At 63.1% G+C, this 49,960-nt stretch carries 45 protein-coding genes, 1 tRNA gene and 2 rRNA genes (1 of these 48 cut by a window edge); 22 read left to right on the top strand and 26 right to left on the bottom strand.

What is annotated here, in order from left to right; genetic code table 11:
- The 9 genes from CH302_RS08405 to CH302_RS08445 form a co-directional block, all read left to right on the top strand.
- Nucleotides 1-734, top strand: partial view of a flavin monoamine oxidase family protein gene (locus tag CH302_RS08405; RefSeq protein ID WP_037189222.1) — the 3' portion only. The gene continues 601 nt to the left of window position 1, outside the view; the window shows 734 of its 1,335 coding nt (coding positions 602-1,335); its start codon lies off the left edge, out of view; it ends in the stop codon at nt 732-734.
- 129 nt (nt 735-863) lie between these two features.
- Nucleotides 864-2,312, top strand: a complete 1,449-nt coding sequence (locus CH302_RS08410) for an alanine/glycine:cation symporter family protein (protein ID WP_230596204.1) — start codon at nt 864-866, stop codon at nt 2,310-2,312.
- Nucleotides 2,313-2,402: 90 nt separating this feature from the next.
- Complete coding sequence (locus tag CH302_RS08415) at nt 2,403-4,007, top strand: SLC13 family permease (RefSeq protein ID WP_037189958.1); 1,605 nt, start codon at nt 2,403-2,405, stop codon at nt 4,005-4,007.
- 186 nt (nt 4,008-4,193) lie between these two features.
- Complete coding sequence (locus CH302_RS08420) at nt 4,194-6,257, top strand: AMP-binding protein (RefSeq protein ID WP_037189220.1); 2,064 nt, start codon at nt 4,194-4,196, stop codon at nt 6,255-6,257.
- 478 nt (nt 6,258-6,735) lie between these two features.
- Entirely contained in the window at nt 6,736-6,963 is a 228-nt protein-coding gene (locus CH302_RS08425) for a hypothetical protein (RefSeq protein WP_037189219.1), read from the top strand.
- 80 nt (nt 6,964-7,043) lie between these two features.
- Nucleotides 7,044-7,466: a carboxymuconolactone decarboxylase family protein gene (locus CH302_RS08430; RefSeq protein WP_037189218.1), complete on the top strand. Its 423-nt coding sequence runs from the start codon at nt 7,044-7,046 to the stop codon at nt 7,464-7,466.
- Nucleotides 7,467-7,537: 71 nt separating this feature from the next.
- Nucleotides 7,538-8,356: an Fpg/Nei family DNA glycosylase gene (locus CH302_RS08435; protein ID WP_037189217.1), complete on the top strand. Its 819-nt coding sequence runs from the start codon at nt 7,538-7,540 to the stop codon at nt 8,354-8,356.
- A 75-nt stretch (nt 8,357-8,431) separates the two neighbouring features.
- The gene (locus CH302_RS08440) at nt 8,432-10,360 is read left to right on the top strand and encodes a DEAD/DEAH box helicase (RefSeq protein ID WP_052047475.1); all 1,929 of its coding nucleotides are present in this window, start codon (nt 8,432-8,434) and stop codon (nt 10,358-10,360) included.
- A complete protein-coding gene (locus CH302_RS08445) occupies nt 10,360-10,932 on the top strand; it encodes a hypothetical protein (protein ID WP_141216610.1) in 573 nt (190 codons plus the stop codon). The genes CH302_RS08440 and CH302_RS08445 overlap by 1 nt, the downstream gene beginning before the upstream one ends.
- 33 nt (nt 10,933-10,965) lie before the next feature.
- Here the strand turns inward: CH302_RS08445 and CH302_RS08450 are convergent, their stop codons facing one another.
- Complete coding sequence (locus tag CH302_RS08450; RefSeq protein WP_037189215.1) at nt 10,966-11,430, bottom strand: SRPBCC family protein; 465 nt, start codon at nt 11,428-11,430, stop codon at nt 10,966-10,968.
- A gap of 194 nt (nt 11,431-11,624) precedes the next feature.
- On the opposite strand from CH302_RS08450, the gene CH302_RS08455 reads away from it, so the two are divergent.
- The 9 genes from CH302_RS08455 (at nt 11,625) to CH302_RS08495 (ending at nt 20,166) form a co-directional block, all read left to right on the top strand.
- On the top strand, nt 11,625-12,650 hold the full coding sequence (locus tag CH302_RS08455; protein ID WP_052047474.1) for a LacI family DNA-binding transcriptional regulator: 1,026 nt from the start codon (nt 11,625-11,627) through the stop codon (nt 12,648-12,650).
- Between the two features lie 18 nt (nt 12,651-12,668).
- Nucleotides 12,669-13,535: a transporter substrate-binding domain-containing protein gene (locus CH302_RS08460; protein ID WP_082323572.1), complete on the top strand. Its 867-nt coding sequence runs from the start codon at nt 12,669-12,671 to the stop codon at nt 13,533-13,535.
- A gap of 34 nt (nt 13,536-13,569) precedes the next feature.
- Complete coding sequence (locus CH302_RS08465; protein ID WP_037189213.1) at nt 13,570-14,217, top strand: amino acid ABC transporter permease; 648 nt, start codon at nt 13,570-13,572, stop codon at nt 14,215-14,217.
- Nucleotides 14,217-15,014, top strand: a complete 798-nt coding sequence (locus CH302_RS08470) for an amino acid ABC transporter permease (protein ID WP_037189212.1) — start codon at nt 14,217-14,219, stop codon at nt 15,012-15,014. The genes CH302_RS08465 and CH302_RS08470 overlap by 1 nt, the downstream gene beginning before the upstream one ends.
- 68 nt (nt 15,015-15,082) lie before the next feature.
- Complete coding sequence (locus CH302_RS08475; protein ID WP_037189953.1) at nt 15,083-15,805, top strand: amino acid ABC transporter ATP-binding protein; 723 nt, start codon at nt 15,083-15,085, stop codon at nt 15,803-15,805.
- Nucleotides 15,806-15,843: 38 nt separating this feature from the next.
- Entirely contained in the window at nt 15,844-17,061 is a 1,218-nt protein-coding gene (manD, locus tag CH302_RS08480; RefSeq protein ID WP_037189211.1) for a D-mannonate dehydratase ManD, read from the top strand.
- A complete protein-coding gene (locus CH302_RS08485; RefSeq protein ID WP_052047472.1) occupies nt 17,058-18,557 on the top strand; it encodes a mannitol dehydrogenase family protein in 1,500 nt (499 codons plus the stop codon). Before manD ends, CH302_RS08485 begins: the two co-directional genes overlap by 4 nt.
- Nucleotides 18,554-19,201: a bifunctional 4-hydroxy-2-oxoglutarate aldolase/2-dehydro-3-deoxy-phosphogluconate aldolase gene (locus tag CH302_RS08490; RefSeq protein ID WP_037189210.1), complete on the top strand. Its 648-nt coding sequence runs from the start codon at nt 18,554-18,556 to the stop codon at nt 19,199-19,201. Before CH302_RS08485 ends, CH302_RS08490 begins: the two co-directional genes overlap by 4 nt.
- Complete coding sequence (locus tag CH302_RS08495) at nt 19,198-20,166, top strand: sugar kinase (protein WP_230596203.1); 969 nt, start codon at nt 19,198-19,200, stop codon at nt 20,164-20,166. Before CH302_RS08490 ends, CH302_RS08495 begins: the two co-directional genes overlap by 4 nt.
- Nucleotides 20,167-20,225: 59 nt before the next feature.
- Here CH302_RS08495 and CH302_RS08500 read toward each other — a convergent pair whose 3' ends face one another.
- From CH302_RS08500 to CH302_RS08515, 4 genes are all read right to left on the bottom strand, one after another.
- Complete coding sequence (locus CH302_RS08500; RefSeq protein WP_303396302.1) at nt 20,226-20,957, bottom strand: amino acid ABC transporter ATP-binding protein; 732 nt, start codon at nt 20,955-20,957, stop codon at nt 20,226-20,228.
- Nucleotides 20,958-21,010: 53 nt separating this feature from the next.
- Nucleotides 21,011-21,751: an amino acid ABC transporter permease gene (locus tag CH302_RS08505; protein WP_037189209.1), complete on the bottom strand. Its 741-nt coding sequence runs from the start codon at nt 21,749-21,751 to the stop codon at nt 21,011-21,013.
- A 30-nt stretch (nt 21,752-21,781) separates the two neighbouring features.
- Nucleotides 21,782-22,642, bottom strand: coding sequence for an ABC transporter substrate-binding protein (locus CH302_RS08510; RefSeq protein ID WP_037189208.1), 861 nt, complete (start codon nt 22,640-22,642; stop codon nt 21,782-21,784).
- Nucleotides 22,643-22,870: 228 nt separating this feature from the next.
- Nucleotides 22,871-23,875: a LacI family DNA-binding transcriptional regulator gene (locus CH302_RS08515; protein WP_037189949.1), complete on the bottom strand. Its 1,005-nt coding sequence runs from the start codon at nt 23,873-23,875 to the stop codon at nt 22,871-22,873.
- A gap of 172 nt (nt 23,876-24,047) precedes the next feature.
- Here CH302_RS08515 and CH302_RS08520 point away from each other — a divergent pair, with 172 nt between their 5' ends.
- From CH302_RS08520 to hydA, 4 genes are read left to right on the top strand one after another with little or no spacing between them, the layout of a single operon-like run.
- Nucleotides 24,048-25,010 (top strand): dihydrodipicolinate synthase family protein, encoded by a 963-nt coding sequence (locus CH302_RS08520; RefSeq protein ID WP_037189207.1) that lies wholly within the window; start codon nt 24,048-24,050, stop codon nt 25,008-25,010.
- Complete coding sequence (locus tag CH302_RS08525) at nt 25,000-26,148, top strand: NAD(P)/FAD-dependent oxidoreductase (protein WP_037189206.1); 1,149 nt, start codon at nt 25,000-25,002, stop codon at nt 26,146-26,148. Before CH302_RS08520 ends, CH302_RS08525 begins: the two co-directional genes overlap by 11 nt.
- 13 nt (nt 26,149-26,161) lie before the next feature.
- Nucleotides 26,162-26,548 (top strand): allophanate hydrolase-related protein, encoded by a 387-nt coding sequence (locus CH302_RS08530; protein ID WP_037189205.1) that lies wholly within the window; start codon nt 26,162-26,164, stop codon nt 26,546-26,548.
- Entirely contained in the window at nt 26,545-27,933 is a 1,389-nt protein-coding gene (gene hydA, locus CH302_RS08535; protein ID WP_037189948.1) for a dihydropyrimidinase, read from the top strand. The genes CH302_RS08530 and hydA overlap by 4 nt, the downstream gene beginning before the upstream one ends.
- Before the next feature lie 17 nt (nt 27,934-27,950).
- On the opposite strand, the gene CH302_RS08540 is transcribed toward hydA, so the two are convergent.
- From CH302_RS08540 to CH302_RS08640, 21 genes are all read right to left on the bottom strand, one after another.
- Nucleotides 27,951-28,403, bottom strand: coding sequence for a hypothetical protein (locus CH302_RS08540; RefSeq protein WP_052047471.1), 453 nt, complete (start codon nt 28,401-28,403; stop codon nt 27,951-27,953).
- A 363-nt stretch (nt 28,404-28,766) separates the two neighbouring features.
- A tRNA-Pro gene (locus tag CH302_RS08545) sits at nt 28,767-28,840 on the bottom strand.
- 85 nt (nt 28,841-28,925) lie between these two features.
- Nucleotides 28,926-30,374 carry a ribosome biogenesis GTPase Der gene (gene der / locus CH302_RS08550; protein WP_037189204.1) on the bottom strand — a complete coding sequence of 483 codons (1,449 nt, stop codon included), beginning with the start codon at nt 30,372-30,374 and terminating at the stop codon, nt 28,926-28,928.
- Nucleotides 30,371-31,054 (bottom strand): (d)CMP kinase, encoded by a 684-nt coding sequence (gene cmk / locus CH302_RS08555; protein WP_037189203.1) that lies wholly within the window; start codon nt 31,052-31,054, stop codon nt 30,371-30,373. The genes der and cmk overlap by 4 nt, the downstream gene beginning before the upstream one ends.
- Nucleotides 31,054-32,250, bottom strand: coding sequence for a pseudouridine synthase (locus CH302_RS08560; RefSeq protein WP_082323570.1), 1,197 nt, complete (start codon nt 32,248-32,250; stop codon nt 31,054-31,056). The genes cmk and CH302_RS08560 overlap by 1 nt, the downstream gene beginning before the upstream one ends.
- Nucleotides 32,251-32,262: 12 nt before the next feature.
- A complete protein-coding gene (gene scpB / locus CH302_RS08565; protein WP_037189202.1) occupies nt 32,263-32,946 on the bottom strand; it encodes an SMC-Scp complex subunit ScpB in 684 nt (227 codons plus the stop codon).
- Nucleotides 32,943-33,779 carry a segregation and condensation protein A gene (locus CH302_RS08570; RefSeq protein WP_037189201.1) on the bottom strand — a complete coding sequence of 279 codons (837 nt, stop codon included), beginning with the start codon at nt 33,777-33,779 and terminating at the stop codon, nt 32,943-32,945. The genes scpB and CH302_RS08570 overlap by 4 nt, the downstream gene beginning before the upstream one ends.
- Complete coding sequence (locus CH302_RS08575; protein WP_037189200.1) at nt 33,776-34,738, bottom strand: ParA family protein; 963 nt, start codon at nt 34,736-34,738, stop codon at nt 33,776-33,778. The genes CH302_RS08570 and CH302_RS08575 overlap by 4 nt, the downstream gene beginning before the upstream one ends.
- A 110-nt stretch (nt 34,739-34,848) precedes the next feature.
- The gene (gene xerD, locus CH302_RS08580; protein WP_037189199.1) at nt 34,849-35,763 is read right to left on the bottom strand and encodes a site-specific tyrosine recombinase XerD; all 915 of its coding nucleotides are present in this window, start codon (nt 35,761-35,763) and stop codon (nt 34,849-34,851) included.
- Between the two features lie 5 nt (nt 35,764-35,768).
- Complete coding sequence (locus CH302_RS08585) at nt 35,769-36,401, bottom strand: NUDIX domain-containing protein (RefSeq protein ID WP_037189198.1); 633 nt, start codon at nt 36,399-36,401, stop codon at nt 35,769-35,771.
- Nucleotides 36,398-38,128 (bottom strand): CTP synthase, encoded by a 1,731-nt coding sequence (locus CH302_RS08590; RefSeq protein WP_037189197.1) that lies wholly within the window; start codon nt 38,126-38,128, stop codon nt 36,398-36,400. Before CH302_RS08590 ends, CH302_RS08585 begins: the two co-directional genes overlap by 4 nt.
- Nucleotides 38,129-38,278: 150 nt before the next feature.
- The gene (locus CH302_RS08595; RefSeq protein ID WP_037189941.1) at nt 38,279-39,226 is read right to left on the bottom strand and encodes a copper transporter; all 948 of its coding nucleotides are present in this window, start codon (nt 39,224-39,226) and stop codon (nt 38,279-38,281) included.
- Nucleotides 39,223-40,407: a putative cytokinetic ring protein SteA gene (steA, locus tag CH302_RS08600; protein ID WP_037189196.1), complete on the bottom strand. Its 1,185-nt coding sequence runs from the start codon at nt 40,405-40,407 to the stop codon at nt 39,223-39,225. The genes CH302_RS08595 and steA overlap by 4 nt, the downstream gene beginning before the upstream one ends.
- Nucleotides 40,408-40,491: 84 nt before the next feature.
- Nucleotides 40,492-42,261 (bottom strand): DNA repair protein RecN, encoded by a 1,770-nt coding sequence (gene recN / locus CH302_RS08605; protein WP_037189938.1) that lies wholly within the window; start codon nt 42,259-42,261, stop codon nt 40,492-40,494.
- Nucleotides 42,262-42,263: 2 nt separating this feature from the next.
- Entirely contained in the window at nt 42,264-43,229 is a 966-nt protein-coding gene (locus CH302_RS08610) for an NAD kinase (RefSeq protein ID WP_037189195.1), read from the bottom strand.
- Nucleotides 43,226-44,047 (bottom strand): TlyA family RNA methyltransferase, encoded by an 822-nt coding sequence (locus CH302_RS08615; protein ID WP_037189194.1) that lies wholly within the window; start codon nt 44,045-44,047, stop codon nt 43,226-43,228. The genes CH302_RS08610 and CH302_RS08615 overlap by 4 nt, the downstream gene beginning before the upstream one ends.
- Nucleotide 44,048: 1 nt before the next feature.
- Nucleotides 44,049-44,291: a hypothetical protein gene (locus CH302_RS08620; protein WP_037189193.1), complete on the bottom strand. Its 243-nt coding sequence runs from the start codon at nt 44,289-44,291 to the stop codon at nt 44,049-44,051.
- 74 nt (nt 44,292-44,365) lie between these two features.
- On the bottom strand, nt 44,366-45,355 hold the full coding sequence (locus CH302_RS08625) for an HAD-IIA family hydrolase (protein ID WP_037189192.1): 990 nt from the start codon (nt 45,353-45,355) through the stop codon (nt 44,366-44,368).
- Nucleotides 45,352-46,233: a tetratricopeptide repeat protein gene (locus tag CH302_RS30420; protein ID WP_082323568.1), complete on the bottom strand. Its 882-nt coding sequence runs from the start codon at nt 46,231-46,233 to the stop codon at nt 45,352-45,354. The genes CH302_RS08625 and CH302_RS30420 overlap by 4 nt, the downstream gene beginning before the upstream one ends.
- Nucleotides 46,234-46,305: 72 nt before the next feature.
- Nucleotides 46,306-46,422, bottom strand: a 5S ribosomal RNA gene (gene rrf / locus CH302_RS08635).
- Between the two features lie 158 nt (nt 46,423-46,580).
- Nucleotides 46,581-49,734 (bottom strand): 23S ribosomal RNA (locus CH302_RS08640).
- Between the last annotated feature and the right edge of the window lie 226 nt (nt 49,735-49,960).

Genomic DNA, 49,960 nt, shown 5'->3' on the forward strand with positions numbered 1-49,960 from the left:
TTCACCTGGCCGAGGGACTCGACGTCCGGCTCGAACACGTGGTGACGCAGGTCCGTTGGGGTCGAGACGGAGTTCTCGTCGATACCGGTTCCGGGACGTTCTCGGCCGAGCGCGCTGTGGTGACGGTACCGATCGGAGTACTGAAATCGCCGGAGTTCACTGTGGAACCCCCTCTGCCGGAACCTGTTTCGGGTGCACTGGAACGACTCGAGATGAACGCCTTCGAGAAAGTGTTCCTCCAGTTCCCCAGCAAGTTCTGGGACGAGAACGTCTATGCCGTACGGCAGCAGGGCGAAGCCGGGCGCTGGTGGCACTCCTGGTACGACGTGACCATGCCGCAGGGACGTCCGACGCTTCTGACGTTCGCAGCGGGCGCATGCGCGCAGCAGACTCGGCACTGGTCGGACGCGCGCATCGCGGACTCCGTTCTCGAGGCACTGCGCGGCCTGTACGGCGACCGAGTCCTCACACCGGACCGCGTGTATGTCACTCGCTGGCAGGACGATCCGTTCGCGTACGGCTCGTACTCGTACATGACGGTGGGCTCACGCACGCGCGATCACGACGACCTTGCCACTCCGATCGGAGATGTACTTCACCTCGCCGGTGAGGCGACCTGGACCGATGATCCGGCAACGGTTACGGCGGCGTTGAAGTCGGGACATCGTGCAGCAGAACGCATTCTGGGGCATTCGGTACCGTTCGGCGACATCTGGGGCCCAGCGGAGCACTGACATCATGCGCCGAACCCCATCCGGTGCGTCTGAGTTCGGTGCAAACTTTCGACCATCCGCGAGTAAAGTGCTGTCGACGCACCCACACACCGAGCGCTTCAGGATGGCACCGTGGATACCGTCAGTTCAGTGATCGACTTCTTGGCAGATCGTCTCTACAGCGTCTTCCTCATCTACTTGTTGATCGGCGTCGGACTGTACTTCACCGTTCGCACCAAATTCGTTCAGATTCGACTTCTTCCGTCGATGTTCAAGGCAATCGGTGGATCTCGGTCCGACGCCGAGGGCGGCATCTCGGCATTCCAGGCCTTCTGCGTCGGTCTGGCGTCCCGGGTGGGTACGGGAAACATCGCCGGCGTCGCCATCGCGATCACTCTCGGCGGACCGGGCGCAATCTTCTGGATGTGGCTGGTAGCGGTGGTCGGCATGGCTACGGCGTTCATCGAGGCGACGCTGGCGCAGATGTACAAGGTGCGCAATCCCGACGGCAGCTTCCGGGGCGGCCCCGCTTACTACATCCAATTGGGCCTGGGCTCGCGTCGATGGGGAATCGTCTTCGCGTGCCTGTTGATCTTCGCTTTCGGCTTCGCGTTCAACATGGTTCAGGCGAACACCATCACCGAATCGTTCTCGTCCACGATGAACATCGATGCGGGGTGGATCGCGGTGTTCCTGGTGGTGCTGTCTGCTCCGATCCTCTTCGGTGGCGTCCGGCGAATCGCTCGGGTGGCCGAATACCTCCTTCCCATCATGGCGCTGGTGTACGTCTTGCTCGCTTTGGTGATCGTGGCAATGAACATCGGCGAGATCCCGACGGTCTTCGGTCAGATCGTCTCCAGCGCATTCGGCCTGAACGAGGCGATCGGCGGGACGACGGGCGGAATCCTGGCCGCCATGCTCAACGGCGTCAAGCGCGGCCTGTTCTCCAACGAGGCAGGCATGGGCAGCGCCCCCAACGCCGCAGCGACCGCGACGGTGTCCCATCCGGTGAAGCAGGGTCTGATCCAGTCGCTCGGAGTCTTTTTCGACACCATCGTCATCTGCAGTGCGACAGCCTTCATCATCCTGGTCTCGGGCGTGTACGACATCAGCAACCCGAGCGGGGTGGCGGGCGCAGTTCTGACTCAGGACTCGATCTCGGCTCAGTTGGGAACGTGGACGACGATTCCGATGACACTGTTGATCTTCACGTTCGCGTTCTCGTCGATCCTCGGCAACTATTCGTACGCCGAGATCAACCTCAACTTCCTCGGAGTCGAGGGCAAACTGCTGAATTTGTTGCGCACCATCGTCCTTGCAGCCATCGGCTTCGGCTCCTTGTCCGCGCTCACGACGGTGTGGGCGCTGGCGGACGTCGCCATGGCCGCGATGGCAACCGTGAACCTGGTAGCCATTGCGCTGCTGGGCAAATGGGCCTTCGGTGCGCTGGCGGACTTCGAGGCCATGCGGCGCGAAGGTCGCGACGACAAATTCGTCGGACGCGGCAACAGCTATCTGCCGGGCGACCTGCCCGGCGACGTGTGGGATCCGGTGCTCGACAACGATCCGGCCGCGGACAAGCCCGACATCGCCCGCTAGCCGAGGCCTTCGCTTCCCCGCGTCGATTCGGACTTAATGGACAAATCACGCGTTAGGGTGATGGGACGTCCACTCCTGAGGAAGGTCCCCATGACGCAGATCGGCGATGACGAGAAGGCCGGGCGCGCACCCGACGGCCACGAGTTCGACGAAGTCGATCAGAGGTCGGCCGGAGAACGAGAAGACGAAGTACAACCCGGTCGCCGCAAGCGCCAATGGGTCGGGCTGGGCGCAGGCGTTCTGTTGGCCCTTCTCGTCTATCTGGTTCTCCCCGAGGACGTGGCACACCCGGCTCGGTTGACCGCAGCCACCGCGGTATTGATGGGCATCTGGTGGATGACGGAGGCTGTGCCCATTCCGGCGACGGCACTGCTGCCCCTCGTCATCTTTCCGGTGTTCGATTCCGGCGTCGCGGTCAACGACGTCGGTGCGTCGTACGGCAACAACATCATCTTTCTGTTCATGGGCGGATTCCTGTTGGCGCTGGCCATGCAGCGGTGGAATCTGCATCGCCGCATCGCGCTGCTGACGGTCAACGCCATGGGCACGAAGCCCACGATGGTGATCGCCGGGTTCATGATCGCAACAGGCTTTCTGTCGATGTGGGTTTCGAATACGGCCACCGCCGTGATGATGATTCCGATCGGCGTCTCGGTCCTGGTCCTGGTACTCGACATCGGCAAGAAGGCCGGAGCTGTTCCCGGCTCCGACAGTGAAGCGACCCCGGACGCCGAGACCATCACCCAGGCCGTCATCAAGAGCAACTTCGGCACCGCCCTGATGCTCGGCATCGCCTACGCGGCATCGATCGGTTCGCTCGGCACCATCATCGGCACCCCGCCCAACACCTTGCTGGTCGGCTACCTGGAGGGTCAGGGAATCACCATCGGATTCCTCCAGTGGATGATCGCCGGCGTTCCGCTCGCCGTGATCCTGCTGGCGATCGCATGGTTCCTGCTGACCCACGTGATGTTCAAGCCGGAGATCGACGACATACCCGGTGGCAAACAGCTGATCAGAGGTGAACTCGACGCCCTCGGCAGGATGTCGAAGGGTGAGATCCGGGTCGCAACGGTCTTCTTCGCGGCAGCCGCTTCCTGGGTTGCAGTTCCACTGCTCTTCGACAGCCCTCCGATATCCGACACCGGAATCGCCATGACAGCAGCTCTCCTGCTGTTCCTACTTCCCAGCGGCAGCAAGAAAGGCGTACGCCTGATCGATTGGGAGACCGCCGTCAAACTCCCGTGGGGCGTGTTGCTGCTCTTCGGCGGCGGACTCGCGCTCTCGGCACAGTTCGAGTCCAGCGGCCTGACGGAGTGGATCGGTAGCGTCGCAGGCGGTCTCGACACGATTCCAGTGGTCATGTTGGTCGTCATCGCCACGGCCGCCATCATCTTCCTGACCGAGATCACCAGCAATACCGCGACGGCGGCAACTTTCCTTCCGGTCGCGGGTGGCGTCGCAATGGGTATGAACATCGACATCCTGGTGCTGACCGTCCCCGTGGCACTGGCAGCGACCTGTGCGTTCATGCTGCCGGTCGCGACTCCGCCGAATGCGGTGTCCTACGCCAGCGGCTACATCACGATCGGTCAGATGATGCGAGGCGGTTTCTGGCTCAATCTGATCGCCATCTCACTGATCACCATCGCCGCGTACACGGTGTTCGCGTGGTCTCTGGGCATTCAGTTCTGACGCAGAGGGCAGAAGAAATCGGTAATCACGCACCCACTTCGGCCGATTTCGCCCAGACAACCGTGCTTCGGGTTTACGATGACGACTTCATCCAGGCGGATGACCCGTTCCAGGTGCTCGCCGCCATCCCCTGGTCGGTGCTGAGTCGGCATTGCTGTCGGCTCGGCAAGGTACGGGGGTTGGGGCATGGTCTCGGACGTCATCGACTGCAGCACGGTCTTCGCACACGATATCGAGCAGGTGTGCGGGGTGTTGAGCGCGGTCGAGCTGTACCCGCGCTACTTTCCCGGGCTCGACTACTGCACGCTTCGTGAAGCCACGGCCGGCTACCGATGCGGAGTCGGCGGTGTCGAGCATGCCCTCGACCTGGTGGTGAACAGACGAAACCGGCCGATCATCACCATCGAGCACGTCGAGTCCGGCGGGTTCATCAGATTCACCCTCACTGCCCGCTCGGCAGGCGAGACGAAGATCGATGTCACCGTGTTCCGAGCGGGACTCGGCGGGTCCTACTCACCCCAACCCGAACACAACCGGGCCGTGGTCGAATGGGTGATGGGTGGTCTGCGTCGACTGGACAACTCCCTGTCCGGAACCTCGACGTCGATCGTGTCCAACACCGGAGATTCGCGGTCGCTACCGCTGGCGATCATGAAGACGATGGTGGGAACCGGCGTCATTCGTGCTGCACGTCCCGACCGCGCGTACCGGCAGTTGAACTCGCTGGCGAAGTGGGGCTTCACCCTTGGCGGCGGTTTCGCTGCCGCAGCAGCGAAGTCCCCGAACGAGATCGCGTTGATCGACGACAGAGGGACCAGGACCTTCGCAGAGATCCACCACCGTTCGCACCGCATCGCGGCAGGTCTCCACGCGTCCGGAATCAGCCCTGGAAGCACCGTCGGAATTCTGGCCCGCAACCACTCGGCGATGATCGAGTGCACCGTCGCGTGCGGCATGCTCGGAGTCGAGGTGGTTCTTCTCAACACCGGTCTCGCTGCCCGCCAGATCGAGACGATCGCTGCCCGCCACCAGCTCCGAGTACTGTTCGTCGACGACGAGTTCGACTCGATGGTGCGCTACCTGCCCGACGATGTCACCCGTGTGAGCCTGTCGTCTCATACCGCCGTTCCGCGTCGGCGCACGCTCGAACACTTCGTCGCACCACCGTCCGCCACATTCACCAGGCCGGATCGGCCAGGATCGGTGGTCGTGTTGACCTCCGGAACCAGCGGGTCGCCGAAGGGTGCGGTACGTCCCACACCGAAGGGCTTCGGAACAGTGGCGGCCATGCTGTCTCGCATGCCCCTTCGGATGAACGAGAGGATGCTGATCGCGGCACCGATGTTCCACAGCTGGGGACTCGCGGCACTGCAGATCAGTACTCCGCTGCGCGCCACGGTGGTTCTCCAGGATCGATTCGATCCGGAAGATTGCTTGCGGGCGATCGAGGCGCACCGTTGTACCTCGTTGATCGCCGTTCCGATCATGCTGCAGCGGATACTCGACCTGCCCGACGAGGTCCGATCACGCTACGACACCTCGAGCCTACGAGTCGTCGCGTGCAGTGGGTCGGCATTGACCGGATCGACCGTCAGCCGCTTCATGGACGTCTTCGGTGACGTCCTCTACAACTTCTACGGTTCCACCGAGGTCTCGTGGGCCACGATCGCTACTCCCGAAGACCTGCGCGCAGCCCCCGCCACCGCCGGACGTCCCCCTCTGGGTACGACGGTCGCGGTTCTCGACGCGAACGGTACTGCCGTTCCGGTGGGAACCCTGGGCCGAATTTTCGTCGGCAACGACATGTTGTTCGACGGGTACACCAACGCCGAACCTCCGTCGACGGCCTCCGCCCGCGGAGCTGCCCTGATGGACACCGGCGATCTCGGGTACATCGACTGCAACGGACGGCTGTTCGTCTGTGGCAGGGACGACGAGATGATCATTTCCGGAGGCGAGAACGTCTTTCCCGGCCCCGTCGAGGATGCGATCGCCAATCTTCCTCAGGTCGGCGAGGTCGCGGTCGTCGGTGTGCCCGACCTTGAATACGGGCAGCGTTTGGCCGCGTTCGTCGTCGGCCGCGGATCGGCCGGCCTCGATGCGGACATGGTGCGCGCCTACATCCGAAATCGGTTGAGCCGCTTCTGCGTTCCCCGCGACATCACGTTCCTCGACGAGCTGCCCCGAACGGCGACCGGCAAGGTGATCAAGAGGATGCTGATCGAGCCGCCCACCGCCGCTGGGATGTAGCCCTCAACCCGAAGGCACGGGCAGCGATAGCCAGCCCCTCTGCCGATGCGTTGCAGCTTGGGCACCCTCGACGCCCACACACACCGTTAGAATTTGCTCGATCGCCACCTCCTTCCGATCGTTCACTTAGTGCCGCGCTTTGTACCTACTGTCTCAGTTGCTTAACTATTCAGAATCTGAGACTGTTGTTCGCGACACGGGAGGAACGCGAATCGCTATGTCGAAGGCATCGGAAGACCCCGGAGAGGGAAGGCCCGCGCAGGACCGAAGCGCGCATTCTTCCTTCCTTCAACTGTTCCTGGAAGCAACTCGCGCAGAACAAGTCTGCGACGACAAACAGGCTTCACGCGACAACCGTGACGGTGGGCCGGTTTCTCTGCGCTGAACAGATCGACAGATACCTCCGTCCTGGTTCCATCACCCGAGCCGGTCCCATGCCTGATAATCGGGTGACCGAAGGTGAGGATCGGAGGCCGTCATGAACACATCGTTGGCGCTGGTTGCCGTAGTCGCCGGCTTCGCCGTCGTTCTGGGAGCCTTCGTCGTCGTTGCACGCATACTTCGCTCGCGCATGCGGCGCGGTCGCTTTCACGGAATCGACAGCGCTGTCGGAGGATCGGCCTTCATGGGCTCACCACGCGAGCGTGGGATCACTCCCCCTGATCACGGTGATCCACGTACGAACACCGAACAGATCGACCCGTAGCCGAGTTCGCCTCCGCCTGCGGTTCCGCTGAAAACCCCTGCCATGATCTGTCGACACCGCAGACAAGGGAGAGGCACACCATGATCGACGAAGAATCCACGAATCGGAACAGGGGACCGCGCTTCGAGGACGGACTCGAGGTCCGCCAGAACGTGATGGGCGAAGACTACGTCGACAAAGCGTTCGCCAATGCCGCCGACACCGACTCCGCTGCACTGCAAGACTTCGTCACCGACACCGTGTGGGGCGGCGTGTGGACGCGGCCCGGCCTCGATCACCGCAGCCGCAGCCTGCTCAATCTCGGAATCCTCATCGCGCTGCGCGCCCACGAGGAACTGGCAGGACACGTGCGCGGAGCTCTCCGCAACGGCCTCACCCGAACCGAGATCACCGAAACCGTCATCCACACGGCGGGGTACTGCGGTGCGCCTGCCGCACTGGCGGCGATGCGCGTCGTACAGGAGGTGCTCGACGCCGAACTTGGGCCGCTGGTGCCAGAGTGAGACGACGAACGAGTCGAATGACCGATGACGGCACCCGCGCATAGCGCCCACGAATTGGGTACACCGGATGCATGCCGGAACTACCCGAAGTGGAAAACGCCCGACAGGTCGTCGAGAAAGCTCTCGGTCGCGTCATCGTGGACATCGATGACACCGACACGTTCGAGTGCCGACCACACATGCCGGGCGATATCGCCCGCGCACTGACGGGCGGGAAACTCACCGAGGCGCGGCGACGCGGCAAGGCGATGTGGTGCGAAACCGTCACGGCCGACGGCTCGAGCGGCCCGACTCTGGGCATTCACCTGGGCATGGGCGGACGCGTCATCGTCACCGCTCCCGACGGTGAGCGGACCTCGCAGTACGGAGGCGGCGATCCACATGTCGGTGAGCGTCCGACCGACAAGCCGGAGTGGACGCGGTTCTCCATGACGTTCGACGACGGTGGGCACCTCCGACTCTTCGACAAGCGCCGCCTCGGCCGGGTTCGACTCGAACCCGATATCGACGCTCTCGGTCCGGACGCTGCGGAGATCACGCGAGACGACTTCCGTCACCGAATCGGTTCCAGCGGTGCACCTCTCAAAGCGAGGCTGCTCGACCAAGCGGCGATAGCGGGGGTCGGCAATCTATTGGCCGACGAGGTGCTGTGGCAGAGCGAGCAATCCCCGTCCAGGCGAGCCAAGACACTCACGACAGAGGAGCTCGACGACCTTCGCGTCGTTCTGCGTCGTGCGATCAGATCAGCGACGAAGAAAGGCGGCGTGCACACCGGGGAGATCATTCCCTTCCGAAAAACGGACGCGGCGTGCCCTCGATGTGGTGCCCCGATGGCACGCGGAACGGTGGGCGGCCGCACGACCTGGTGGTGTTCTCGCGAGCAATCCTGATCTCGTCCAGTGCGAGGGAAGGTGCTCGATCGCGCTGTAGGACAGTATTTTTCGATAAAGTCAAGCTAATCCTGGATGCGGCACAACTACACCGGACGGCGTACGGTGTTGGCAGCTTCGGACGTCACCGAGGCTGCCGACTTCGCCGGAGGGTGCATGCTTTCGACCGCCGACACAGACCCAGCTCCTCACGTCACCTATCTGCCTCACCGTCATTGTTTCGCCGTCTGGCACAGCACCCCGGAGGCGACGCTCGAAGGAAAGTCCACCCCCATCGAGCTCGCGGTTCCCGGCGCGGACGGAACCGTTGCCGTTCGTACCGTAGGCGCGCAACTCGTGGCAGCGAACGCCGGCGAGCTCCGAACCGCAGCCCGCTCCGCGACAGGTCCATCGGCTCTCGGATGGTTGGCGATCCTGAACCACGTCGAGGACAACCCCGACGTGAGTGGGATTCCCCGAGCTCTCGTCGATGCACTCCCGCCTGCGGCGCACGCGGTTCCCAACGCCGGCGGGTCGAGCGTGCTGACAGCACACGGTGCCGCTGAGGCACTCCGCGCCAGCCTGCACCTGCAGAACCATCTGATCGAGCATGCGTCGGCCTTCACGCCCAGGCCCTATCAAGTGCACGGTGCGGCCTGGATGCCGACCGTTCAGGAGGTCGGAGGCGGCGGAATCCTCGCCGACGAGATGGGGCTGGGCAAAACGCTCCAGGCCATTTCGCACATGATCGTCGGAGCACGACGAGGCGAGGGCAACTATCTGGTTGTGTGCCCGACGTCGTTGATCAGCAACTGGCGGCGAGAAATCGAGAATTTTTCCGACGGCGAATTGGTCGTCAACGTATACCGCGGGCCGTCCCGCACCCTCGAGCAATGCGCCGACGCAGGCTCGGTGACAGTCACCGGGTACCCCACCCTGCGTACCGATGCAGAGCGATTGAGCGAAATATTCTGGAGCACAGTGTTTTTCGATGAGGCGCACGTCATGAAGAACTCCCGGACCAAGATAGCAAGAGCGGCGCGTCGGCTGAATTCCACCACGCGCATCGCCCTGACCGGCACGCCCGTCGAGAACCGCATGGATGAACTCTGGGCCTTGATCGATCTCACCAATCCCGGTTTGCTCGGAACCCGGGCTCGGTTCACTCGACGATTCTCAGCACCCATCGAGCAGGGAGGCTCAGCGGCCGCACTCGCACAACTGTCGAGTGCGATCGCGCCGGTCGTCCTTCGACGGACGAAGGCCGAGGTTGCGACGGATTTGCCGCCGAAGCACCACATCGATGTCCTGTGTCCCATTTCGAACGAGCAAGCATCGCTGTACAATTCGGCCGTCGAAGGAGCATTCGACACCGGTTTCGGCAGCAATCGCGGCCGTGGAACAGCAGTGCTGGCGCTACTGACGTCGCTCAAACTGATCTGCAACCACCCGGGCCTCGTCAATGGAGACTTGTCTCGGTTGGCCGATCGCTCGGGCAAACTCGACAGGCTCACCGACATCGTCGAGGAGCTCGCCGAATCCTCGCGCGCTGCACTCGTCTTCACCCAGTACCGCCGCACCGGAGAGATTCTCGCCGAGCACCTCGAAGGCCTCACCGGAGCCCCGATTCCGTTCTTTCACGGCGGGCTCGACGTGGGCGAGCGCGACAGGATGGTCGACGAATTTCAGAACAGCGACCGATCCCCCGTCATGGTCCTCAGCCTGAGGGCGGCGGGGTACGGCCTCAATCTCACCCGTGCCAGCACGGTGATTCACTACGACAGGTGGTGGAACCCCGCCGTCGAGGCGCAGGCCACAGACCGAGTTCACCGTATCGGGCAGAAGTCCGGGGTGACGGTCATGGCACTGACGACGGAGGGGACACTGGAGGAGCACATCGCTTCACTCCATACCCGGAAGAAGGCGATCGCCGGATTGACCGAGAGCAACAACGAGTCGGCTCTGGCGGCGCTCGACGACTCGACATTGCGAGAAACGCTGTCGCTGCGGGCGGTGACGCGCTGATGGCCACAACACCGCAGCCTGCCGCCTTCGGGTCGACGCCCTGGGGGAAAGACTGGATCAGGCGAGTCGAACCCATCGCCGTCACCCGGCCGAACCCGATGCTCCCGCGAGCACGAAGCCTGGTGCGCAACGACGCAGTTGCAGTGGACCCCAGCAAGATCGGAGAGTTTCGCTGCGTCGTGTCAACGGGCAAGAAGGTCGAGACCGCCGTGATCTCCCTCCCCCGCTACGGAGCGGCCGAACGGAAGTCGGTGCTGCGCATCCTCGCCTGCCTCACGCGCAGGGGCATAGCCCGCGGTGACCTCCCCGACGAGGTCCACGCCGAACTCGTAGCGAGCGCACTGTCGCCGGTCCCGAACGTAACCGAAACGTCCTGCACGTGCTCCAGAAGAATCGATCCGTGTCTCCACGTGACGGCCGCTACCTACGCCGTCAGTCTGATCGTCGATCAGATGCCGACGTCGGCATTGGCCGTCCGTGGAGTCGATCTGTCGGCTACAACCGTGTCGACGGACTTTCCACGGCGTTGGATGCCGATAGAAAGTGTCGATGCCACATCGTTTTTCGGCTGAGCCGAGACTGTGCGACTCAGACCAGTCCGCTGGTCAGGAAGTCGCTTCGACTGCCAGCCGAGCGAGTGTGTCGTTCAGCTGGTCCTCGGTGACCAGCGGGAACTTGATCTGCTGCAGAAGCTTTTTGTCCGTCACCTTCGACCAGTCGTAGGTGTGGCGCACCAACGTCTCGTTGGGACCCTGAGACTCCAACTCCCACAGCCACTCCCAGCCGGGAGGCTCGTTGCCTGCGGGTGCCGTCTTCCATGCGAGCAGCTTGTCCTTGATGTAACCGCTGACATGGTTGTCGGTTTGGTACTCGCCTCCCATGTGATCGCCCTGCATGTTCATCGTGAACTTCTCGCCGACCTTCTGAATGCGGTCGGCGTGGTCCACGCTCCGGACGAACCCGGATCCGTCGAGAGCCTGATGACGCTCGGGGTTGGACAGCACATCGAAAACTGCGTCGACGGGCGCTTCGATGGTGCGTTCGACTGTGACCTTGGTGTTCTCTGTCATGACTACCGCTTGCCCAGAACTCGCCACCTTCAATCGCCGAGCCACGGAAGACGCGACGCCGATGTTGCAGTCCCCCTGCATTCGAGCGTTTTCTGAAACTTTTTGCAACCTATTGCAACAACCTGAACGTCGTGTGAAAGTGGTTACACACCGCTCGGGTTGAGATGTACGCAACAGGACCGAAATGAGGAACCGTGGTCGCAAAGTTGAAGGACGTTGCCATCGAGGCCGGAGTCTCCATGGCGACTGCCTCGCGAGCGTTCACTTCGGTCGACCTGCTGGCCCCGCACACTCGACAGCGGGTATTGGAAGCCGCTCGCCGGATCGGCTACGACGCACCGGCACCGACGAGGGCGCGCACCATCCTCGTCCTGGTTCCCGACGTGTCGAACGCCGTGTACGCGAGAATGTTGCGGGCAATCCAGGAAAAGCTGTGGCCGGGTCGTCACCGCATGCTTCTTGCCGACACCGCCGAGGATCCGGCACGCGAGATCGAGTTGCTCGACACGGTCGGCCGAGAAGCCGACGCGGTGATTCTGTGCTCTCCCCGATCGAACCTAGCGGACGTGGCCCGGGCGATCGGTTCGACCCCACTCGTCGTCGTCAACGGCGAGTCGAACGGCTCTCCCGTTATCTTGATGGATGTCGAGCAGGGTCTGCGTCAAGCTGCAGAACATCTACAGTCTCTCGGGCACCAGTCTTTCGTCTACGTTCCTGGCCCGGCGGCCTCGTGGGCCAACCGCACGCGCGCGCAAATCCTGTCCGACCTGTCGTCCGAGCGAGGGTTCGACCTTGCGGTCGTCGGCAACCAATCGGCGGACGTGCACGGTGGGTTGGCCGCGGCCGCGGCTGTGGCGGCAAGTGGCGCAACGGCGGTAGTCGCGTACAACGACATGGTCGCCATGGGAGTTCAAGCCGGAATCCGTTCCCTCGGCTATCGGTGCCCGACCGACATCAGCATCGTCGGTATCGACAACGTCGATGTCGCAGCAGCATCGGATCCCGGTCTGACCACGGTGATGGTCGACATCGAGAGCAGCGGGTCCCTGAGCATCGGGCTCATCATGGACCAAATCGACGGAAAGCCATGGCGCGAGGGCTCGGTTCGATTGCGATCCCAGCTCATCGTCCGTGGGTCGACGGCCCGACCGCCGGAATCCGCACCCCGATCTGCTCGCAGCGCGCGCGAAATCGAACGCAGCGCGTCAACCTCTCGTTGAAGAAAGAGACGAACAATCATGTTTCATCGATCGAAGTGTGCCGTTTTCACGGCTGCCGTGGTCACGATTCTCGGGATGACCGCGTGCGGTAGCTCGACCGTGGACCGTCCCAATGATTTTCCCGAGGGCTCGACCATGGCCGAGTTGGCGGCGGCACCGAAAATCAAGGTGGGCGCGTCACCGAACCAACCTGGTTTGGCCGAGCTGAACCTTCAGCACGACTGGGAAGGGTTCAACATCGATCTGGCGGTGTTGCTCGTCGAATCCTTGGGCGTGTCCAGCGATGACATCGAATGGGTTCACACCACCGCCGCCAACCGAATTCCCTTTCTGAAGCAGGGGAAGGTGGACCTGTTCGCCACAGCCCTAGCCATCACTCCAGCGCGCGAAGAGGCCATCTCGATCTCCGGACCTTACCTCGACACGGCCCCTCAGTTGATGGTCAGAAAGGACGACGCCGAACGCATCAAGTCGCTCCAGGATGTTCCTGCAGGCACCAAAGTGTGTGTGCTACAGGGCAGCCAGGGACAACCACGCGTGGCGGAGTTCATCCCGCAGGCGGAGATCTCCGAGTTCAACACTCTGACGAACTGCGTCCGGGCACTCGAACAAGGCACCGTCGATGCCATCGACTCGACCGCACCGCTGCTTGCGGGATTCGTGGTCGACAAACCGGACGAGTTCGCTCTTGCGCCCATGACGTACGGCGACGGTGAGAAGTGGGGTATCGGTTTGGCCGACGATCGCAGCGACCTGTGCGAGTACTTCAACGAACAGCTGACGCAGGCTTTCGACGACGGCACCATCGAGGAACTCTGGGACCGCCATATGGGTGCCTCCGGCCTGAAGGCCCCAGTCGCCCCCGAATCCATGACCAGCTGCTGATGCCCGGACCGATTCGGGAAAGGACCTACTCGACATGAACGCAATCATCGACAATATCGACGTCTTCTGGGAAGGGTTCGTCAATACCGTTCTCCTGGTGGTGATCTCGGGACTGATGTCCATGGCGGCCGGATTGGTGCTCGCGTCTTTCGCGATCTCGCCCATCCCGCTACTACAGAGAATCAGCGGCATCTATGTCGGACTCATGCGGAACATTCCCGCCGCAGCGCATCTGTTCTTCACCATCTTCATACTCCCCCTGCTCGGCGTACGTCTGTCGTTCTTCGCACTTGCCACCATCGGCATCACGTTGTACTTCTCGGCCTACTACTGCGACGCAGTCCGTTCCGGTATCAATGCCATCGGCCAGGGCCAACTCGAAGCATCACGCGCCATCGGGCTACGCAAGGCGCAGACGCTTCGGTTGATCGTGTTGCCTCAAGGACTACGTAACTCCGTTCCACCACTGATCAATACGACGATCGCACTCGTCAAGGTGACCGCAATTGCCGGCGTCTTCGGCGTGACCGAATTGTTCGGCGCAATGCTGCAACTCATCAATACCAACGATTCGGCCGTGATCGCACTGATGCTGTTCACCGCACTGCTGTACTCGGCAATAACTGTTCCGGCCGGACTTCTCGCGGCCGCCGTGGAACGAAAGGTTGCGTTCACTTCCTGATGACTACAACACTTTTCGAGCAACCAGGACCAAGGGAACGGCGCCGGATCCGGGCGTGGACCGCAGGCGGGGCCATCCCCATCGTCGCGGTGGTCGCCCTGGCGGCAATAGTCCTGAACAACGCGGACCTGTTCGACCCCGAGATATGGTCGGTACTCGGTCGCGCCGACCTCGCCGCGGCGCTGCTCCGCGGTGTACTCGCCACCCTGCAGGTCGCCCTGTTCACGGTGGTGCTGTCACTGTTCTTCGGTCTGCTGCTCGCGCTTGCGCAGATGTCGTCGAATCCGATGGTCAATGTCCCTGCCCGGATCTGGGTTCAGACACTGCGCGGACTGCCGGAACTGCTCCTGGTCTTCTTCATCTACCTGGGTGTGCCGGCGGCCACCGGTTTCAACATCAGCACCTTCTGGGCGTTGGTCATCGGACTCGTACTCTGGGAGAGCACGTCCATGGCCGAGGTGTTCCGCGGTGGATTCCACGCCCTCCCTCGCGGCCAGAGCGAAGCTGCGATGGCAGTGGGGCTGCGCACCGTCAAGACGCTCCGATTTGTCCTACTCCCCCAGGTCGTACGGCAGATTCTGCCCAGTCTCGTCAGCGAGATGGTGCGCGTCACCAAAGCGTCGTCGCTCGGTTTCGTGATCGGCTACACCGATCTGCTGCTCACTGGAGAACTCGCGATCGAATATCTCGGCGGAGAGTACGCAGCACCGGTCTTCGCCGCCGTGGCTGCTCTGTACGTGCTGCTGTGCCTCATTCTGGGTCGACTGTCGAACATATTGAGTGAAAGGCTTCACTGACAATGACTTTCGTAGAACACAAGGGTTCCGATCATGAGCAAGGTGCATCCTTGCGGGAGGCCGGAACGATGATTTCGGTCAAAGGAGTTCAGAAGTGGTTCGGCAGCCATCAGGCGTTGGCCGATATAGATCTCGAGGTCTCGACCGGTGAGGTCGTCGTCATTCTGGGGCCCTCCGGTTCCGGCAAGTCGACCCTGTGTCGAACCATGAATCGATTGGAGCCGATCGACGGTGGCGTCATCGAGATCGACGGTGTGCCGCTGCCCGAGGAGAGCGCCGAACTCGCCCGGCTGCGCTCGGAAGTCGGAATGGTGTTTCAACAGTTCAACCTGTTCGCACACATGACGGTACTCGAGAACGTCATGCTCGGTCCGGTTCAAGCTCGAGGCGTCGACGCCGGTGAAGCCCGTACGCACGCAATGGATCTCCTCACCCGTGTCGGAGTCGAATCTCAAGCAGACAAACGCCCCGCTCAGCTCTCGGGTGGCCAGCAACAACGTGTCGCCATAGCGCGGGCTCTCGCGATGAACCCCAAGGTGATGCTGTTCGACGAACCGACGTCGGCTCTCGATCCCGAGATGATCAAGGAGGTCCTCGACGTCATCGTCGAACTGACCAAGGGAGGCATGACGATGGTGGTGGTCACGCACGAGATGAAATTCGCGCAGACCGCTGCCGATCGGATCATCTTCATGGCAGACGGGAGAATCGTCGAAGAGAGCACGCCCGACGTGTTCTTCACGGACTGCAAGACCGATCGAGCACGCGAGTTTCTCGCCAAAGTGCTCTGACATCTCACCCGCATCACTGAAATGAGCCTTCTCACAATATGACTCGAAAAATAGTCGACGCCCGCGTCATCGTCACCAGTCCTGGACGAAACTACGTCACTCTGAAGTTGACGACCGACGACGGTCTGATCGGGTGGGGCGATGCCACGGTCAACGGCCGGGAGCTCGCTGTTGCCAGTTACCTTCGCGATCATCTCGCGCCGTTCTTGATCGGTCGCGACGCCGAGCGCATCGAGGACACCTGGCAGTACCTCTACCGTGGTGCCTACTGGCGTCGCGGACCGGTCACGATGGCCGCCATCGGGGCGGTGGATCTGGCCCTGTGGGACATCAAGGGCAAAGCCGCCGACATGCCGGTCTATCAGCTCCTCGGTGGTGCTGCGCGCGACCGTGTTCTGACCTACACGCACGCCACCGGTTGGGACCTGCCCGAGCTTCTCGAATCGGTGAACAAGCGCCGAGACGAGGGGTTCCGTGCTGTCCGTGTGCAATTCGGCGTCCCCGGTCTGGACAAGGTGTACGGCGTCACTCGAGGTTCGGCAAGTTACGAACCCGCGGGGCGCGGCGTCGGCCCTGTCGAAGAGCAGTGGGACACCGCCGCGTACCTCCGACACGCGCCGGACGTGTTGGCGGCCGTACGCGAGGCGGTCGGACCCGAGTTGCACCTGCTGCACGACGTCCACCATCGGCTCAATCCCACCGAGGCAGCGCGACTCGGCAAAGCCCTCGAAGCGGTGAACCTGTTCTGGCTCGAAGACGTGATGCCCGCCGAGAATCAACAGCTGCTCCGCACGGTCCGGGCGCACACGACGGTTCCACTGGCGATCGGCGAGGTGTTCAACACCGTCTGGGACTGCCAGCAGTTGATCACCGAGCGCCTCATCGACTACATCAGGACTGCAATCGTGCACGCGGGTGGCATTTCGCACGTCCGCAAGATATTCGCTCTCGCAGAGATCTTTCAGGTCATGGGTGCGCCGCACGGTCCGTCGGATGTGTCTCCGATCAACCTGTCCGCGTCGTTGCACCTGGGTCTGGCCACCACCAATTTCGCGATACAGGAATTCATGGGTTATCCCGAACAGGTCTCCGAGGTGTTCCGCCCGAGCTACACCTACGACGACGGCTACCTACATCCAGGCGATGCACCCGGCCTCGGCGTCGAGGTGGACGAGGCTGCCGCCGAACGCTTTCCGTACGAACGCGCGTATCTGCCGGTCGCACGTAATCTCGACGGTTCGGTGAAGGACTGGTGACGATCATTCGCACTCCGTTGCCCCGTTTGTCGGCTGCCACGGCCCCACCGTCGTCAACGGGTAGAAACCGTCCACCGGAACAAGGCATCGTCCACCTCGGTCTCGGTAACTTCCACCGGGCGCATCAAGCCGTGTACACCGAGGCAGCACTCGCGCATCAGGACAGTGCCTGGGGCATCCTGGGCGTCGCAAGTAGATCCGGAACGGTAGCCGATGCCTTGCGCGCGCAGGACCTGAGGTACTCGGTGGCGGAAATCTCGCCCGCGGGCGCGACCTACAGCGTTCCTTCGGTTCATACCGGCGCGCTTGTGGCCGCTCGGGAACCGGACGACGTCGTCGCTGCGCTCTCGGATCGGACCACGAAGATCGTGTCCTTGACTGTCACCGAGAACGGGTACACGTACAGCCCTGCCACCAAGGGTCTGCAACTCGACCACCCGGATATCGCTCATGATCTTGCCGGCGGTGCTCCGAGATCCACCATCGGCCTGATCGTCCGAGGTTTGCAGGGGCGCGTCGCGCACAACACGCCTGTGACGGTCCTGAGCTGCGACAACCTGAACAACAACGGTGAGCACACTCGAAGACTGGTGCTGGAGTTCGCAGCCCAGCTGCCGGGCTCCGAATCAGGTGAGCTCTCGACGTGGATCGAGCAGAACGTGGCGTTTCCCTCCACGATGGTCGACCGAATAGTCCCCGCCACCACCGACGCTCATCGGTCGAACCTGGCGCGCGACATGGGTTTCGAGGACTCGATACCCGTGGCTGCCGAACCGTTCAGCATGTGGATTCTGGAGGACAACTTTGCCGCCGGTCGGCCGGCGTGGGAAGCCGGCGGTGCAGTGTTCTCGGACCAAGTCGGCCGGTACGAACAGCTGAAAGTACGACTGTTGAACGGAACTCATTCGCTCATAGCGTATTTGGGTGCCCTGTCGGGCGCGGCGACGATACCGGAGTCGGTTGCACAGAGCTTCGTCGATCGGGCCGCGCACACGATACTGCGGGACGAGTATCTACCGAGCGTGGACGTTCCCGATGGCATAGATCCTGACCTGTACGAGGAACAACTGTTCGTCAGATGGAGCAACACGGCGTTGGGGCACCGCACGCAGCAGGTGGGGTCCGACGGTTCGGTCAAACTGCGAGAACGTATTCCGGAACCAGCGATGATGCTCCGTGACGCCGGGCGGACTCCCCACTTGATGGCTTTGACCACAGCGGCGTACTTGACCTGCCTGGCCCCGATCGACGGCTTCGATCCAGGACCTCATGCGACCGCCATGCAGGATCCGGCGCGAGGATGGCTTTCCCAGCTTGCATCGCGCAGCACATCCGGTACGCAGATGGCGAAGGGCGCGCTCACCGACCGGCGGTTGCTCGGTGACGACATCGCCGACTGGGTCCCGTTCGTCGAACGAACCGGCGAGTTGATCGATGTCATCGTCGGACACGGAATCGACGCAGCGACGTCCGAAGCATTGAAAGGTGATCGATGAACCGCAGGAGCGAGCCGTCGGCGCTACTTCGCGAGACCCGCGTCGTAGCTGTCCTACGTGCGAAATCTGCCACCGAGTACGCGCCGGTCGTGGAGGCACTGATCGCCGGTGGGGTTGTGAGCATCGAACTGACCCTGAGCACCCACGGCGTCATCGAAGAGCTGCCGAACCTACTGCAGCGATTCGGTCCAGACGCCGAACTCGGCGTGGGCACCGTGACAACACCCGCCCAGGCGAGCGAGGCCATCGATGCAGGGGCCGCGTACCTGGTCACACCGATCACCGAGACACCGATCATCGACATCGCGATCGATCGAGGGGTGCCGGTGTTTCCGGGCGGGTTGACTCCCACCGAACTACATCGCGGTTGGACGGCAGGTGCCACCGCAGTGAAGGTCTTCCCTGCATCGAAGGTCGGCGCTGGCTATGTCGCCGACCTGCGTGGACCATTTCCCGATATCGAAGTCATTCCCTCGGGAGGAGTGGGCATCGCCGAAGCGGCCGCGTGGATTCGAGCAGGCGCGGTGGCGGTGAGCATGGGCGGGCCACTGCTCGGTGACGCGTTCTCCGGTGGAGACATCCGTGAATTGACAAGGCGTGCCGAAGAAATACGCCGTGTCGTGGATGAGGCGGCGGCACTGTGAGGTCTCGACTGTCCACTCCCTACGTCGTGACCTTCGGCGAAACCATGGCGCTGTTCCGCAGCGAACATCCAGGACCGTTCGCCCATGCCGGAAACGTGGCCGTGGGAATCGGCGGAGCCGAGTCCAACGTCGCGATCGGACTGCAACGCCTGGGTACTTCGGCGGTCTGGTGCAGCAGGCTCGGCTCCGATGCACCGGGTGAGTTGGTACGCAGAGAGATCAGAGCCGAGGGCGTCCACGTCGTCGCGCCCGAGGACTGCACTGCTCCTACCGGCGTCATGGTCAAAGAACTCAGAACGCCCACCATGCAGCGGGTGACCTACTATCGCGCACACAGCGCGGCATCACGGATCACCCCCGACGACGTCGACTCCGACATCGTGTCGGGCGCAGCCCTGTTGCACGTCACCGGGATAACTCCTGCCCTGTCTGCGCAAGCCTCCGAGACCTGGCGTCAGGTGATCGCTCGGACTCGCGACAGCGGTGTGCGCGTGTCATTCGACGTGAACTATCGCAGCGCTCTCTGGTCGAGCGACGTTGCTGCCCAGGTCTATCGAGACATACTCCCCTTCGTCGACGTCGTGTTCGCGGGCGAGGACGAAGCTGCACTCGTGCTCGGGCCCGCTCACGCCGACGACCCGGAGTCACTGGCCCGAGGGCTCGCCGAGTTCGGCCCCTCGCAGGTGGTCATCAAGCGCGGCGCCGACGGTGCCCACGCGATCATCGATGGCGAGACCTACCGACAGGATGCGATCTCGATCGATCCCGTCGACACCGTAGGAGCGGGCGATGCATTCGTCGCGGGCTACCTCGCCGAGTTGATCGACGGCCACGATGCCGCACAGCGGCTGCGCACCGCCGTGCGGACCGGAGCCTTCGCATGTCTGGCCCGTGGGGACTGGGAGGGGTTACCGCGACGACGTGAGCTCGAGCTGCTCGAGGGGTGCGAACCCGTCATCCGATGAACGGGTGATCGACGGTCGAGCAGTTCCTCGTTGTCGGCTTCCACGCGACTGCACAACCGTCAGAGAATGCGACTCAAGAATTGTTGTGTACGAGCGTTTTTGGGACTGTCGAAGAACTCGCCGGGAGGTGCCTCTTCCACGATCTTCCCGTCGCTCATGAAGACGACCCTGTCTGCGGCCGCTTTCGCGAAGCCCATTTCGTGGCTCACCACCACCATCGTCATGCCCTCGTCGCGCAGCCGAAGCATGACGTCGAGCACCTCGTTGACCATCTCGGGATCGAGGGCAGACGTGGGCTCGTCGAACAGCATCACTTCGGGCTTCATCGCCAACGCTCGGGCGATCGCCACGCGTTGCTGCTGTCCACCGGACAGTTGCGACGGGTAGTTCTCCCCCTTGTCCGCAAGGCCGACGAGGTCGAGCAGTTCCTGAGCTTGCCTGCGCGCCTTGTCCTTCTGCGTGCCGAGGACATGACGTGGACCCGATGCGACGTTGTCCAGCGCCGTCATCATGGGAAACAGGTTGAAGCTCTGGAACACCATTCCTGTGTGGTGCCGCTGCTTGGCGATCTGCGCCTCCGACAGCGGCGTTCGCTTGGCCCCTTCCGAGAAGCCCATCATCTCGCCGCATACTCGGACGGTCCCGGATTCGATCGTTTCGAGACAGTTGAGCGTGCGTAGCAAGGTGCTCTTTCCACTTCCCGACGGCCCGAGGAGCAGGACCACTTCCCCCTTGTCCACCGTGAAATCGATGTCGTCGAGGACGACGAGATCGTTGTAGGCCTTTGTCATATTCCTGACCTCGACCATCGTCGTGGTCTTCGTGGTCGCAGATGTCGCACTCGTCATCGGTTCACGGCCTCGGCTTTCATCGCGCTGTCGTCGATCGTCGGACTCGACGGGCCGCCCTTACGGCGGTAATTGCGGTCGTATCCACGCCCTACTCGTACTTCGATCATCTTCTGAATCAACCCCCACAGAGTCGTCAGCACCAGGAAGTACAACGCTGCCGCGCAGAGCCCTTCCAGCACTCGGAAATTCACCTGCACCAAGAACTGTGTGCGTCGCAGCAATTCCTGTACGGAAATGACCGACACCAGAGTTGTGGTCTTGAGCAACCCGTTGAAGCTGTTGCCGAGTGGAGGAATCATCACCCGCAGCGCCTGTGGAAGAACCACCACGCGGAAGACCTTCGTGGGTGACATGCCCAGGGCCCGTGCCGCTTCCGTCTGTCCGGTGGGAACCGACAGCAATCCGGAACGGACTATTTCCGACAGGTATGCGGCTTCGTTGAGAACCAGGCCCACGAGTGCCGCCTCGATCACACCCAGTTTGATGCCGACCTGAGGCAGTCCGGTGTAGATGATCACCAGCTGCACCAGTAGAGGCGTGCCGCGCATCAGCCACACGTAGAACCCGGCGACTATCCGCAGGGGCACGAGCTTGGATGATCGCGCGGAGGCCACCACCACTGCGAGAGCGAGTCCGAGGATCATGCTGACCACGGTGAGCCAGATCGTGACCCACGCGCCTTCGAGCAGCTGAGTGCTCGTCAGGATGGAGAAGAATGCGTCCCAGGACCACATGGGGGTGCCTTTCGACTTGCGTTGGTCGGATCAGCTGTCGAGAGGACCGGTGCTGACGGCAATGTCGCCGTCGTATCCGGTGACGTCGTACTGCTCGAACAGCTCGGGCAGATATCCATCGCTCCTCATCTCCGACAGCACTCGCGCCACCTCAGCGGAGGATTTGCTGCCCTTGGCGAATCCCATTGCCAGGGGTGCCTCGTTGATTCCACCGACGGCTGTCTCGAAGCGTCCGTCTTCCTGGTAGAACGACGTGACCGACTCGACGATGGAGGTGCCGTCGAGCTGTCCCGCCGAAAGCGCCTGATAGGCATCGGCATTGGTTTTGAACGTCTGCACCGTCAGCGCCGGCTTTCCCTCGGCCGCAAATTGCTCGGCCATGGCGGTCAGCGTGTCGAATTCGTATCCGGGCGCTTCGACCCCGATGGTCTTGCCCGCCAGGTCGTCCACGCTGGAGATCGATTCGGGGTTGCCCGACGGCACCGAGATCGAGACTGCCTGCACCTCGTACGGAACGAGATCGATGGTCTCGGCACGTGCAGGCGTGTAGAACATGCCGGTGTCGATCATGTCCCAGCGGCCGGCCTGCACACCGGGAATCTGTGCCTCGAACTCGATGTTGACGAACTTCGGCGTCAGACACAGGCGCTTGGCGATCTCCTTACCGAGGTCGACGCGCATGCCGATCACGTCGCCGTTCGGATCGACGTACTGCATCGGCGGAAGAGTCGCGTTGGTGGCCATCGTCAGTACGCCTTCTTCGGCGAGGTCCGAAGCACCGAGCGTGGGTGTGCAATCCGTCGGCGCGGCTGCGGAATCGTCCGAGGAACTACAGGCAGTGAGGCCGGCCACCACAACAGCGATAGCGGCGAGTCCTGTTAACTTGCGCATTGAGCGAGCCTTTCGATATCGACTGCAGCACTACACGTTCGAGGACGGGGCGGCAGCGATGATGACGGAGTGATTCGAGAAGGGCCGATCCTTTGGGATCGATTGCATCAAGCGTCGCAGACGAATTCGGAGGCGTCAACGCGGTTAACACTGCCGACACGCGGTACATCAACTGTTAACCGTTCGCACGTGATCGCGCTCCCCGTTCCTGCGATCCGAGAACGTCGATCACAGTGCGGCACACGACGCTCGCTCCACCAGACGAGCACCGATTCGATACGTACGCCCGTCGGGTTCGAGTGAGTCCTTGATCTGCTGGAACAACAAGTCCATGGCCACGTTGGCCAATTGGGCCGCGCCGTTGTCGACGACTGTGATTGCCGGCTGCCACATCGCGAGCCACGGCATGTCCTCGTGGCAGATCATCGACAACTCGTCCGGTACCGACACACCTCTGCCGACGAGCGTGGGCAGGATGCCGAAGACAGCCTCGTGGTTGGCCGCGTACAGAGCAGTCATTGCCTGGGGTGCATCCAGTAACGAGTTGATCGCTTCGGCACCGAATTCCGTGGTGAACGGACCTTTCCGTACGATCGTCTCGTCGACCGGAACACCTGCGTCGGCCAGCGCCAGTCGATAACCCTCGTAGCGCTCACGTCCGGACGTCGCATCCTCGTTTCCACCGATATAGCCGATACGACTGTGCCCGAGCTCGATCAGATGCGCTGTCGCATCGCGAGCACCCGTGACGTCGTCTGCCAGCACCGTCGACGCCGAACTCCCCTTTACCGAACGGATCAGGTTGACCACCGCGCGGCCCTGCTCCAGAAGCGCATTCGACGCCGCCGCACTTCGACCGCTGCCGATCACGATGGTTCCGTCGACGCCGTGCTCGCCCAGCATGGCCAGTACGTCGTCCTCGCGCGCCGGATCGGCATCGGTGATGCAGAGCAGGACCTGAAATCCGCTGGCTGCCGCCCTCTTCTGGACGACCTCGGCGACAGTGTGAAACGTCGCGTTGAGCAGGTTGTTCATGACCAGACCGATCAAGTGCGACCTGTTCGAGCGCAGCGCGCTCGCAGCCCTGTTCGGCCGATACCCGAGAACGCGGGCCGCATCCTCGACCGCTGCCCGTGTCTCCGCGGAGATCAGTGACGATCCACTCAATGCGCGTGATGCCGTGCTGCGCGAAACCCCAGCAGCGCTCGCAACGTCGATCAAGGTGACCGCCATCGGTTCTCCGTTCTCTTGCTTCACGCCTCGGACAAACATATTCGACCGTGGTTGCGTTACAAGTACGTTTCCGGCTTGACGACTCGACCACCCCGAAGGCAGTCTATGCAATCGATCCCACAAATGCGGGTACGACGCGTCGTCGATCGTCCCGAGCCCGAAAGGCACTCCCATGAATCGCGATGATGTCGCGTGGTCCGGTTACTGGCCCGCTGCCCCCACACCGTTCACGCAGTCGGGTGACGTCGACACCGAGGCAATTTTCGACCTGATGAATCTCTACGCGCAGACGGGTGTTCACGGTGTACTCGTGAACGGCAGCACAGGCGAATGGTTCAGCCAGAGCGACCACGAACGAAAGACCGTCGCGGAAGCGTCGATCGATGCAGTCGCAGGCCGCTTCCCTGTTGTGATCGGTGTCAGTGCGTACACAGCTGCGCAGTCCTCCGCGCTCGCGAAGCACGCTGCTTCCGCCGGCGCGGACGGCATACTGGCGACGCCTCCGCCCTACGTACACACCTCGGCGGAAGAGACCTATCAGTACTACCGAAGCGTCAGCACCGCAACATCGTTGCCGTTCATGGCCTACAACTGGCCACGAGGCGTTGCGGTCGACATGGGGACCTCACCCGACCTGTTCTCTCGACTGGCCGACCTGGAGAACGTCGTCGCGATCAAAGACAGCACCGGTGATTGGCTCGCCATGCTCGACACCGTCGAGGCCGTGTCCGATCGCGTCCGTGTATTCGGGAGTTTCCTGCATCGACGCGGCCTTGCCACGCTGCTCGAACTGGGCGGGGACGGCAACATCGACGGCGGCGGGGTAGGCGCTCCCTTCGCGGTGCCGTTCTACGAGGCCGTCGCTGCACGTGACGCCGAGACCGCACGCATGTGGGTCGATCGTTATCGCGCGTTCTCGGGCCGGCTCATCGCCTCGGACTACAGCGGCGTGTACGCCTCCCCCATCCCCCAACTGAAGGCCGTGATGAACCTTCTCGGCCAGCCGGGAGGCACCGTGCGCGAACCGTTACTGCCGGTCACCGACGCCGACACGCTTGCCGCGCTGCAATCGGTCATCGTCGAATCGGGTATCGACGATGCCTACGCGACCGTAGGAGCCGTTCATGCGGTCTGAGGTCGACGTCGTTGTCATCGGAGCCGGAATCGTCGGTGCAGCAACGGCTCTCGCCCTCACCCGCGCGGGATCCCGCGTTGCTGTGCTCGATCGCACCCTACCCAACACCGCCGGCTCCGGTACGACTGCAGGCAACCTGCACATCCAGACCATTCACACGCGCAGGCCTGGGCAGGGCACAGCCGTCGACGTCGAACAACTGCTTCCACTGCAGAAGTCGACGAGCACGCTGTGGAACACACTGGACGAGACGGTGCCCGGTCTCGGGCTGAACCGGTGCGGCGGGTTCATGGTGGCCGAAACCGAGGAGCAGGTCCACGCCCTCATCGCGAAGCACCGATGGGAACGAGCTGCGGGGATCCCGACGGAGGTACTGAGCGGCGACGAGGCTCGGCAGGCGCTACCGTTGCTCGGCCCGAGCATTCAGGCCGCAACCTGGTGTCCGTGGGACGGATTCGCCGAACCCGACCTCGCCGGTCCTGCCCTGTTGCAGCAGGCCGCGGCCGAAGGAGCGTCTGTACATCCGTCGACACCGGTCACCGGATTGACCCGCGACGGTGATGTCTGGACAGTAACTACCAACGGTGGAACGTGGATTGCACCCGTGGTGATAGACGTTGCAGGGCCGTGGATGGCTCCGATCGCGGCTCTGGCAGGGGTATCGCTCGATCTCGTCCCGACCTCGTTGCAGATGCACTCGCTCGATGCCGCACCTCGGACACTCGAAGTGCTGGTACAGCACGTCGGGGAGGGAATGTCGATCAAGCAGAATCGAACGGGACGCCTCGTCCTCGGCGGCGGTTGGCCTGCAGGTGCGTTCCACGACAGCGAGACGGCCCCGAGCAGATCCGACAGCACCACAGGAAACCTGGAGCAGGTCCGACGGCTTCTGCCTGCGCTGGGCCACAATGCGCTTCTCGATACCTGGACCGGGCCCGTGGTCACCACACCCGACGAAATGCCGGTCATCGGCGAACTCGCCGGAACCCCGGGACTTTTCGTGGCAGGCGGCACCTACTCCTTCACGTTCGCCCCGTTGTGGGGACACATCCTCACCGAGCTGGTGCACGGTAGAAAACCAGAACTCGATATCTCGGCGTTCTCCCCCGACCGCCTCGTCCACCTCCCTACCCACTGAAAGCAGGCTTCGCATGGCACTGGTCACGATGTTCGTCAACGGACAGGCGATGTCCGGCGGCACTCTGAACGACGCGTTGCACAAGGCGCGATTCGTGGGGAAAGTCGATACCGCACCGAAATACCGATTCTTCTCCGTGCGTGACGAATTCCCCGGTTTGCACCCGGTCGCAACCGATGGATTCGTGGTACCGGGCGAGCTGTACGAGGTCGAGTACGACGTATTGCGCGACGAGCTCCTTCCCAGAGAGCCGAGTGAACTCGAACTCGGGGTCATCGAGTTGGCGGATGGCTCGGGCTCCCTGTCGATGCGAATGCGCGAGAGCCACCTGACGGCCGCGGGCGTCACCGACATCAGTGACCGCGGCGGATGGCTGACCTACCTCGCGAGCACACGATGAAGGTCATACGCGGCGGAACGGTCGTCGAATCCCATTGGGCCGCTCCAGCAGACCTGCTCATCGACGACGGCAGAGTCGTCGCGGTGCTCACCCCAGGGAGCGAGGTCGACGCGGCAGCGGAGGTCATCGACGCAACCGGGAAACTGGTCATGCCGGGTGGAGTCGATCCGCACTGCCACGTCGGGTTCACCTCCGGTGAATTCACCTCTCTCGACTCGTACCTCGAGTGCACGACGGCGGCCGTGTTCGGCGGCACCACCACGATCATCGACTTCGCTATCCCACGTCCCGGTCAACAGCCGTTGGACGCCGCCGAGGTGCAACGAGCGAAAGCGTCGAGCGGACTGTGCGATTCGGCTCTGCACGCCTGCGTCGTCGAGTGGACCGCCACCACCGCCGACCAGTTGAAGACTCTGGCGGACGCCGGCATTCGGACGGTCAAGATGTTCACCACCTATGCCGGTGAGACGATGGCGAACGAACACACCATCCTCAACACGATGCAGGCCACTCGCGATCTCGGCGGAATGGTCATCATCCATTGCGAGTCGGACGCGATCGTCACCGATGCGCAGAACCTCGCAGCCGTGTCGGGCGGAGTCGATGCAGCACACATGTCGCAGACGCGGCCGGAGCTCGCCGAGACTGCCTCGGTGGCCGCCATTCTCGCGATCGCTGAATCACAGAATGCGCCGGTCTATTTCGTGCACCAGTCGACTCCGGCTGCAGTCGAATTGGTCGCAGACGCCCGCAAACGAGGGCTCGTCGCCTTCACCGAATCGGTCGCCCACCACCTGATCCTCGACGACTCGGCCTACGCGGGTGAACAACCCGAACGTTTCGTCTGCTGCCCACCGCTGCGCTCGGCCGAGGTGGTCGAGGAACTGGGGCGTCACCTGTTCACCGGGCACATCACCACCATCGGTTCCGACCATTGCTGCTACGACACCGCACAGAAGCAGGTGCACAGCCACGACGTGCGTCACATGCCCAACGGACTCCCCGGAGTCGAGACGCGCCTTCCGGTGATCTACTCGCACTACGTAGACGGATTGGGTCTGACGGCAAGCAGATTCGTGGAGTTGACCTCGGCTAATCCAGCACGCACCAATGGCCTCTATCCACGCAAGGGATCACTGATGCCGGGGTCCGACGCCGACATCGCGATCTGGGATCCCGAACTGGAATGGACGGTGACCACCGAAACGCTGCACATGGCGACCGACTACACCCCCTACGAGGGACACCGACTTCGAGGAAAGCCGGTCACCGTGATCGTAGGCGGCGAGATTGTTGTCCACGACGGCGAACTCGTCGACGCCACTCCCCGCGGACGCCACCTCGAGGCGGCGCCACTCGACTTCAGCGGGGCATTCAGCATGTGAGGCCCGGACTTCTACCGTCAGCTGCCTCGACGTGGTGCTATTTCGGACAAATTGTCGGCGAGAGCTACTGCCGCCGCCAGGTATTCACGTGCGTCTCGAAACGTCTGCGCGACCCCACGTCCCGCGATGGCGTGATATCGACTGATTCGATCGTCATCGAGCGCGTCGAGGACGGTGCTGGAGTCCGCGTGCATCCATCCACCGTCTCGGACCAGTTCGTGGGCACGTTTGCCGTGCAGGGCAGAAATACCCTCGACCCTGATCCCCTTCGGATCGGTCGACGCCGCGAGGTAGTAGGCCTTCTTGCCGGAGTAGCCGGCCTTGACCTTCTCCCGCAACCGGAAGACGGCATCGGCCGCGTCGTCGATAGCCGATGCCTGTTCGTCGGAGCCCGATTCGGCGGCAGAGATTCGCGCGATCTCCGCATCGATCGCAGAAAGCAAAGTGGCGAGGTATTCGGGATCGCTCATAGGCCCATGATGCCCTAGAGCAGTGACCTCTCGAACCAGCACCCGACTGGAGAGTATCGACACCCGTACCGCTCGGGGGTCGACCTGACCGACCGCACGGTCCAAATGCCTGCCGGCGATGTCATGGGCCGCTGACGAGGCGGAGTTCCCCGAACGGTTGCCCGCACCACCTGCAACTTCCACCGATGTAGTCGTGACCGTCTTCACGCTCGCATTCGTCGACTGCGCATCCGCTGCCGCACGAGAGCATCTGGCCACATCGGCACCGCTCACCGTCACAGCCCGGGTGGTGACAGTCACGCGGCATACAGACGAAAAAGACGGCCCCGGATTTCTCCGAAACCGTCTTAGACCTGCAATGTGTCGGGCTGACAGGATTTGAACCTGCGACCACTTGACCCCCAGTCAAGTGCGCTACCAAGCTGCGCCACAGCCCGCCGCGCCTCGAAAGGCGCTTGCTGAGATTACCCCAGCCCTACCCCTGAGAGGAAATCGCCTGCTCAGGGGCGGGGTCGGGCCACATCAGCGGTTGTTGCCCTTGCCCGGCCGTTCCCGCTTCTCGCGGATACGCACCGAGACACGCACGGGGCTGCCGTCGAAGTTGAACTCCTCACGCAGACGCCGCTCGATGAATCGGCGGTAGCCGGCCTCGAGGAAGCCGGTGGTGAACAGCACGAACGTCGGCGGCCGTGTGCTGGCCTGCGTCGCGAACATGATGCGCGGCAGACGTCCACCTCGCATCGGCGGCGGAGTGGCCGCCACGACCTCCTTGAGCCACGTGTTCAACCTGCCGGTGGGTACGCGCTTGTCCCACGACTCCAGAGCCGTCTCCAGAGCGGGCACGAGCTTCTGGACCGCACGGCCCGTCTGAGCCGAGATGTTCACTCGCTGCGCCCACGGCACCCGAGCGAGATCGCGATCGATCTCCTTCTCTAGCTGCTGACGACGATCGTCGTCCACCAGATCCCACTTGTTGAACGCCAGCACCAACGCGCGGCCGGCATCGGCGACCATGCTGAGCACGCGCATGTCCTGCTCCGAGATCACCTCGGAGGCATCGAGAAGCAGAATCGCGACCTCGGCGGCCTCGATCGCGGACTTGGTGCGCAGCGACGCGTAGAACTCGGCACCACTGGCATGACTGACGCGCTTGCGCAGCCCGGCGGTGTCGACGAATCGCCATGTCTTGCCGCCCAATTCGACCAACGAGTCGACGGGATCGACGGTGGTTCCGGCAACATCGTGCACCACCGAGCGCTCGTCACCCGAGAGCTTGTTGATCAGCGAGGACTTGCCCACGTTCGGCTTACCGACCAGAGCGACACGCCTGGGTCCCCCACCGGGGATCCCTTCGCGCGGAGTCTCGGGCAACGCCTCGAGCACACGGTCCAGCAGATCACCCGTTCCGCGGCCGTGAGTGGCCGAGACCGACAGCGGCTCCCCCAGACCCAGCGACCACAGTGCGGCGACCTCGGACTCGGTGCGGCCGTCGTCGACCTTGTTGGCCACCAACAGAACCGGAGTCTTCGACCGACGCAGCACTCGTGCGACAGCCTCGTCCGTCGTCGTCGAGCCGACTCGCGCGTCGACGACCAACAGGATCGCGTCGGCGGTGTGCATGGCCAACTCGGCTTGGCGCGCAACGGATGCCTGCAGACCCTTGGCGTCGGGCTCCCAACCGCCGGTGTCCTGCACCAGGAAGCGCCGACCACTCCAGTTGGCCTCGTACGACACCCGGTCGCGGGTGACGCCGGGGACGTCCTCGACGACGGCTTCGCGTCGTCCGATGATGCGGTTGACGAGCGTCGACTTACCGACGTTCGGACGCCCTACGACGGCGAGAGTCGGTACGGCAACGGCATCTTCGCCGTCTTCGCCCTCGTTGAGGTCGACGTACTCCCACTCGCCCTCGTCACTCCATATTCCGTCGCCCGCGGTTTCCGCTGCGCCGGAGAAGAATTCTTCACTCACTGCACTGCTCCACTTCTGTCGTTCACCACGAGCAGCAAACGCTCGATCACGCCGTCGAGATCCAGCTCGCTGGTATCGACGATCACCGAATCCTCGGCGGGACGAAGCGGTGACACTGCTCTCGTCGAATCTGCATGATCGCGGCGTTGCACGTCCGCGAGCACGGATTCGTAGTCGTCGTCGCGACCCTGTTCGATGTTCTGTTTGTTGCGACGCTCTGCCCGCGCCTCCGGTGAGGCAGTCAGGAACACCTTCACGTCGGCCTCGGGAAGAACGACGGTGCCGATGTCGCGGCCCTCCACCACGATTCGCGTCGACGAGCTCGCGAGATCGCGCTGCATCTGCACCAACAACTCGCGCACCGCAGGCACTGCGGACACGGCCGAGACGGCCTTGGTGACTGCGTCGCCGCGGATTTCGCCGCTGACGTCCTCACCGTCGAGCAACACGGTCTCGGACAGTGGGTCCTTGCCGATCTCGAGGGGAAGCGCAGCAACAGCTTTCGCAACCGCATCCGCATCGGTGGGCTCGACGCCCGAACGGAGAACCCATACCGTCGCGACGCGGTACATCGCGCCGGTGTCGAGGTAGCTCGCTTCCAGTGCCGACGCGAGTCTGCGCGACACCGACGACTTACCGGTGCCCGAAGGACCGTCCATCGCCACGACGAGCGCACTCATCACAGGCCTACGGATTCGTAGAGCTTGCCGATCTCGCCGCGACCGAGAACACGCAGTGTTCCCGGACGCTGATCGCCGAGCACGATGTTGCCGACATCGGTACGCACGAGGCGTCCGACCGGGAATCCGACCTTGTCGAACAACCGACGCACGATGTGCTTGCGGCCCTCGTGCAGGGTCACCTTGACGAGCGACTTGCCGTCCGAGATGTCGAGCAGCTGGAAGCCGTCGACCTTCACCGGTCCGTCGTCGAGAGTGACGCCCTCACGCAGCTGCTTGCCGAGCGTGCGGGGAATGGTGCCCGACAACGTCGCGAGGTAGGTCTTCGAAACCTCGAACGACGGGTGCATCAGGCGGTGAGCAAGATCACCGTCGTTGGTGAAGAGCAACAGCCCTTCGGTATCGGCGTCGAGGCGGCCGACGTGGAACAGTCGCTGCCCCGCCTGGACCCGCTCGGAGACGATGTCACCGACGCACGGGCGTCCCAGATCGTCGGACATGGTGCACTGCCATCCACGCGGCTTGTTCATCGCGAGATGAACCAACTCTTCCTTCACCACCACGCGGGTGCCGTCGACGCGGACCACGGCAATGTTGGGATCGATGCGGATGCCCTGTTCGGTGACGATGCGTCCGTCGACCTCGACGCGGCCGTCGGCGATCAGTTCCTCGGCGGCGCGACGCGATGCGACGCCGGCCTGTGCGAGCACCTTCTGCAACCGAACACCTTCACCGGCGGGCACATGCTTGCGCGGTGAGGAATCGGTGTGCTGATGCTTCGCCGGCTTGGCGTTGCTGATCGTGGTCGACGGAACCTGCTTCTTCTGCGGCTTCGGCGGCTTGGGACGCGACGGCTTCTTGCGCGGAACAGCGTCGTTGCTGCGGTCGTTGACGCCGGTCTCGACAGGCGTGTAATCGGTCGATTCGTCCTGCTCGACGCCACGGCGAGGGGCAGGTCGGGCTCCTGTGCGAGGAGCTCCGGTACGCGGCGCGCCTGCGCGAGGTCCCCCGGTGCGGGGAGCTCCGGTGCGCGGGGCTCCGGTACGGGGAGCGCCGTCGCGGGGCGCTGCGTCGCGGGTGCGATCTCCGCGGCGCGCGTCACGCGGAGTGTCCGACCTACCTGCGGTCGGCTTCCTGCGTGGGTCTTGTCTCTTGTTACGGTCCGGTGTGCCATCACGGCGAGCGGGCTTGTTCACTTGTCTTACCTATCAGTCGTCCGAGTCGAGCTCGGCTGCCGGATCGGGTTTCGATCCGCGGTTCTTGGTGGAGCGGGTCATTCTCGGGTCGGTGTCCATGCTGTCACTGATCTCGTCGATCAGGTCCACACCCGGCAACAGCGGTGCCAGTTCGGGTAGATCACCGAGCGATGCGAGCCCGAGCCGTTCGAGGAACAACTCGGTGGTGCAGTACATCGTGCCGGTCGTCTCCGGGTCGGTTCCTGCTTCGGAGATCAGTCCACGGGCGAGCAACGTACGCATCACTCCATCGACGTTGACTCCTCGCACGGCGCTGACTCGTGCGCGGGTCAACGGTTGACGATATGCGATCACGGCCAGGGTTTCCAATGCCGCGCGTGTGAGCTTGGACCGAGCGCCGTCCAGAAGCAGCCGTTCGACGTACGGCGCATAGGCGGTTCGGGTGTAGAAACGCCATCCGTCACCGGCGTAGCGAAGGTCGATTCCGCTGGTTCGTTCGGTCAGTTCGGCGGCCATCGCCGTCAAGGCCGCGCGCACGCGGGCCACCGAGGCACCCACGGCCGAGGCAAGCTGCTCGTCCGACGCGGGAGTGTCGACGATCAACAACACAGCTTCCAGAGCCGACGCGAGAGTGGTGTCGTCCAGCTCCTCGGAATCCTCGACGTCCTCGAGCTCGAGTTCTGGATCGGCACTCATGCGTAGTCCTCTTCCGTGACCACGATGGGTCCTTCGTCCTTACCGGTCCAACTCACTCGAAGATCGCCGAGCGGCTCGGGCTGCTCGAACGCGATCACCTGTTGCCGGAACAGCTCCAGCAACGCCAGGAATCGAGCGATTATTTCCACCTGCACCTCGCAGTCCTGCACCAACTCCGAGAACGACGCCCACTCGTTCAGGCCTCGCCCCTGCAGATTCTCGAGCAACCATGCCGCCTGCTCGGGAATCGAGACCGCGTGCTGATGGATGTGATCGAGTCCCACCTGGGGAATCGGCTTGGGCCTGAAGGCCGCTGCGGCGATGTCGGCGAACGTGGCCGGGTCGACGCCGAGCAGCACCTCGGGAATCAGATCGGCGTATCTGTCCTCCACCGACACCGACCGCGGATAACGCCGCAGCGCAGCAGCTTCCAGCTCACCGAACAGCAGAGCGACCTGCTTGTAGGCGCGGTACTGCAGCAACCGCGCGAAGAGTAGATCTCGCACTTCGAGCAGCGCCAGATCCTCGGCGTCCTCCACATCACCAGAGGGCAGCAATCGTGCCGCCTTGAGATCGAGCAATGTGGCGGCAACGACGAGGAATTCCGTCGTCTGATCGAGGCCGACATCGGCACCGAGTGATTTGGTGAACGAGATGAAATCGTCGGTGACGGTGTGCAACGCCACTTCGGTGACGTCCATACGGTGCTGACTGATCAAGGACAGCAGCAGATCGAACGGACCCTCGAAGTTGAGCAACCGCACCCGAAATTTCGACGGATCCGCGTCGGCGGGAACCTCGATCGGGGCCTCGTCGGCAGCGTCGACGGTCACGGACCCGACCGGTAGATCACCTCGCGCGCAAGGGCGCGGTACGCCTGCGCGCCGCCGGATTTCGGAGCCCAGGTAGTGATCGGCTCGCCGGCGACACTGGTCTCGGGGAAGCGGACCGTTCTGGTGATCACCGTGTCGTAGACGACGTCGCCGAACACCTCGACCACTCGCGTCATCACCTCACGCGAGTGCAGAGTGCGGGCGTCGAACATCGTCACCACGATGCCGGCCAACTTCAGCCGTGGGTTGAGACGATCGCGCACCTTCTCGACGGTGTCGTTGAGCAATGCCAGCCCGCGAAGGCTGAAGTACTCGCACTCCATCGGGATCAACACTTCGTCGGCACACGTGAGCGCATTGACCGTCAACAGACCGAGGGACGGCTGGCAATCGATGAGGACGTAATCGTAACGATCGAGAATCGGATGCAGCACCCGCCCGAGTGTCTGCTCCCGGCCGACCTCGGTGACCAACTGAATTTCGGCGGCCGAGAGGTCGATGTTGCTGGGCATCAGATCGAGGTTCTCGACGCGAGTCCGCATGATGATGTCGTCGGCAGAGACCTTAGCTTCGACGAGGAGGTTGTAGACCGTCAGATCGAGCTCGTGATGTGCGACACCCAATCCCGCGGACAGTGCGCCCTGCGGGTCGAGGTCCACGAGGAGCACGCGACGGCCGTAGCCGGCCAACGAGGCACCGAGATTGATGGTCGACGTCGTCTTACCGACGCCACCCTTCTGGTTGCACATCGCAATGATCTTGGCCGGGCCGTGGCTGGACAACGGCTGCGGATCCGGGACCGGCCGAGTCATACGACCCGTGGGCCCGAGCTCGTTCGGAGCAGGAGTGATGTCGCGTGTCTCCCGACTGGATTCCGGTTGACGCGTCTGGAACAGGGCACCGTCGAGATGTGGATGTTCCAAAGCTGACTCCGCCGCTGGCGGCTGCGGTGTCGACACGTTCCAGCGCTCCCCTGTCCCGTTCGTCTTCGAGTAGATCTGGCAAACGCTACCGCTTGGTGCGCCGGCAACGTCATCGGACACGCTGACACACGGCCGCCGGGCTCGTGCTATCTCGCCCGCGGATGCGCGCCGGCCCACACTTCGCGCAGCGTGTTGACGGTGACGAGGGTGTAGATCTGCGTCGTCGTCACCGAAGCGTGCCCCAACAGCTCCTGCACGACGCGGACATCGGCACCGCCGTCGAGCAGATGAGTAGCGAACGAATGCCGCAGGACGTGCGGTGAGACCCCCGCGGTGATCCCGGCCCGCACGGCCGAATCCTGCAACACCTGCCACGCACTCTGCCGAGACAACCTGCCGCCCCGGACGTTGAGGAACAGCGCAGGATCGGAGCGCGAGACCAGCCCCGGCCGGCCGCGCACCAGGTAGGCGTCGACGGCCTCGATCGCGGGCCGCCCGACCGGGACGATGCGATGCTTGCCACCTTTGCCGCGTAGCAGCACCGAGCGGGCCTCGGTGTCGATGTCGTCGACGTCGAGCCCCACTGCCTCGGAAATACGAGCCCCGGTCGAATACAGCAGTTCCAACAGGGCCCGATCCCGCAGACCGCGCGGGGCATCGGGACCGGCAACCGACGCCGATTCGAGCAACGCCACCACCTGGTCGACGGGGAGCGACTTCGGTAGTCGCTTCGCCGGTTGGGGCGGCTTGACCTCGCTCGCGACGTTGCGCTCGACCATGCCCTCCGCGAGCGCGAATCGGTGCAGACCCCGCACCGCGATCAACGTCCGGGCAGCCGAACTCGCTGCGAGAGCCGGGAAATCGTCGTCACCGCGCCGCAGATAGAGCACGAACTCGGTGATGTCGTTCTCGGCGACCTTCGCCAGATCGGTGATGCCGTAGCCGCTGAGGAACCGCTCGTAGCGCACCAGATCGCGACGGTAGGACGACACCGTGTTCGGTGCCGACCCGCGCTCGACCACCAGATGGTCGAGGTACGTCTGAATCTGCTGGCCGATCACGGTGGCTACTTTCGTGAACTCTTCCGCTTCTCGAAAGCTGTCGGCAGATCGGGCCACGGGGCGTCGGCGTCGCGTAGTTCGGTACCGGCAGCGCGCGCCGCGGCGAACGCGAGAACGCCCGCCACCGCGGATGCGTTGACAATCTCGCCCGACAGCGCCCGACGGACGGCCTCGTCCATCGGCACGTAGGAAAGCTCGATGTCGGCTTCCTCGTCGTGAGCCTCGGGCCGATCGACCTCTGTCAGGCCCTGAGCCAGGAAGATCCGCACGGCCTCGTCGGTGAACCCGGGCGAGGCCAGCACATCGACCAGAACCGACCACGTCCGAGCAGCGAGCCCGGTTTCCTCGGCGAGCTCACGCTGAGCCGCCAGCACTGGCCGCTCCCCCGGCTCGTCCAGCAGACCGGCAGGCAACTCCCACAGTCGACGACCGACGGGATGACGGTACTGCTCGATCATCACCACACGATCCTGATCGTCGACGGCCAGAATTCCGACCGCGCCGTGATGCTCGATCACCTCACGCTCGGCCTGACGACCGTTCGGCATCGCGACCTGATCGAGCCGAAGCGCAAGGATCGCGCCGGAATACGGCACCGACGAGTCGAGGGTGGTGAACTCGTGCCGGGGCTCGCTCATCCGACGGTCTCGGCCGCGTCCGATTCCTCTGCCGCCACGGTGTCACCGTGAATGTCGACCGGCAGACGCTCGGCAGCCTTGTACTTGAGCGCGGCGTTGATCAACGACGCGAACAGCGGATGCGGACGAGTCGGCCGGCTCTTGAGTTCCGGATGCGCCTGCGTGGCGACGAAGAACGGGTGAACCGACGCGGGCAGTTCGACGAACTCCACCAGGTGACCGTCCGGTGAAGTACCGCTGAACACCAAGCCGCTCTTGGCAATTCGGTCCCGGTAGTCGTTGTTGACCTCGTAGCGGTGACGGTGACGCTCCGAGACGTTCTCGGTGCCGTACGACGCCGCGACAACCGAGCCCTTCTGCAGAGTGGCCGGGTAGGCACCGAGGCGCATCGTGCCGCCGAGATCGGCGTCACCGGCGACGGCGTCTTCCTGATCGGCCATCGTGGAGATCACCGGATCCTTGGTGTCCGGATCGAACTCGGCGGAATTGGCATCGGTCAGACCGACCGAACGAGCCGCCTCGATGACCACACACTGCAATCCGAGGCACAACCCCAGCAACGGAATCTTGCGGGTACGTGCGAACTCGATGGCCCCGAGCTTGCCCTCGATGCCGCGGATACCGAAACCACCGGGAATGAGCACGGCTTCGACATCGCCCAACGCGGCCTGCGCCCCCGCAGGCGTCGAGCACTCGTCGGATGGAACCCACTTGATCTCGACCTTCGCGCGATGGGCGAATCCACCGGCACGCAGCGCCTCGGTGACCGAGAGGTACGCGTCGGGCAGGTCCACGTACTTGCCGACCAAGCCGACGCGCACGGTTTCGCGCGGCTGGTGGACGCGCTCGAGCAGTCCACCCCAGATGGTCCAGTCCACATCGCGGAACGGGAGACCGAGCTGACGGACGACGTACGCGTCCAGGCCTTCCTTGTGCAGCACCTTGGGAATGTCGTAGATCGACGGCGCGTCGGGCGTGGAGATGCAGCCGTCGACGTCGACGTCGCACATGAGCGCGATCTTGTTCTTGAGCCCCGGCGGCACGTCGCGATCGCAACGCAGGATCAACGCGTCGGGCTGGATACCGATGCTGCGCAGTGCTGCGACGGAGTGCTGAGTGGGCTTGGTCTTGAGTTCACCGGACGGAGCCAGGAACGGAACCAACGACACGTGCAGAAAGAACACGTTGTTACGGCCGACGTCGTGGCGCACCTGACGCGCTGCTTCGAGGAACGGCTGCGACTCGATATCGCCGACGGTGCCGCCGATTTCGGTGATCACGACGTCCGGCTGGTGACCCTGCAGGTCCGGGCCGTTCATGGCGAGAATGCGACGCTTGATCTCGTCGGTGATGTGCGGGATGACCTGAACGGTGTCGCCCAGGTATTCACCGCGGCGTTCCTTGGCGATGACCGTCGAGTACACCTGGCCGGTGGTGACATTGGCGAAACCGGACAGATCACGGTCGAGGAATCGTTCGTAATGTCCGACGTCGAGGTCGGTCTCGGAGCCGTCCTCGGTGACGAAGACCTCACCGTGCTGGAACGGATTCATCGTGCCGGGATCGACATTGAGGTAAGGATCGAGCTTCTGCATGGTCACGCGCAGTCCGCGTGCGGTCAGTAGCTGGCCGAGGCTGGATGCCGTCAGGCCTTTTCCGAGTGAGGACGCGACGCCCCCACTGACGAAAATGTGCTTGGTGTCGGAACGCGACTGAAGGCGTGACAATGAGGCTCCCGTGACGAGTCTGCAGGGCTTGCTCCTATCAGGGGGCTGATAAGAGAGGTGAAGCGTGGAAATTGGGCCTGCTACCCACGGGACTTCACGGTAACACCAGTACCTACCTCACCGCCAACGACACGCGCGTTCCGACGACGATCAGCTCGCCGGCGCTCCGACGGTCACGGCGTTCGCGTTGGCTCCGGTGCCGTAGCGGCCCGACGCCCCGTCCAGCTGCTCCGCCAAGGCGAGAACAGTGGTGATCCGTCCTGCTTCACGGTCGACGTTGTCGACCGTGCTGAGAGCGGACGACAGCGCCGAATCGGCGCGCACCACAGCGATGGCACCGTTGCCCTCTGCAGCGCCGGAGCGGCCGGCCAGTACCGCGCCAGCACCACGCGAGTCGAGAGCGCCCGCGAACCGCGCGACGATGGCACCGCGATTGCCGTCCTCCACGTCCGAGGTACCGGAACCGGTGACGACCACAGCCAATTGAGCGGGCGCGACGGCACCGTTGTCGTAGGCGATGAACCCGCCGCTACGCAGCGTCTCCAGCGCCAGTGAGAGCTCCTCGGGAGTCGACTGCGGCTGAGCGGTCTCGGCGTTGAGCAGCAGCACCGAACCGAGCAGGTCTCCGGCGAGGCTGCCCTGGTCCACGGCGCCGGTGCGCAACTGCACGCCGGCCGGAATGACGTTGGTCAGGCGCGTCCGGAGATCGTCCCCGTTCGCAGCGGAGACGAACGAATCGGTCAGCGACACCCGGCCGGTGACGGTGGCACCCGACGCTCCGATCGACCGCGTGACTCCGTCCACGTCGCCGGGGTCGGCATCCGGGGTGGTGATGACCACGACGCTGCGATCGACCAACGTGTCCCGTAGAACCCGGCCCGATACCGCAGCGTCGAAGCCGTCGGCCGAGTTGAGCTGCTCACCGAGCTGATTGTTGGTCGCCTGCAGATCGTCCACCTGAGTTTCGAGACCGGTCTTGTCGTCTCGAAGGCCCGATACCAGTCCGCTCGAGAGCAGACCCGAACCGAGCACGATGCCGATGGCCAGTGCCACGAAAACCGCCGCCAGCGAAATGGCATGTTGGCGAAGCGAAATCACGAAAGCAACCCCTGGAACCACAGGGCGAACCGGTTCCACAGATCGATTGCCCAATCCAACGATTCACCGCCGATGTTGGACACGGCCAACGCCACGATGACGGCGACGAGCGCCGCCAGAATCAACAGAGCGATCGCACCGCCGGACACACGGCTGCGATACAGCGTCGCCACAGCTTTTGCGTCGACCAGCTTGGCCCCGACCTTCAGACGTGTCATGAATGCGGCCGGGTTCGTGTTGCGTCGACCGCGATCGAAGAACTCGTCCAGGCTGGCCGGGCTACCGACCGACACGATGAGTGAGGCCCCGTGATGATCGGCCAACAGCAGCGCGAGATCGGCAGCAGCACCGGTGGCCGGGAACGTCATGGCACCGATACCGAGATCCTGAATGCGTTCGAGGCCCTGCGCGTGTCCGTCGGAATCTGCCGGAAGCACCACCTCGGCACCGCATTTGAGCGTCTGCGCAGTGACGTCCTCGGGATCACCGACGATGAGATCAGGGCGATGCCCCGCCTTCATCGCGGTGTCGGCACCCGCGCCGACGCCGATGATGACGGGCGAGTACTCCTTGATGAACGGCTTGAGGTTCTTCAGATCCTCGGCGTGCCCGGGACCGTCGGCCACGATCACCACATGACGACCCTTGAGGTCGATGTCGATGTCCGGCACTCCGACGCCGTCGATGAGCAACGGGCTCTCGGTTCGGATGAACTCGATCGTGTTGCCCGAGAACGCTTCCAGATGGTCGACCAGACCCGTCTTGGCCTCGATCATCTTGTCCGAGATCTCGGCTTCGCTCTGCTCGTCGCCCTTCGCGAGGCGCCGATCGCCGGTGTAGACGCCACCGTCGTTGAGGCGAATCTTGGTGCCGTCCTTGATCTTCTTGAAGATCTCGGTGCCGGCCGAGTCGATCAAGGTGATCCCGTTGGCCACGATGGCCTCGGGGCCCAGGTTCGGGTAGCGCCCGGAGATCGAGGGGGACGCGTTGACGACCGCGAGCACCCCTGCCTCGACGAGCGCATCGGCGGTCAGGCGGTCCAGGTCGAGCTCGTCGAGCACGACGATGTCACCGGGGCCGACCCGTTTGAGGAGCTTGGCCGTGTTGCGATCGACTCGCGCGATACCGGTGATTCCGGGCAGCGAATCCTGACTACGTGACAGCAGAGCCGGCATCTTCATGGGAACCATGATGACCCGATCGACACGCCCGACGACGGAGGCGCGCCGAAACAACTACCACACTGATCACATCAGCACCAAAAGTTACAACGCGGCTCGATCCGCATTTGCGGTGGCCAGCAGCTCCTCGGCATGCGCGCGACCGGTCTCCGTGTCGTCCAGACCCGCGAGCATTCTCGCGAGCTCGACGACGCGTTCCGACGAAGACAACGTCCGAACCCCACTGTTCGCCGCGCCCTTCTTCGCATCGGTCTTGTCGACCACCAGGTGTGTATCGGCGAATGCTGCAACCTGCGGCAAGTGGGTGACCACGATGACCTGGTGCGTGCGTGCCAACCGGCCGAGTCGACGCCCGACCTCGACGGCCGCGCGACCACCCACTCCGGCGTCGACCTCGTCGAAGACCATCGTCGCGCCCTTGTCCGAGCCCGCCAGCACCACTTCGAGCGCCAACATCACCCGCGACAGCTCACCGCCCGACGCACTCTTGCTGATCGGAAGAGCCTGGGCACCGTCGTGCGCGGACAGACGAAACTCGACCTCGTCGACGCCGCTGCTGCCCGCATGCAGTTCGGTGCCGTCGACGACGATCGGGGCAGTGTCGGACGGTCCGGCGGGAAGTGCGCGAACATCGATCTGCAGCTTGGCTTTTCCCATCGCCAAGCCCGCCAGCTCGACGCTGACCGCTTTCGAGAGCTTCACGGCTGCCTTCGCTCGAGCCGCACTGAGCTTCGACGCAGCCGCCGCGACGTCGATCGCAGCCGCGTCGACCTTGGCGCTCAACTCGGCGAGCGCATCGGCCGAGGTGTCGATGTGCGAGAGTCGCTCGCGGGCGTCTTCCGCCCAGGCGATGACGCCGTCGACATCGGCGGCGTACTTGCGCGTCAACGACTTCAACTCGGCCTGCCGGTTCAGGATCGTGTCGAGGGCACCCGGATCGGACGGCAGATCCGTCAAGTACGAGGTGAGGTCTGCCCCGATGTCGCCCACGATCGCCATCGCGTCGTTCAGTCGCGGCAACAGCTCGGTCAGTGCTGCGTCCTCGGCATGTTCGAGGCGAGAGCGAGCCTCGCCCAGCAGATACAGCGCGGACGCCGTGTCCGACGCCTCCTCGGTACTCCCGACGAGTGCTGCCGAAGCACCTTCCGCGGTCTCACGCAGCGAATCGAGATCGCCCAGCCGACGCACATCCTCGGCCACGGAGCGATCCTCACCCGGCTCCGGTGCCAGAGAGTCGATCTCCTGCAGGCCGAACTGCAGCCGATCGGCTTCCTGCGCCAACTCGCGGCTGCGTTCGGTGCGGTCGATCAGCTCGTTGCGCGCGTCGAGCCACGTCTTGCGCGCGGTGCGGTACTTCGAAACCAGGGACGCCACCGCATCCCCCGCGAATCTGTCCAGCGCGCCGAGTTGCTGATCGGGACGCAGCAGACGCAGCTGATCGTTCTGACCGTGGACCGTCAGCAACGAGTCGGTGAAGTTCGACAGCACCGATGCGGGGACACTGCGCCCACCGAGGTGCGCACGAGAACGACCGTCCGAGTTGACGGTTCGCACGGCGATGATCGAATTGTCCTCGTCCCGTTGACCTCCCGAGGACTCGAGCACCTTGTCGACGTCGTCGATCACCTGCTCCGACGCGGTGTCGGTGCTGAATCGCCCCTCGACCACGGCACGCTGCGCGCCGAGCCGAACCCGGCCTGCGTCGGCGCGGGCACCCGACAACAGGTGCAGACTGGTGACCACCATGGTCTTACCGGCACCCGTTTCGCCGGTGAGTACGGTCAGCCCCTCGTGAAATTGTGCGCTGGCACCGGAAATGACTCCGAGGCTGTCGATCCGAATCTCTTCGAGCATCCCTACCTCGCTCTCCCCCGCCACCCGGTCACGGGCAGTTCGAATTTCTTGACCATGCGATCGGCGAACGGTGCCGAATCGAGTCGAACCCACTTGATCGGTGACGCTCCCCGCACCACCTCGACGCGAGCACCTGCCGGCAGGCTCAATGTGCGCCTGCCGTCGCAGAATACGAATCCTGCGTGTCCGCCGGCATCGATTTCGACCGCGATGATCGACTCGGGGCTGGTGACGAGCGGCCGCGCGAACAACGCGTGTGCGTTGCTCGGAATGACCAATATCGCTTCGAGTTCCGGCCAGACCACAGGCCCACCGGCCGAGAACGCGTAGGCCGTCGAGCCCGTCGGTGTGGAGATGAGGACGCCGTCGCACCCGAATGCGGACACCGGTCGTCCGTCGACTTCGAGTACGACCTCGAGCACTCCCAGCCTCGACCCGTTCTCGATGCTGGCTTCGTTCAATGCCCAGCCACGATCGACCACCTGGTCGCCGACGCGAATCGCAATGTCCAACGTCATGCGTTGCTCGATGCGGTAGTCCCCGGCGATGACGCGGGCCAGGGCACCTTCGAGATGGTCGGCTTCGGCCTCGGCCAGGAATCCGACGTGCCCGAGGTTGATGCCGAGCACCGGAATCGAGGCCGCTTGCGCGAGTTCGGCTGCGCGCAGAAAGGTCCCGTCACCGCCGAGCACGAGGACCATCTCGCAGCCGGCGGCTGCGTCCGGTCCGAACTCGACGACGTTGAGCTTCATGTCCGCGACGAACACATGGTCGTGTTCCTCCGTATCGGAGGCTTCGATCTTCGACGGCTCGACCTCGTCCACGAGCACGCGAAGGCAGATGCCCGCTTCGTCGAACACCTTGCCCACGCGACGCGCGGTTTCGGCGATGTCCGGTCGACCAGGATGGGCGACGAGAAGAATTTCTCGAGTCGACTCCCGTTCCGGTGCTGCGTGGGACGGAGTCACTGTGGTCCTTCCTCGATCGCGAGCCGGACGAGTTCCGTGATGTCGGCGCGTGGCGAATCCTCGCCTGCACCTGCCCTCAGCCACAAAAAGTACTCGACATTGCCCGACGGCCCCGGCAGTGGGCTTGCCGCTACCGCCTGCACCGTGAGATTCGACGCGACGGCCGCATTGGCCACATCCTCGACGGCCTCGGCTCTCAGCGCGGGATCTCGCACCACACCACCGGAACCCACGCGATCCTTGCCGACCTCGAACTGCGGCTTGACCATCAACACCATGTCGGTACCCGGCTTCGCGCATGCAACGAAAGCGGGAAGAACGAGCTTCAACGAGATGAACGACAGATCTGCGACGATCACGTCCACCGGTCCGCCGATCGTCTCGGCGTCGATCGACCGAACGTTGGTGCGATCGATGACATGAACGCGGTCGTCGGATTGCAGGCGCCACACCAGCTGCCCGTAACCCACGTCGACGGCAACCACTTCACGCACGCCTCGACTGAGTAGAACGTCGGTGAACCCTCCGGTGGATGCACCGGCGTCCAGACAACGAGCCTGCTCGACGGTCAGACCCAGCGGCTCGAATGCGTCGAGGGCACCGAGCAACTTGTGGGCACCGCGGGAGGCCCACGAGACCTCGTTGTCCTCTTCGGCCACCAGCAACGGTGTGCCCGGCTCCACCGCGGTCGCGGGCTTCGAGGCCACGGTCCCTGCGATCTTCACCCGACCTGCTTCGATCAACTCGGAAGCGTGCTCGCGAGATCGGGCGAGTCCACGACGAACCAGCTCGGCGTCGACACGTGCGCGACGAGCCACGTCAGGTCTTGTCGACGGTGGTCAGGGCGCGCACGAGTACCTCGTGCGCCCGATCGAGCAGACTCGCGTCGCGCGCAAGGGCGTCGGAGTCGACCGCCTCGGGTTCCTCGTCGTCCGTCGGCTCGATGGTGAGCTGATTCAGCAGCGAGGACACTTCGGTGCGAACAGTGTCCGGATCAGCCGACGACTCATCGCCGGCACCGCTCGGCCGGTGCTGTCCTGGTAGTGGAATAGACGCGCTCATCGCCTCTCACGCTATCGGATGGGTCCGACGAACGCCCGATCGCCGCTCTCCGAACGGTGCTGTCGAATGCTGTGTCAGCACCCGAGCAGCGAACGGAGATCGCCGAGCCGATCACCCTCGAAGCGAACGTCCGAGAAGGCCGAGCCGGACCAGGCGACGTGCAGTGTGGCGAGCGCACCTTCGAACGCATCCGGCGCACCGTCTCCGCTGTACCGGACCGAAAGCACCTCGTTCTCGATGCCGACCGTCCAACCGGTCTTGCTGCCGACGCTCGACACCGTCTCGTCCTCGTTCAGAACTCCGAGATCGGTCCCGATGTGGGTGGGCCGAAGTTGCCGAGGAGCTCGCAACAACTCGGCAGCGGTACTGACGCCGGTCAGAACCAGCAGCGACGGGAGGTCGATTTCGTTCGCTCCAGCGATGTCGGTGTCGAGTCTGTCTCCGACGACCAGCGCCGAACGTGCTCCGCTGCGTTCGATGGCGTCGTGCATGATCGGGGCAGCGGGCTTGCCTGCCACGATCGGCTCGATCTCGGTGGCGTTGCGAACCGCTGCGACCATCGAGCCGTTGCCCAGAACGAGTCCTCGCTCGGTCGGCAGGGTGGCATCGGTGTTCGTGGCCACCCACAGCGCACCCGCACGGATGGCGAGGACGGCCTCGGCCAGAATCTTCCAGCCTGTATCGACCGAGTGACCCTGCACCACTGCCACCGGGTCGTCGTCGGCAGAGCGGACCGGCACGAGTCCTACCTTGGTGATCTCGTTCGCCAATGCGTCGGTGCCGACGACGAGCACGCGGGAACCTGGGTCCAACTTGCCCGCCAACACGCGGGCACCGGCCTCGGAACTGGTGACGACGAACTCTGCCGTGGTGTCGAAGCCGAGACCACGCAGATGTTCGGCCACGTCCTCGGGGGCTCGGCTGGCGTTGTTGGTGACGAAGTACTGCTTCTCCGAACCACCCGACAGTGCTTCCACTGCACCGGGGATGGGATCCTTGCCGGCATAGACGGTGCCGTCGAGATCGAGCAGCAGCACATCGTGGAGATCACGCAGCACTGTCACTGACCGCCTCCGGACAGCTCCTCGACCCGCTCTTCTGCGTCGGTCTCACCATCGACGTCGGCTGCAGCGGCATTGAGGAACCACTTCACACCTTCGTCGACGCGACCCGCCGCAACCAGCGCATCTGCGTAGACGTAGAAGAGCCGAGCAGCAGCGGTGCCGGAGCGCGACGCGTCGAGATCAGGGGTCTGCAGCGTGACCACGGCTTGGTCGTACTGGTTCAGATCCATTCGGGCACCTGCCACGACGATCCGTAGCTCAGACGCTTCCTCGCCGGTCAACTCGCGAGCCTCGTCGCTGCGACCGAGTTCGATAGCGCGCTCTGGACGTCCGAGTCCGCGCTCGCAGTCGGCCATCACAGCGATGAGGCCCGGTCCGCCTGCCATCCGTCGGGCGGCGCGAAGCTCGGACAGTGCTTCGGCCCACTCACCGGCGTGGTAAGCCGCGATACCTGCGGTCTCACGGACCACGGCGATGCGGCCGGCGCGCTGACGAGCCGCGCGCGCGTGCAGCAGCGCCAACTGCGGATCGTCGTCGAGCAGCCTGCTGGTCATCACGAGGTGGCGTGCGACGGCAGTTGCGTTGTTCTTGTCCAAGCTCAACAGATCTCGACGCACTGCTGGTTCGAGCTGTCCTGCTTCGACCTCGTCGGGTAGATCCGGCTCATCGGGACGCGGCGGTCGACGGTCGGACGGTGCGCTGTTTCCGCGGCGATCGCCGGAGAACCCACCCTCACCGCCACGCCTGCGGGGCGGACCGTCCGAACGACGCGGGTCTCCGCGGCGGTCCTGAGCACGGGGGTTGCGGTCTCGGGACTCGCTCGGGCGGTTGCCGCCGTCCCCTCGGGAGGGGCGACGATCGTTGTTGTCTTCCGACACGGGCGTCCTTTCGGATTTCGGTACAAACGCAAAAAGGGGACCCACCAAGTGGGTCCCCTTCTTACAACGGGTGTTCGGCGGTGTCCTACTCTCCCACACCCTGTCGAGTGCAGTACCATCGGCGCTGGAGGGCTTAGCTTCCGGGTTCGGAATGGGACCGGGCGTTTCCCCTCCGCTATGGCCGCCGTAACTCTGCGAAACAGATATCACGAGCGGTCTCAGTCGGAGAACACATTCCCCACATACTGTCGGGGGTGGTGTTTCGTTCTTGGACCTGTATTCGATTGTGCTTGCTGAATCAACTCGTGTGTTGTTTCAGATATTGCACAGTGGACGCGTAGCTTCTTTGTGGTAAGTCCTCGGCCTATTAGTACCAGTCACCTGCATCGGTTACCCGACTTCCAGTTCTGGCCTATCAACCCGGTGGTCTGCCGGGGGCCTTACCCCCTCGAGGGGGTGAGAAACCTCATCTTGGAACAGGCTTCCCGCTTAGATGCTTTCAGCGGTTATCCCTTCCGAACGTAGCCAACCAGCGGTGCTCCTGGTGGAACAACTGGCACACCAGAGGTTCGTCCGTCCCGGTCCTCTCGTACTAGGGACAGCCTTCCTCAAGTTTCTTACGCGCGCGGCGGATAGAGACCGAACTGTCTCACGACGTTCTAAACCCAGCTCGCGTGCCGCTTTAATGGGCGAACAGCCCAACCCTTGGGACCTACTCCAGCCCCAGGATGCGACGAGCCGACATCGAGGTGCCAAACCATCCCGTCGATATGGACTCTTGGGGAAGATCAGCCTGTTATCCCCGGGGTACCTTTTATCCGTTGAGCGACACCGCTTCCACTTGCCGGTGCCGGATCACTAGTCCCGACTTTCGTCCCTGCTCGACTTGTCAGTCTCACAGTCAAGCTCCCTTGTGCACTTGCACTCGACACCTGATTGCCAACCAGGCTGAGGGAACCTTTGGGCGCCTCCGTTACATTTTAGGAGGCAACCGCCCCAGTTAAACTACCCACCAGGCACTGTCCCTGAACCAGATCATGGTCCGAGGTTGAGGTATCCAATACGATCAGAGTGGTATTTCAACAACGACTCCACAGTAACTGGCGTCACCGCTTCACAGTCTCCCACCTATCCTACACAAACCGAACCGAACACCAATACCAAGCTGTAGTGAAGGTCCCGGGGTCTTTTCGTCCTGCCGCGCGTAACGAGCATCTTTACTCGTAATGCAATTTCGCCGAGTCTATGGTTGAGACAGCTGAGAAGTCGTTACGCCATTCGTGCAGGTCGGAACTTACCCGACAAGGAATTTCGCTACCTTAGGATGGTTATAGTTACCACCGCCGTTTACTGGGGCTTAAATTCTCAGCTTCGCCATTACTGGCTAACCGGTCCTCTTAACCTTCCAGCACCGGGCAGGCGTCAGTCCGTATACATCGTCTTACGACTTCGCACGGACCTGTGTTTTTAGTAAACAGTCGCTTCTCACTGGTCTCTGCGGCCCCACCCAGCTCAGGAAGTAAATTCCGTCACCGGACAGGGCCCCCCTTCTCCCGAAGTTACGGGGGCATTTTGCCGAGTTCCTTAACCATAGTTATCTCGATCGCCTTAGTATTCTCTACCTGACCACCTGTGTCGGTTTGGGGTACGGGCCGTGTAACAACTCACTAGAGGCTTTTCTCGGCAGCATAGGATCACTGAATTCGCCTCAATCGGCTACGCATCACCTCTCAGGCTTGATGAACGGCGGATTTGCCTACCGTTCGCCCTACAGGCTTACACCAGTACAACCACTGACTGGCCCAGCTACCTTCCTGCGTCACCCCATCGCTTGGCTACTACCAGATCAGGTCCCACGCATCCACCACACGCCTCACTCTCGAAAGAGATCGGTCATCTGGATTCAGGGTGGTTAGTGTCACTGATTCACCATGGGCGCGGTTACACGGGTACGGGAATATCAACCCGTTGTCCATCGGCTACGCCTGTCGGCCTCGTCTTAGGTCCCGACTCACCCTGGGCGGATTAACCTGGCCCAGGAACCCTTGGTCATTCGGCGGACGAGTTTCTCACTCGTCTTTCGCTACTCATGCCTGCATTCTCACTCGCGCAGCCTCCACACCTGGATCACTCCGATGCTTCCATGGCTGCACGACGCTCCCCTACCCACCCACACACCTGGCTGAACCCTCGCAAGAGAACAGCGGGCTATTGTGTGAGTGCCGCAGCTTCGGTGGTGTACTTGAGCCCCGCTACATTGTCGGCGCAGGATCACTTGACCAGTGAGCTATTACGCACTCTTTCAAGGGTGGCTGCTTCTAAGCCAACCTCCTGGTTGTCTTCGCGACCCCACATCCTTTTCCACTTAGTACACGCTTAGGGACCTTAGCTGGCGATCTGGGCTGTTTCCCTCTCGACTACGAACCTTATCGCCCGCAGTCTCACTGCCACGCTCTCACTCACCGGCATTCGGAGTTTGGCTGATTTCGGTAAGCTTGTAGGCCCCCTAGACCATCCAGTAGCTCTACCTCCGGTGAGAAACACGTGACGCTGCACCTAAATGCATTTCGGGGAGAACCAGCTATCACGGAGTTTGATTGGCCTTTCACCCCTACCCACAACTCATCCCCTCAGTTTTCAACCTAAGTGGGTTCGGTCCTCCACGACGTCTTACCGTCGCTTCAACCTGGCCATGGGTAGATCACTCCGCTTCGGGTCTAGAACACGCCACTACACCACAAACGTGGATACGCCCTATTCGGACTCGCTTTCGCTACGGCTACCCCACACGGGTTAACCTCGCGACATGCCACTAACTCGCAGGCTCATTCTTCAAAAGGCACGCCATCACCAGCAACAGTAAACTGTTCACCAGCTTTGACGGATTGTAAGCGCACGGTTTCAGGTACTATTTCACTCCCCTCCCGGGGTACTTTTCACCTTTCCCTCACGGTACTAGTCCGCTATCGGTCACCAGGGAGTATTCAGGCTTATCGGGTGGTCCCGACAGATTCACAGCAGATTTCACGGGCCCGCTGCTACTTGGGTATCCACAACGACAGTTGCAATGTTTTCGTCTACGGGACTCTCACCCTCTACGACAGGCCGTTCCAGACCACTTCGACTAACACCACAATTTCTCACTGTCGGCCGATCCGGCAGAATCGACAATGCAAACCCCACAACCCTCCATACGCAACCCCTGCCGGGTATCACACGCACAAAGTTTGGCCTCATCCGCTTTCGCTCGCCACTACTCACGGAATCACTATTGTTTTCTCTTCCTGTGGGTACTGAGATGTTTCACTTCCCCACGTTCCCTCCACACACCCTATATATTCAGGTGCAGGTAACACGACATCACTCGTGCTGGGTTTCCCCATTCGGACACCCTCGGATCACAGCTCGGTTGACAGCTCCCCGAGGCTTATCGCAGCCTCCTACGTCCTTCATCGGCTCCTGGTGCCAAGGCATCCACCGTACGCTCTTCATTACTTACAACAAAGATGCTCGCGTCCACTGTGCAATTCTCAAACAACACACACACCACCATGTTCACGCCACCCTCAGACACCGAGAAACTTTCATCCCTCAGCCGATAGAACCAGCCATGACAGCCTGTATATGTCTTGCCTAGAAAGAAACATGCTTTCGCGTGTTCTCTCAGGACCCAACAGTGCATCGATATAGTCCCTGCCGGCGAAACATGGTTTCGCGTTCTACAGGA

It is taken from the genome of Rhodococcus sp. 15-2388-1-1a, from assembly GCF_002259145.1.
GTDB lineage: Bacteria > Actinomycetota > Actinomycetes > Mycobacteriales > Mycobacteriaceae > Rhodococcoides.

Coding starts and splice junctions, on each gene's coding strand:
- CH302_RS08415 (WP_037189958.1), top strand. CDS start 2,403: ATGACGCAGATCGGCGATGACGAGAAGGCCGGGCGCGCACCCGACGGC.
- CH302_RS08420 (WP_037189220.1), top strand. CDS start 4,194: ATGGTCTCGGACGTCATCGACTGCAGCACGGTCTTCGCACACGATATC.
- CH302_RS08425 (WP_037189219.1), top strand. CDS start 6,736: ATGAACACATCGTTGGCGCTGGTTGCCGTAGTCGCCGGCTTCGCCGTC.
- CH302_RS08430 (WP_037189218.1), top strand. CDS start 7,044: ATGATCGACGAAGAATCCACGAATCGGAACAGGGGACCGCGCTTCGAG.
- CH302_RS08435 (WP_037189217.1), top strand. CDS start 7,538: ATGCCGGAACTACCCGAAGTGGAAAACGCCCGACAGGTCGTCGAGAAA.
- CH302_RS08440 (WP_052047475.1), top strand. CDS start 8,432: ATGCGGCACAACTACACCGGACGGCGTACGGTGTTGGCAGCTTCGGAC.
- CH302_RS08445 (WP_141216610.1), top strand. CDS start 10,360: ATGGCCACAACACCGCAGCCTGCCGCCTTCGGGTCGACGCCCTGGGGG.
- CH302_RS08450 (WP_037189215.1), bottom strand. CDS start 11,430: ATGACAGAGAACACCAAGGTCACAGTCGAACGCACCATCGAAGCGCCC.
- CH302_RS08460 (WP_082323572.1), top strand. CDS start 12,669: ATGTTTCATCGATCGAAGTGTGCCGTTTTCACGGCTGCCGTGGTCACG.
- CH302_RS08465 (WP_037189213.1), top strand. CDS start 13,570: ATGAACGCAATCATCGACAATATCGACGTCTTCTGGGAAGGGTTCGTC.
- CH302_RS08470 (WP_037189212.1), top strand. CDS start 14,217: ATGACTACAACACTTTTCGAGCAACCAGGACCAAGGGAACGGCGCCGG.
- CH302_RS08475 (WP_037189953.1), top strand. CDS start 15,083: ATGATTTCGGTCAAAGGAGTTCAGAAGTGGTTCGGCAGCCATCAGGCG.
- manD (WP_037189211.1), top strand. CDS start 15,844: ATGACTCGAAAAATAGTCGACGCCCGCGTCATCGTCACCAGTCCTGGA.
- CH302_RS08490 (WP_037189210.1), top strand. CDS start 18,554: ATGAACCGCAGGAGCGAGCCGTCGGCGCTACTTCGCGAGACCCGCGTC.
- CH302_RS08500 (WP_303396302.1), bottom strand. CDS start 20,957: ATGACAAAGGCCTACAACGATCTCGTCGTCCTCGACGACATCGATTTC.
- CH302_RS08505 (WP_037189209.1), bottom strand. CDS start 21,751: ATGTGGTCCTGGGACGCATTCTTCTCCATCCTGACGAGCACTCAGCTG.
- CH302_RS08510 (WP_037189208.1), bottom strand. CDS start 22,642: ATGCGCAAGTTAACAGGACTCGCCGCTATCGCTGTTGTGGTGGCCGGC.
- CH302_RS08515 (WP_037189949.1), bottom strand. CDS start 23,875: ATGGCGGTCACCTTGATCGACGTTGCGAGCGCTGCTGGGGTTTCGCGC.
- CH302_RS08520 (WP_037189207.1), top strand. CDS start 24,048: ATGAATCGCGATGATGTCGCGTGGTCCGGTTACTGGCCCGCTGCCCCC.
- CH302_RS08525 (WP_037189206.1), top strand. CDS start 25,000: ATGCGGTCTGAGGTCGACGTCGTTGTCATCGGAGCCGGAATCGTCGGT.
- CH302_RS08530 (WP_037189205.1), top strand. CDS start 26,162: ATGGCACTGGTCACGATGTTCGTCAACGGACAGGCGATGTCCGGCGGC.
- hydA (WP_037189948.1), top strand. CDS start 26,545: ATGAAGGTCATACGCGGCGGAACGGTCGTCGAATCCCATTGGGCCGCT.
- CH302_RS08540 (WP_052047471.1), bottom strand. CDS start 28,403: ATGAGCGATCCCGAATACCTCGCCACTTTGCTTTCTGCGATCGATGCG.
- cmk (WP_037189203.1), bottom strand. CDS start 31,054: ATGAGTGCGCTCGTCGTGGCGATGGACGGTCCTTCGGGCACCGGTAAG.
- scpB (WP_037189202.1), bottom strand. CDS start 32,946: ATGAGTGCCGATCCAGAACTCGAGCTCGAGGACGTCGAGGATTCCGAG.
- CH302_RS08585 (WP_037189198.1), bottom strand. CDS start 36,401: ATGAGCGAGCCCCGGCACGAGTTCACCACCCTCGACTCGTCGGTGCCG.
- steA (WP_037189196.1), bottom strand. CDS start 40,407: ATGAAGATGCCGGCTCTGCTGTCACGTAGTCAGGATTCGCTGCCCGGA.
- recN (WP_037189938.1), bottom strand. CDS start 42,261: ATGCTCGAAGAGATTCGGATCGACAGCCTCGGAGTCATTTCCGGTGCC.
- CH302_RS08620 (WP_037189193.1), bottom strand. CDS start 44,291: ATGAGCGCGTCTATTCCACTACCAGGACAGCACCGGCCGAGCGGTGCC.